Consider the following 44008-nt stretch of genomic DNA (forward strand, 5'->3'; position numbering starts at 1 on the left):
CGCGCAGCAGACCGCGGGTGCGAGGTCAGCACCCGGCCTTCCCTGCACCCTCTTGGACTTGAGGGTGGAGAGATCAAGCAAAGCTCGGGCGAAACGTGCCGCGAGAATGCAAGGCCATGTCTGCTGTTTAAAAACGACGCCAGCACGAAAATACCGCTCGACATGAATGCCGCCTGGCGGCCTCCGGTCCTACAGGAACTCTTGCGCATGATCGTGGCTTGAATCCGCGGGCCAGCGTCGCCGCCGATGGCTGGTCTGCACGGCCCCGCCTCCAAGCCCCCATACCCCCTGGGCGGGGCCGTGGCTTTTCGCAGGAGATGCCATGCCTGAGCCGACTGAGCAGGACATCAGAGAACGCGCGCACGAATTATGGCAGCAAGCCGGCAGGCCCGCAGGCCGGGAGGACGAGTTCTGGCACGCCGCCGAGCAGGAGCTGCGCAACCGGGACAGGTCGAACCCCATGCGGACGCCGGATACGCTGTGACCGACAAGGCATGCCCGTTCTGCTTCGGGCTGGGATGGGTCTGCGCGAACCATCCGCTCCGGGCCTGGAGTGAAGAGCTGGGCGGCTGCCGCTGCGGCGAGGGGATGCCCTGCACCTGCAACACGACCGAGGACCCCGAAACGCGGGTCGTGATCGTCGAACCCGATACCACCTGGCACTGAGGTGACCCGGAACAGAGAAAAGCCGCCGGGTTCTTCACTCCAGCGGCTTCAAAGGTCCGTAGCTGTTGATCGTCTACCCAGCCTCATGCGTACCGCCGTTACCTTGTTTGCGGCCATGCGCGTACTTTCTAGGCGAAGCCGCCCGATTCCGCTGTGACCTGAACCACACACCGCGAAGACGAGCTTGCGAATCCCACAGAAGAGTCGGCCTGGCGCGAAACTGTTTTAGGAACCGCCGCATGCCGCTGCGGTTGCCGGTCGAAGGAGCGGCCCATGCGAAGCCTCAGTGTTGGTCAGGCGATTCTCATCGTTGCGTTGTGCGCGATGCTCGCCCTCGCGGTGGTCGGCATCGTCTGGGCCTGGAATGCGAGCAACGGCGTGGATGACGTCGCCATGGACGAGAACGGCTGGATCGCACTCGGCCTCGGATCGTTCTTCTCGCTCGTGATCGGCTGCGGATTGATGGCCCTGATGTTCTTCAGCAGCCGTCGCGGCTACGACGAGGCCGCCGATCCGTTTCGAAAAAAGGAGCCCAGATAGGCCATGAAGTTCATCGCGATGTTTCTGAGCCTGATGTTCGGCAGCCTGCCGTTTGCCCTCGCGCAGAGCAATTCGGGCGGGTCGGCGGCGGGACAGACGACCACCAACTCCTCGAGCGTGCAGGGCACCGCTGGCACCAACGTCAGCGGCACGGTCAACACCAACCAGGGCAACAGCTACGGCAACAATGCCGCCGGCGGGGTCAGTCCCGGCAGGGATCGGACGGGCCAGCCCGCGACGGGCAACCAGACGTCCGGCTCCTCAGCGCAGGGCAGCGGCAAGTAGCCCGAAGCGGCAAGCCGGATGAGCGCAAGCCGGATGCGCCAACGGGAGCGCGGGGGCGCCGTCCGCTCAGGCCCGTCCTGGCCTCAGCTGCGATACCAGCTTCCCAGATTCCAGGTCGTGACGTCCCACCCCGAGATGTCCGCCATCAGGCTGTTGACGTTGGCGCCGACGACGTTGCGCGAGACGAGCGGCACCAACACGTTGGCCTCGCAGAAGGCCTCGTTGACCTTGATCAGCAGCGCGGCGCGCTTGACCGGATCGAGCTCCTTCTGCGCATCCTTGTAGGCCTTGTCCGCTTCAGGGTCGGACCAGCGCGACACGTTGCGGCCGAGCCATTTGTTGTCCTTGGTCGAGATTTCCCAGGAGACGCACTGGTTCAGGAACCGCTCCGGATCGGGCTGCGGCTGCGTCGTGTTGTACATCTCCATGTCGCAATAGAGTTTCGAGTAGGTGTCGGGGTTGCCGACATCCGACGAGAAGAACACCGATGCGGTGACCGATTTGAGCTCGATGTCGATGCCGGCCTTCTGGCAGGCCTGCTTGATGATGGCTTGCGTTTTCTGGCGCGGGGCGTTGATCGAGGTCTGGAAGACGTATTTGAGCTGTTTGCCGTCCTTGGCGCGGATGCCATCCGCGCCCTTCTTCCAGCCGGCCTCGTCCAGAATTTTGTTCGCCTTGTCGATATCGAACTCGTATTTCAGCTTGCCCGACTTGAACTGCGAGGGCTGGTTGACGAAGCTCGCGGTCGCGATGCCGCCGCGACCATAGATGAATTTCTGGATCGCCTCGCGGTCGATCAGCAGGTTGAAGGCCCGGCGCACGGCCGGATCGGACAGCGACGGGTGTTTTGTCTTGACGCTGGAGCGTTCGCCGTCGACCTCGGTCCACGGGTCCGTCGTGTTGAGGATGATGAATTCGACGCCGCCGGAGGTCGTGAATTCCACCTTGCCTTTCCCGCTCGCCTCCATGCGCTTGAGGACCTCGTCTTCCACCAGCAGGTTCCAGGCATAATCGTATTCGCCGGTCTGCAGCACCGCGCGCGCCGCGGAGACGGCGTCGCCGCCGCCCTTGAGCTCGAGCGTGTCGAAATGCGGCTGGCTCTTGACGTGATAGTCCGGATTGCGCTCGGCCGTGAGCAGGTCGCCCGGCTTGAACTCGACGAATTTGTACGGGCCCGTGCCGACGGGCTTCAGATTGCCTGGTGCGTCGCGCGACTTCGCGCCGGCATAGTCGCCGAAATGATGCTTGGGCAGGATCTGGCCGACCGAGCCGACGAAGGGGTCGGCCCAGAACGGCGTCGGAGCCTTGAAGATCACCTTGACGGTGTAATCGTCGATCTTCTCGACCTTGATATTCTGGTAGGACCCCGTGGTGTAGGCGGCGGTCGCGAGATCGGCGGCGTAGGCCCAGGTAAAGACGACGTCGTCGGCGGTGAAGGGCTTGCCGTCATGCCACTTCACGCCTTGCTTCAGTTTCCAGGTCACGGTCGTGCCGTCTGCCGAGAGGCCGCCGTTCGCCTTGGTCGGGACCTCGGCGGCAAGGCACGGGATGAGGTTGCCTTCCTTGTCCCAGCCGGCGAGCGGCTCGAAGAAGATGCGCGAGGCGACCTGGTCCTTGGTGCCGAGCGCGAAATGCGGATTGAGCAGGGTCGGGGCCTGCCAGATCAGGATTTTCAGCGGGCCGCCGCCGCCGGCCTTGGTCGGCTTGTAGGGAAGCGTGGCATCCGCCATCGCCACGTCGTTCCAGAGCAGGATCTGGCTCGCGACGGGCGCTGCGATCCCGACCGCAGCCATGGTCTGGATGAACGAGCGCCGCGACAGCGTGCCCTGCTTCACGTCCGCGATGCGCTGAAGGATTTCGTTTTCGTTCATCGGATGCACCTCGAAGACAAGTCGTCACCGGCTACCCATCATGTTTCATCGCGGGCCAGGCAGCAATGCCGACATTGCCGGGATGCCCTGCGGCGAAATGTGCGAATCCGCGCAAGGGCGAGGACCCGCGCCGTTGATTGCTGCGATCAACGGGCTGCAATCGCAGATCTCGTCGCATCCATCGTCGATCCGCCAAGCCACCGCCGCGCATGCGCTGGTGAGCGATCGGTCCTTTCGGCGACAGCATCAGGCTCGACAAGGCGTGTCGCGACGACGCTGTGCGCTGTTGACTGCGATCCTCGATGGACACGATCAAGCAGGCGGACGAGCGCATCGCGCGCGTGCAGAGCGCTGTACTGAACGCGAGGGTTGTTCGTGGGATATACGGTGTCAGATCGTTTCGGATTTGCGCTCGGAATCGGTGGACTCGGTGCTGGCTTGTTCTTTGGGCAGCGTGCTCATGAATCAACCGCTTCGCGTTGGAGCGCCCGGTGTCCTGATACGCCAGATGCAGCGGAATGAGTGCTCCAGCGCGCGGCCAAATCAATTTGTGGTGTGCGCAGATCGCTGTCGCGCCTTCTCACGAAACATCGTTCTGTTTTTTCGATTGTCGCGGCGGAAGATTTCGAGAGCGAGAGCAAAACAAGGTGTCGACATGACTTGGTGCGTCATCTTGTAGCACTCTTCGCGCGCAGCGCATGCCGTCCTGCGTGAGCCGACGGGATGTGGCATCGGAATTGCTCTGATGATACTGCAAGAGTACACCAGTCGACGACGCGAATCCGGCGAGCCCGAGTAGCCGCTAACAGCGCCGCTTGGGAGACGAGAGATGGACGGGGATCATCTGCCCCACAGCTTCTGTGACGGCGCCTCTGGCAGCCTGGCACACCTTCGCGAACGAGCCTCCGCATTTTTTGAAAGGCTGCCGGTCGCCGAACTCGCGCGTGAGGCGCAGAGGCAAAGATGGGTGTCGGATTGGGCGAGAATAGGTGACGACTACCTCGTGCTCGCCGAATCCGCGGGCGAGGCTGGTCCGTCTCGATTTGTAAGCGAATCCTATCTGTGTGCGATGACGGCGCTCGAAGTCGCAAGAAGTCTGTCCTGCTCCGAAGAGGCTGCAGGCATCGTTCTCGCGGATAAGATCGGCCTTAGCCTTGGCAAGCTCGGAGATCGCTGGGCCAAGCGGATTGAGCGCGTGGAAATCGACTATCTTGATCAAGGGATGCTCGAGGGCTTCTTTGTCTCGGCGGCTTGCAATGGTGCTTCCGCACCCGCGGTCATCTGTGTCGGCGACGAGGAAGCCGATCTGAGCGCGATGTTGGCGCGGTTGCTTCCGGCCTTGCCTGGCCGAGGAGTGTCGCTCCTGATCGTCGACGGCCGCAATGCATCCGTTTCTCGCTCACCCAGGCCCGAGTATGCTCTTGGTTGCTGGCTCGACTATCTGGACGGTCGCCCGGACGTCGATTCAAATCGTATCGGTGTTTATGGCGAAGGGGCGGGCGCCAGCCACGCTTCACGCCTCGCCTGTTCGGATCGCAGGATCGCCGCTGCGGTATGTGACGGTGGTTTTTGGGCCTCGCATCGGCTTCGCGCGTCAGTTCGCTGGATAACCGGTGTCTGGCATGAGGTCGGTGGCGGCGGCCCGACGCGGTCGCTGCCGACGGCGCGTCGCGTGCCCTGCCCGATTCTCGTGGCGGTCGGGCGTCGCTCGATGGTGCGGGAAGAGGACGCGCTCGAACTGCAAGCCGCCTACCGCCAGTCCGGGGCGCATTGTTCGGTCGTCATCCCGAACGCGATCCGGAGCCCTTTGGGAGAGGTCGAAAATTTCGTTGCCGTGGACGATTTCGTTTTCGATTGGTTCGACGACAAGTTCGGGCCTGCCCGTCAGCTCGATCCTCTTGCCTATCTCTAGCCGCGAGCGTTCTCGGCGGTTCGAGCTACGAGATGTCGATGGCCAGCAATCGTGCTGCCAGTCGGGCGTTCTTGGCGATCGTTGCAAGCGCGGCGTTCAGGGTCGCCAAGGTCTTCTCGTCGAGGTCGTTGAACATGGTCGAGTTCAGGGCGAGCTTTCGCTTGGAGAGCTTCTCGATGTCCGCCGTCGCCTTTGGCGTCAGCGACATCAGGACGAAGCGTGCGTCGTCCGCGCCCGGACGCCGCGACAGGAAGCCGCTCTTTTCGAGAGTCTTGGTCTGGTTGGTCACAAAGGCCGGGTGAACGCGCAGCTTGTTCGCAATGTCGATTCCAGCGACACCCTGTCCCTCGTCCAGTTCAGTGATGGCCATCAAGATCAACCACTGCGGCTCGGTAATGCCCAGCAGTCTGGCCCAACTGGTATGGATATCTTCCAGTTGAGAGTTGATCTCGACGACGTTCCAGATGAAGTCCGTAATTGCCCTGTCGAGTTTCTTCTCGATCATGTGGCTTTCCCCCCTTGTCTTATAACTGTCTTGTAATGGGATATTGGGGAGGCGTCTCCAACATCGCGCACCGACGATAGTCTAGACACCAAAAGGTTGGAATCGTCTGGCCATTAAATGCTTGCAAAAAACAATTAAGTAAATTACGCCTCATCATACTCAATCTTGCTGCTCTTGACCTTGTCGACGGACAGCGATGCGAGACCTCCAAGAAAGCCCTCGGGATGCCCCCTGAGGGCTTTTTCTTTTGAAATACAGGAGTTTGCGGCTGCCTCGCCGGCTTCCTGTTGCTCGCAAGCAACATCGCCCCTCGAACTTGCGATTCATCAAATCAATAAATTGAGGCAGTTGTTTTTATAAACTATATGTGAAGCCACGACGGAGGGGGGGCACCTCGCTGTCGTTTCAGTCCGGACCCTCAGTGCGGATCTGAATTGAACGGAAATTAAAGAGGGTAGAGCGGCCTCCGTCCAGGAGCCGGGCCCCCTGAACCGACCTGGAGGTTTACTAATGAAGTTTACGAAGACGCTTCTTCTCGGCACGGCTGCCGGCCTGATGGCCGCCTCCGGTGCGTTCGCCGCCGATCTTCCCGTGAAGGCCAAGGCGGTCGAGTACGTGAAGATCTGCTCGCTGTACGGCGCCGGCTTCTACTACATCCCGGGCACCGACACCTGCATCAAGCTCGGTGGCTACGTGCGCGCCGATTTGAACCTCGGTACCAATTCGGACTTCAATCCGAACCAGAGCGGTACTGCCGGTGCACGCAACCGCATGATGAACTACTACACGATGCGCGCTCGTGAAGACCTCAACATCGACACCCGCACCGCGACCGAGTACGGCGTGGTCCGCACCTTCTTCGAAGGCGTGTTCACCTGGACGAGCGGCAACTATACCCCGACCGGTTCGGGAACGGGCGCAACCCAGTACAGCGGTACGCTCGGTCTCAACGCAGCGGGCACCGGCCTCGTCGGTTCGGGCAGCGGCAACGTCAACAGCACCGACGGCAACACCTCGGGTGGTGCGCTCGGCGTGTACTACGCCTTCATCCAGTTCGCTGGCTTCACGATGGGTAAGGCCGTGTCGCAGTTCGACGCGCCCTGGACCAACTATCCCGGCAACATCACCGACAACCTCGTCGGCGGCAGCGGCACGGTCACCGGTGTCAACCAGTTCACCTACACCGCTGACTTTGGTCAGGGCGTGACGGCGTCGTTCTCGGCTGAAGATACGACCCAGTACTATCAGGCCGGCAACCTCAACATGACCGGCGCGACCGCGGGTGGCATGCTCGGTGGTTCGTACGGCACCAACGCCATCGGCGGGTCGCGTTCGCCGAACCTCGTCGCTCAGGTGCGTGTCGACCAGGCCTGGGGCCTCTTCCAGGCGTCGGTGGCTGCGCATGACAACCACGTCGGTTACTACGGTGCGACCGAGACCACCGGCCACCCCGACGACAAGTGGGGTTGGGCCGTGCAGCTCGCTCTGTCGATCAAGAACATCCCGACCGGCGCGGGTGACACGATCAACATCCAGGGCGTCTACACCGATGGCGCGACCCGCTACAACTTCCAGAACCTGTCGGGCAGCAGCTACTCGCTGTTCGGTAACTCGAGTTCTGCTGGTGCCTACGGCAGCGTCGGCTTCGCCAATGCTCCTGACACGGTGTTCGTGACCGGCAGCTCGCAGGAAACCGTCAAGACCTGGGGCTTCCGCGGCGCTTACACCCATAACTGGGATGCCTACTGGAACTCGGCGCTCTACGGTGCCTACGCTCAGGCTCAGTTCGGTACGCTGGCCAAGACCACCCTCTGCGGCGCTGGCGGTGCTGGCGGCGTGTTCGGCGGCCTGGCTGGTGTCACCGGCTGTAACCCGGACTTCGCGATCGGCCAGATGGGTATCGTCACTCGCTGGACCCCCGTCAAGAACCTGACCTTCTCGGCCGACCTCTCCTGGACGCACCTCGACCAGAAGTATTCCGGCACGGTTGGCATCGCTCCGGCCGTCACGACCGCCAAGCCGGCCGCGACCTACGAGCTGAAGGATCAGGACTCGATCGCCATGATCCTCCGCGCTCAGCGCAACTGGTAAGATCGGTCTAACGACCTGACTTTAGCCCCGGCGGGAAACCGCCGGGGCTTTTCTTTTTGTGGCGCCGATTCGCCGGCGCGAAGACGCGTGCGACAGAACGGTGCTGCCGCTATCCGTCGTAGAGGTCCGGACCCATCGCCCATGAGGTCTGATCGTGGCCGAACGCGTAGTTGCGATTGGTGACCAATGGATTGCGATTGACCATCGGCCGCATGAACATCGGGTGGGTTGCGCTGCGCACCTCGTGCTCGACCGTGAACAGCGTCTTGCCGCTGTCGAGATCGACGATGTCGCAGAAGCGGTACTGATATTGATTGTCCTCGCGGGAGATCAGGTCGCGTGCGAGCAGCTTGCGGTAGGGCCCCGAGAAGTCGGTGATGTACATCTGCACATGGTGCCCGTCATAGTCGCCCTGCGGCCGATCGGTCTCGCGGAACAGCAGATGCTGGTCGCGGCCCGTCTTCACCGCCGCAACCGTGCCGTCGCCGTTTCGCAAAGCCGCGGGCATGCCCATGATGTCGGGATAGAAGGCGCAAATCGCCGGCGCCGTTCCGACCGGCACATCGAACTCGACATAGGGAATGCCGAGCGTGATGCGCCCGAAGCGGGCCGCATCCGGCTCATGGACGCGCATGCGGTTGCCCCACGGACAGACGGCCTCGACATGGTCGTTGTATTCGGCGAACGTGAATGCCGTGCCTTCGAGCTTCTTCGCGACCGACGCCAGCCGTTGCAGCAGTGCCTCGCGTCCCTCGATGACAAGGCCGGTATGGCCGCGCAGCACCTGCGGCCTGCCACTCGGCAGATGAAACTGGCTCCGTCCGGCGTTGATCCACATGTTGGTGTCGGACACCATCAGATAGGGATCGCGGGTGAGCCCAAGTCCCGCGACGTAGAATAACGTCGCCAGGCGCTGATCCGGGACCTGGATGTTGACGTGCTCGAGATGGATGGCGTTGCCGAGATCTTCTGCGGATCGATCGAATTGTTGCGGCATGGCTGTGCGCTCCGGCTTAAGGGACGGATCGGTCATACTAGAGCAGAATTTCTGCCAGCCGAAACTGTCCGCCGATCACATATCGAGGGCCGGGCGCCATGCCCGTTGCCGCCTTGCCGTGGTCGTCAGTCCCGGTAATCTGGGCAAAAGGCATAAGGGAAGAGATCGATGGGGGGAGTTCTCGAAGGCGTGCGCGTCCTGGATTTCGGGCGCTATATCGCGGGTCCCTATTGCGCGACCTTGCTGGCCGAATTCGGGGCCGAGGTCATCCGCGTCGAAAAGCGCGACGGCAGCGAGGATCGCTTCGTGGCGCCGGTCGGTGAAGGCGGCGAAGGCGCACTGTTCCTCCAGGTCAACCGCAACAAGAAGTGCATCACGCTCGATCCGATGAAGCCGGAAGGGCAGGAGGTGATGCGCCGCCTGATTGCGACCGCGGACGTGGTCGTCGCCAATTTGCCGCCGCAGACCCTGCGCGCGATGAAGCTCGATTACGACTCGCTGAAGGCGACCAAGCCCGACATCATCCTGACGACCGCAACCGCGTTCGGCGGGCCGGGGCCCTGGTCCGACCGCGTCGGCTTCGACGGCGTCGGCCAGGTCATGTCGGGTTCGGTGTACATGACCGGCGCCGGCGATCCGCCGTACCGGGCCGCGGTGAACTGGGTCGATTTCGGAACCGCGCTGCACTGCGCCTTCGGTACGCTCGCGGCGCTGATGGAACGTGCGAAATCCGGGCGCGGGCAGATCGTCGAAGGCGCGTTGCTTGCGACCGCGCTGTCCTTCACCAATGCCACGCTGATCGAGCAGGCGGTGATCAACGTCAACCGCATTCCATCAGGCAATCTCGGCCAGACCGCCGCGCCCGCCGACATCTACCGAACCAAGGACGGCTGGGTGCTGTGCCAGGTCACGGGGCATCCGCTGTTCAAGCGCTGGGCCAAGCTGATGGGTGAGGAAGACCAGTGGCTGAACGATCCGCGCTTTGCCGACGATATCAGCCGCGGCAACAACGGCCCCGTCATCAGCGAGCGGATGGCGCGCTGGTGCGCCGAACGCACCACGCAGGAGGCCGTCGACACGCTGGGACGTGCGATGATTCCGACCGGGCCGGTGCTGAGTCCGCAACAGGCGCTGGATCATCCGCACATTCGTGCCGCCGGTTTCATGCAGGACGTCGATTATCCGGGCCTGCCGAAACCCGCGCCGGTCGCGCGCGCCGCCGTGCGGCTGTCGGAAACGCCGGGTGAGATCGCGAGCCGCCCGCCGACTCTCGGCGAGCATACAGATCGTGTCCTCGCCGAGCTCGGCTATGACACAGCTGCGATCGAGGCACTTCGGCAAAGCGAAATTATCTAGTGCCGTCGTCCGGCGGGAGTGCCGGATCGCCGCCCGAGACATTTCAGGCGGCGATCCGGTGCGAGCTAAACGAACTTGGGGAAGTTGTAAGGCCGCGAGCAACGCTAACCCGGCCGGCGCAAGCGCATCAAGTTTCGTAATGTTACTCCGGCAAGAGATTCATTGCAGCGGCCTGGAAATGGCCACACTTGAACCGCCCCAGGATTTGGGCGGCCGCAAGATGTCCGGGGGCCGTCGTCTCGAACGCATCACGGCCTGTTCGCAAGCGTGAGCGCGGCCTCAATCGCATTCTCCAGAATCTCCTCCGACAATTTCTTGTCGTTCACCGCGCGCGACAATTGCAGCGCGCCGACCATGGTCGCATAGACCGAAATCGCGCGTCGCCGCCGCTCCGCCGCCGAGCCATCCCGCATCTGCGCCGCCATCAGCGCGATGATGTCCGACATCTTTCCGGTGAAGGCATCGCGCGTCGCCTTGGGATGCCGCGCGATCTCGGACGCCAGCGCAGCGGTCGGGCAGCCGGCCGCCGCGTGGTCGCGGTGGCGCGGGGAGAGGTAGTCGCGGATCGTGGTCTCGACCGGAACACCGTTTTCGAGATTGTCCTTGTGCCGCTGCTCGCGCCGTTCCAGCGCGTCACACAGCACCTCACGCACCAAATCCTCCTTGGAGGCGAAGTGCGTGTAGAAGGCGCCGTTGGTCAGGCCCGCCTCCGCCATGATGCCGGCGAGGCCGACCGCGGCGATGCCGCTCTCGCGGAACTGCGCCGAGGCAACATCGAGAATGTGCCGCCGCGTGGTGTCCCTGTGTCCCTTGTCGTAGCGCGCCAATTCCGCCTCCCGCGACCCGGCTTCCGGCCCCCGCCAAAATTATACAGCGGAACCTATTGCATTACGATCATAATAATACATTATAGTTATAATTCAATGGGCGGCCGATGCGGCGGTCCGACGGATTCACAGGACCGAACCCATGTCAGTTGAGGATGTCGCCGAGACGGCCCTGTCCGCCCCGCCAATCGTGGCCCATACCGCGGCCCCGCTTCGCCAGGCAGCGGCACCGGCGGCTCCAGGCGCAGCCGAGCAACGCCGCGCCGCGCTGCTGCATGCGCCGATCCTCCCCACATTGCTCAAGCTCGCGCTGCCGACCGTCACCGTCCTCGTGGCGCAGACCGCGGTGAACATCGCGGAGGCCTATTATGTCGGCTTCCTCGGCACCGATGCGCTGGCGGGCGCCGCGCTGGTGTTCCCGATCTTCATGCTGATGACCATGATGTCGAACGGCGGGTTTGGCTCCGGCGTTGCATCCTCGGTGGCGCGCGCGGTCGGTGCCGGCCGCCGTGATGACGCCGAGGCGGCGCTGTTTCATGCCGTGGTGCTCGCGATCATTGCCGGTGGCGTGTTCACGCTCGGCGTGATCCTCGGCGGCCCCTGGCTCTATCGCACCCTCGGAGGAGCGGGCGATGCACTCGCTGCGGCTACCACCTATTCCAATTATCTGTTCGCCGGCGCCATTCCGGTGTGGATTGTCAATCTCCAGGCGGCGGCGCTGCGCGGCTCCGGCAATGTCAGGGTGCCTGCGCTGGTGACGCTGGTCGGCGCGATCGTGACCATCCCGGTCTCGCCGGCCTTGATTTTCGGATTCGGGCCGATCCCGCGGCTCGGCATCGGCGGCGCCGGCGTCGCCTTCGGCCTCTATTACGGCGCGGCGATGCTGTTCCTGCTCCGCTACATGGCGTCGGGTACGACCGGTCTGAAGCTCCACATCGTGCCATTGCGCGCAAAAATCTTCGGCGACATGCTGAAGGTCGGCATCCCCACCGCGTTCAACGCCGTGCTCACCAACCTCACCGTCATCCTCGTCACTGGCGCGGTCGGCCTGTTCGGCACCTCCGCGCTCGCGGGCTACGGCATCGCCTCGCGGCTCGATTACATCATGATTCCGCTGCTATTCGGCGTCAGCACGGCGACGCTGACCATGGTGGGCGTCAACATGGGCGCAGGCCAGACGGTGCGAGCGCGGAAAATCGGCTGGATCAGCGGCGTGGTCGGCATGATCATGACCGGCGCGATCGGCTTGCTCGTCGCAATCTATCCGACGGCCTGGCTCAACCTCTTCAGCCATGATGCGGAGGTGGTGAGCGAGGGCATCGCTTACCTGCGCATCGTCGCGCCGGCTTATGCCGCGCTCGGCTTCGGCTTCGTGACGTCCTTCGCGGTCCAGGGCACGGGCCGCGCCATGGGCCCGCTCGTGTCGTCGGTCGCGCGGATACTCATCGCGGCCGGAGGCGGCTGGATCGCGGTGGCAAGCTTTGGCGCGGGCATGGCGGGGCTCGCCACCATGGTCACGGTGTCGCTCGCCGCTTATGCTGCGATCTGCGTCCTGATCATGCTGTCGCCGTCGACCTGGCGGACCGGGTAGGCTGGTTCACCTGATGCTGGCGACGCCGATCACCAGCACCGACATCAGCAGCACATTCGACAGCAGCTCCACCGCAGTCTTCGGCTCAGCCAGCCAGCGCGAGACCTTTTCGGTGAAGGACAGCGTGGCATCGGCGAACATCGGCGCGCTGTTGTGCCGGAAGAAGCGCGGAAACCTTGGCGCGAGCCAGGGCGTCAGCATCCCGTGGAAACTCGCCGCGAGCACGATGAAGATGGTGGCGCCGTAGCGCTCGCCCACGATCTCCGAGGCGGCCACGAGCTGCATCATCAGCACGACGCTGGAATAGAGCGGCACGCCCTGGAACAGCGCATAGAGCGCGAAGCATTCGAGCCGGTTCTGGGTCGTGAGCTTTGGCGCGGCGAGGGCGGTCATGGCTGCTCTCCTGGCTGGTCCTGTTGCAAATTCTGCCGCCAGTTTCGCTCTGCGCGCGCTGCCTTGCCGTGATACGCGTCACGCTTGCGCAGTGGACCGTTGTCGCCGAAAATTCGTTTCCCGTTTCACGCCCAATGGAGAAAGGCTCGCCCGCCCCGGCAGCCAATATGGATTTCCATTTCATTGATTTCGCACGGCGGAGAAGCGAATAGGGTTCCAATCATTGTTGAAGACCTGTGGAGACCAAGATGTCGTTTCGCTTCCCCCTGATCCTCTCGACCGTGCTCGTCGCCTGGTCGGCCGCGGCCTACGCCGAGACCATCAAGATCGGCGTGACGCCGGGTCCGCACGCGCAGATCCTCGAGGCGGTGAAGCCGGTCGCCGCCAAGCAGGGCCTCGACATCCAGCTCATCGAATTCTCCGACTATGTCGTGCCGAACGCCGCGCTCGATGCCGGCGAGATCCAGGCCAATTCGTTCCAGAACCAGCCGTATCTGGACAACCAGAAGGCCGACCGCGGCTACAAGATCGAGGCTGCCGGCCTGACCGTGAACTTCCCGATCGGCGTCTATTCGAAGAAGCACAAGGCCTTCGCCGATATCCCCGAGGGCGGCAAGGTCTCGATCCCGAACGATCCGACCAATGGCGGCCGCGTGCTGCTGCTGCTGCGCGACAAGGGCGTGATCAAGCTGAAGGACGGCACCGGCTTCAAGCCGACGGTGCTCGACATCACCGAGAATCCCAAGAAGCTGAAGTTCATCGAGGTCGATGCAGCGCAGGCGCCGCGCGCGCTGGACGACGTCGATGCCGCCGCGATCAACACGAATTATGCAACCCAGGCGGGCCTCGATCCGGTCAAGGATCCGATCCTGCGCGAGGACCCGAAGGGGCCCTATGTCAATCTGATCGCCGTGCGTACCGCCGACAAGGACAAGCCCTGGGTCAAGCTGCTGGTGGACAGCTATCACACGCCTGAGGTGAAGGAATTCGTCCTGGCCAAGTTCAAGGGCGCGGTGCTGCCGAGCTGGTAGGCAGTCTGCCCAGCCAGTGTCCAGCGCCGGAGGGATGATCCGGCCGGCAGCCTTGCGCAATGGCCGCTTGTCTGGAGCTGCGGCAACCGACATCATCGGTTCCGTGGCCATCCTCGCCCGACAGGGATCGTATGAAACGCTTTGCAAACCTGAAACGCCTGGGGTTTTTTACGCGGCTCCTGGATGAAGCACCACCGGCCGACCGCTATCGCTTCGCGGCCGAGCAGATCGTGCGCGCCGAGAAGGCCGGGCTCGATTCCGCGTGGATCGCGCAGCACCATTTTCACGAGCGCGAGGGTGGATTGCCGTCGCCCTTCACGTTCCTCGGTTATGTCGCGGCCCAAACCTCGCGCATCCGTCTCGGCACCGGCATCGTCACCCTGCCGCTGGAGAATGCGGTGAGGGTCGCCGAGGACGCCGCTGTGCTCGATCTCCTTTGCGATGGCCGCTTCGAGCTCGGCGTCGGCACCGGCGGCAATCCGTCCGCCTTTGCTGCCTTCGGCCTCGACGGCACCCAGCGCAACGAGATCTTTGCGCGCAATCTGGAGGTCGTCCGCGCGGCGCTGACCGGCAAGCCGCTCGACGGCGGCGACACGCTCTATCCGCAGCGGCCGCAATTGGACAAGCGAATCTGGCAGGCGACGTTCTCGGTGACGGGTGGCGCCCGCGCCGGCAAGGCCGGCGATGGCCTGTTGCTCTCGCGCACCCAGCCGCGGGCGAAGGACGCGCCGAAAGCCACGCTCGCCGAAATCCAGAACCCGATCATCAATGCCTATCTGGAAGCGCTGCCGCCGGGCGCCGAACCGCGGATCATGGCCTCACGCAGCGTCTTCGTCGCCGACGATCATCGCGAGGCGATGCGTCTTGCAGACATCGGGTTGCGGCGCGCGCTGCCGCAATTCATGAAGGGCGGTCACCTTCCTCCCGGCGAGACGCTGGATGAGATGATCAAGGCGTTCGACACCCATGTCGGCGGCGCCGACGAGGTCATCGCCTCGCTGCGCACGGATGTAACGCTGGAGCGGGTGACCGATCTCGTTTTCCAGGTGCATTCGGTCGATGCGCCGCACCCCTACGTCCTGCGCTCGATCGAGCTGGTCGCGGACAAGGTCGCGCCGGCGCTGGGCTGGACCCGGACGGCGCCCGACGTGGCTCTGGCGGGCTAGTCGACATGAATATGACTGACGTTGCACGAGGCTGAATGATGGCACCAACGGATATCATCGATACGCTTGCCGGAATCGAGCCGGGATCGGCTCTGGACGGCATTCGCGCACGGCGCCTGCAAGCGCGTGAGAACGCGCAGAAGAGCTATCTCTCACTGTTCGAACCGATCGATGCCGGCGATGTCTCGCTGCTCGAACGGGCCGCGGTCGCGGCCTTCGTGACCGGGCTTCATGGCGAAACGCCCGTTGTCGCCTTCTATCGCGACAAGCTTGCGGCGACCGCGGATGGCGCCCGTCTGGTCGAGGCGATCGAGGTCGAGATCGCGCGGGGCAAGACCTCGGGTCCGTACGGCTCCTTTCCCGCCGGTCCGCTGTCGGTCGAGAACACGGCCGGTCTTATTTTTCGCGTGAGTGCGGAGCGCAGATCCGGTCTCGGCGCCCGGCTCGTCGCGGCACTCGAGCATGCGCATCTGCTGGTGTTCCGCCCGCGCGATGCGGCATCCGCCGACATGCAGGCGCTGCTTGCCGCTGGCTGGTCGAACACCGGCATCGTCACATTCTCCCAACTCGTCGCGTTCCTGTCGTTCCAGGTGCGGGTCGTCAGCGGCTTGCGCACGCTCGCCGCAGTGAACGCATAAGAAGAGGCTGCATCATGAGCGCCGCCGTCAATCCGCCAATCGTCTTCACCCAGGATGAGCTCGGCTGGGTGTCGTGGATCGAGCCGCTGCCCGAGGCTGAGCTGACGGAGCGGCACTTCGCCGGCCTGGTCGATCGCTCTCGCGCCAAGTCGGAATATTTCCGCCTGCTGGTGCGCGATCCCGAGGTGCTGGAGGCCCGCACCAAGACCGACAAGGACATCTTCTACAACGTCGCCGATGGCCTGCCGCGCGCCGAGCGTGAGCTCGCGGCGGCCGCGACCTCGCGCTACAACGGCTGCATCTATTGCGCCTCGGTGCATGCGCGTTTCGCCAGCACCTATTCCAAGCGCCGCGACGACGTGCAGCGCCTGCTCGATGAAGGCATCAAGGCCGATCTCGGTGAGCGCTGGAATGCCGTGGTCAAGGCCTCGGTGGCATTGGCCGCGACGCCGATCGCGTTCGGGCCCGACAATATCGAGGAGCTGCGCCGCGCCGGTCTCGACGACGCCGAGATCGTCGACGTCATCAACGGCGCCTCGTTCTTCAACTGGGCTAACCGGCTGATGCTGTCGCTCGGCGAGCCCTCGAAATAGGCAATCTCACCGGCACAAGACTTGCTGCTTTGTTTCAACACCTGAGTGGATGGAGCCTTTCATGAGCAACATCGATCGCCGTACCCTGGTCAAGGGCTCGCTTGCCGCCATGATGGCGAGCGCCGCCTTCTCGCGCAGCGCGTTTGCGCAATCCTCCGAGCCGATCCTGCTCGGCGTCAGTGGTCCCCTCACCGGACCGAATGCGCAATATGGCACGCAGTGGAAGCAGGGCTTTGATCTCGCGCTCGACGCGATCCTTGCAGACGGCGGCATCAACGGCCGCAAGCTCGCCTACAGTTTTGAGGACAGCCAGAGCGACCCGCGCCAGTCGGTGGCGATCGCGCAGAAATTCGTCTCCGATCCCCGCATCGTGCTGGAGCTCGGCGACTTCTCCAGTCCCGCCTCGATGGCGGCATCCCCAATCTATCAGCGTGCGGGCCTCGTGCAGTTCGGCTTCACCAATTCGCATCCTGATTTCACCAAGGGCGGTGACTTCATGTGGAGCACGTCGGTCAGCCAGGCCGACGAACAGCCGCTGCTGGCGGCCTATGCCGTGAAGAAGCTTGGCCTGAAGAAGCTCGCGGTGCTGCACCTCAACACCGATTGGGGTCGCACTAGCCGCGACTATTTCGTCAACGCCGCGAAGGAATATGGCGCGGAGATCGCGGTCACCGAAGGCTACATCGCGGAAGAGCGCGACTTCCGCTCGACACTGGTGCGCGTCCGCGATTCCAATCCGGACGGGCTGATCCTGATCTCCTATTACTCCGACGGCGCACTGATCGCGCGTCAGGCACGCCAGGTCGGGCTCAAGCAGGTGATCTGCGCGGCAAGCTCGGTCTACTCGCCGAAATTTCTGGAACTCGGCGGCGAGGCGGTCGAGGACGTCCACGTCGGCACGCGCTACTTCCCGGAAGACCCGCGGCCCGAGGTGCAGAAATTCATCGCGGGCTTCAAGAAGAAGTACAACGGTCTCGAGCCCGATGCCTTCAACGCCTATGCTTATGACGCGATGAACATGGCGGCCGCCGTGGTGAAGATCGGCGGCACCGATCGCCGTGCCGTCCGCGACGCCTTCATGAAAGTAAAGGATGTCCCGAGCGTGATCTTCGGCGCGGCGACGTTCGACGTCGCGAGCCGCCGCGTCAAGGGCGCCATGAACGCAGAGCTGGTCGTGCGCAAGGGGCAGTTTGCGCTCTGGGACGGCAAGCCGACCTGACATGATGTCTTCCTGGCTCGACTACACGATCAACGGGCTGATCGTCGGCAATGTCTACGCCCTCGTTGCGGTCGGGCTCGCGCTGATCTTCGGCGTCAGCCGATTGATCAACTTTGCGCAAGGGTCGATCTATCTCGTCGGTGCCTATATCGGCTGGGTCGCCGTGGTGCAGCTGCATACGCCGCTCCCCCTGACGATCATCATCGTTGCGGCAGCCTCGGCGCTGGTCGGGTTGATCATCGAACGGTTCGGCCTGCGGCCGTTGCAGAACTCGGTGCGCATCGCGCCGCTGCTTGCGACCATCGGCATCAGCTTCGTGCTCGATCAGCTGGTGATGCTGACCTTCTCGCCGAATCCGCGTGCGCTGCCGAGCCAGTTGCCTGATGTCCGCTTCCAGGTCGGTGGCGGCACCATCGGGCCACTCGATCTGCTCATCGCCGGCGTCGGCCTCACCAGCGCATTGTTGTTGTTCGTGTTCCTGCGCTACAGCAAGCTCGGCTGGGCGGTGCGCGCCACCGCGCAGGACCGCGACGCCGCGATGCAGATGGGCGTCGACGTCAACCGCGTCAATCAGGCCGTGTTCGGCATTGCGGCCGCGCTCGGCGGCGTCTCCGGCCTGCTGGTCGGCATGTACTACAACCAGATCGACACCGCGATGAGTCTTCAGGCGACGCTGAAGGGTGTCGTCGCCGAAGTCGTCGGCGGCGCCGGCAATGTGCCCGGCGCGGTGATCGGCAGTCTGCTGCTGGGATTGGTCGAGAGCTACGGCGTCGCCGTGTTCGGCACCAGCTACCGTAATCTGTTCGCGTTCCTGCTGCTGGTCGTCGTGCTCGTGTTGCGTCCGAACGGCCTGTTCGCCAGCGCGCGGCAGGGCCCGCCCGAGCCGCTCACCGGCACCTTCATTGCGCCGAGCCGTCCCGTGCGCATTCCACGCTGGGCCTTGCTGGTCGCGGCCGCGATCTTCGCGATCCTGCCGTTCTTCCCCGTGTCCTTCTACGTGCTCCAGACCATGATCAACGCCTGGCTGCTCGGCATGCTCGCCCTCAGCCTGACGCTGGTTGCGGGGACGATAGGCCAGGTCTCGCTTGGACATGCCGCGCTGCTCGCGATCGGCGCCTACACTTCCGCGCTGCTCTCGCTGACGTTCTCGGCTCCCGTCGGCGTCGCCATTATCGGCGGTGGCCTGATGAGCGCGGCGCTCGGCACTGCGCTGATCTCGCCGTCGTTTCGCCTGCGTGGACATTACGTGTCGATCGCGACGCTCGCGATCGGCGAGATCGTGTCGCTCGTGATTTTGAACTGGGAGAGCGTCACGCGCGGCCCGATCGGCATCTCCGGCATCCCGCCTCTGTCGCTGTTCGGCTATGAGCTGGTCAGCCCGACCTCGATCTACTGGTTCAGCTTTATCGTGATGGTCGTGCTGGCCCTGTTGCAGGCGCGGCTGCTCGGCTCGCATCTCGGCCGCAGCTTCCGCGCCATCCGAGACGACGACATCGCCGCGCGCGCCTACGGCCTCAGCCTGAACCGCTACAAATCGCTGGCCTTCATCTTCGGCGGCTTCGCGGCCGGCATCAGCGGCGGCATCGCCGCGCATCTTTATTCCTATATCAACCACGAGACCTTCAACACACAGCAATCGATCCTGGCCCTGACCGTCGTGATCCTCGGCGGCCTCGGCAACGTCGTCGGCGCCATTGTCGGAGCGGTGGCGCTGGTCGGCCTGCCCGAAGTCTTCCGGGTCGCGGCGGAGTATCGCATCCTGATTTACGGCATCGTGCTGCTGCTGCTGGTGCGGTTTAGGCCGCAGGGCCTGCTGGGGACGATGTGATGGCGGAGCAGCACACCATGCTGTCCCTGCGCGGGCTGACGCGCCGCTTCGGCGGCCTCACCGCCGTGGACGCCATCGATCTCGACCTCGCCAAGGGCGAGCTGATCAGCATCATCGGACCGAACGGCGCCGGCAAGACGACGCTGTTCAATCTCGTGACCGGGCTCGATCGTCCCGATGCCGGCCATGTCAGCTTCGAAGGGCAGGACATCACGGGCTTCTCGCCGGAACGGCTCGCAGGCCAGGGTATCGCGCGCACCTTCCAGCTCGGCCGCGTCTTCGGCAATCTCAGCGTGATGGACAACGTCCTGATCGGCGCGCACACGCGGCTCCGCGCGGTGAAGCCGGCCGTGCCGGTGATCGGCCCGCTGCTCGAATTGGGATTGGCGTTGCTGCGCCCTTCAAGCGTCAGGGACGAAGAGGAGCGGCTGCGCGAGGAGGTGAAGGCCATCCTCGCCCGCTTCGGCGAGCGGCTGCTGCCGCGCATCGACCAGCCCGCCTATAGCCTCTCTTATGCCAACCGGCGCCGCGTCGAGATCGCCCGTGCGCTCGCCTTGGGCCCGCGCCTGCTGCTGCTGGACGAGCCGACCGCCGGCATGAATCCGACCGAGACCGCGGAGATGCAGGGCCTCGTCGCCGAATTGAAGGCGGAAGGGCTCACGATCCTCCTGATCGAGCACAAGCTCGAAATGGTGATGCGCCTCTCCGATCGCGTCATCGTCATGGACGAGGGCAAGAAGATCGCAGAAGGGCCGGGCGAACAGGTGCGTGGCGATCCCAAGGTGATCGAGGCCTATCTCGGCCACGGCCTGTCGGGAGCGGCGGAGCAGGAGAGCGCGGCATGATGATGAGCGCCCCCGAACCACTTCTGACGCTGTCCGATCTCAATACCTTCTACGGCCAGGCCCAGGTGCATTTTGATCTCTCGATCACGGTCGCGCGTGGGCACATCGTCTGCCTGCTCGGCGGCAATGCCAGCGGCAAGTCGACGACGATGAAGATCATTTTGGGTCTCGTGAAGCCGCGCTCCGGTGACGTGACCTTTGACGGCGCTTCGCTGCTTGGACTGACCACGCCGCAGATCGTCCGCCGCGGCATCGCGTCGGTGCCGGAGGCGCGGCGGCTGTTCGCGGACATGAGCGTCCGTGAAAACATCCTGATGGGTGCCTTCGTGCGCAACGATCGCGATGCGGTGGCGCAGGATCTCGACAAGATGCTCACGCTGTTTCCAAAACTCGGCCAGCGGCTGTCGCAGCGCGCCGGCTCGCTCTCCGGCGGCGAGCAGCAGATGGTGGCGATGGCGCGTGCGCTGATGAGCCGTCCCAGGATGATCGTGATGGACGAGCCGACCATGGGCCTGTCGCCGCTCTATGTCGACCGCGTGCTGGAGCTGATCCGCACCATCAACCAGGAGGGCGTGTCGGTCTTCATGGTCGAGCAGAACGCCAGCCTCGCGCTCGAGATCGCGCACGAAGCCTATGTGCTGCAGACCGGCAAGATCGTGCTCTCCGGTTCGGCGCGGACGCTGAAAGACGATCCCCGCATCCGCGACGCCTATCTCGGCGGCTCAGAGGCGGCGTAAGGCCGCCATGCATGAAAACTGTCGCGAACATGCGGGATTGCACTGGTTCGTATGATCATTCCATGAAAATATCATACCGTTGCCGCGATGGGGCGTGCAGCGGACGGAATGATTGTCGTGACGAGATGGTCCTTGCGGGCGGTCGAGCCCGGACTGGTGCTGCTGTTCGGTGGACTTATCGCCGCCAACATCGCCGCATGGGCCTGGGCCTTCGCGGCGTTCGGCGACCGGCCGACGGTGATGGCGACCGCGCTGCTGGCCTGGGTGTTTGGTCTCCGCCATGCCGTTGACGCCGACCACATCGCCGCGATCGACAACGTCGTGCGCAAGCTGATGCAGGCGCGCGGTGCGCCGCGCAGTGTCGGTCTCTATTTCGCGCTCGGACATTCCACGATTGTCGTGGTCGCGACCATGCTGCTGGCGCTCGGCGTGGTCAGCCTTGGCGGCGACAGCCTGCTCAGGGAGATCGGCGGCTTCATCGGCACGTCGGTGTCGGCGCTGTTCCTGCTGGTGATCGCGGCGATCAACCTCGCCATCTTCGCCGGCCTGTGGCGGACATTTCGTATGGCGCGGGAGCACGGCGTTCACGACGCCGAGGGCCTCGACGCCCTGCTCGCCAATCGCGGCGTCCTGGCACGGCTACTCGGCCCGATGTTCCGCCTGGTGACAAAGCCCTGGCATATGTATCCGCTCGGCTTCCTGTTCGGGCTCGGCTTCGACACCGCGACCGAAGTCGGCTTGCTCAGCATTTCCGCGAGCGAAGCCGCGCGCGGCGCCTCGCTCGCCGAAATTCTCGTCTTTCCCGCCTTGTTCGCATCAGGCATGGCGCTGGTCGACACTGCGGATTCGGCGCTGATGGTGAGCGCCTATCGCTGGGCCTTCGTCGATCCCATGCGAAAGCTCTGGTATAACCTCACCATAACAGGCGCTTCCGTTGCGGTTGCGCTGTTCATCGGTGGCATCGAGGCGCTTGGCCTGATCGCCGACCGGCTCGGCCTCACGGGCGGTGTGTGGACGCTGGTCGACGGCCTCAACGAGTCGCTTGCGAATGTCGGCTTTGCCGTGATCGCGCTGTTCGCGATCGCCTGGCTCGTCTCGGTCGTGCTCTATCGCCGCATGTTCGCCGCCCCAAACGTGCTCGACTGCGCCGATGCGACCAAGCCGGCGTGAGCGGAGAGCGCGCGCTAAAACCGTATGATCAGGCCGAAGCCGCGCTCGCGGCCTGATCTGTCGGCTGGTCATCGCTATTGGGATCGCCCGGCGCCGTCGCCCAGGCCAATTCCACCAGCGTGACGAACCTGCGCCCGCCGCCGTCGAGCTGGACGACGATCAGGCCCTGCTCCTCCATGTAGCCGAGCAGGCGCTGCGCGCGGCGCAGCGAATGCGAGCCATAGGCGCGGGCGATTGCGGCATCGCCGGGGCAGGGCCAGCCTTCCTTGGCGGCGCGCGCGATCATCATGAACACGCCCTGCATGTCGTCGGGCAGGATCGAGGCGCGCAGCGTCACCTCCTGCCAGGAATCGTCCTCGGCATGCTCGGCGCCGAGGCCGGCGCGAGCGCGCGTCAGCATGCGGCGGAATTCGGTGAGGTCGGGCACGGCCGAGCCGAGCCCCTCGATGCGGCAGCGGACCACGAACTCCTGGTAGAGCACGCCGATCGCGCGAAAACCGGCGTCGGGCGCGGCGAGCACGGCGCGAAGGGTGCGGTCGACGCGCTCGCGCCGCTCGGCAAGCTCTTCGGCGCTGACGGGCACCTCGACCACCTCCGGCCGGATTTCCGGCGCGGCGGCGTTCGCGGCGCGGAGCTGTTCGAGCAGGTCAGGCGCCGGCCGGCGCTGCGGGCGGCTGGCATCGGGCGGCGGCGCGGCGAGGATCACGGCGCGCATATCCTCAAGTGCAGCTTCCGGCATTGGCATCAGCCGCGGCGTCGAATTGCGCGGGGAGGTGTCGGTCGGGCCGATGTTCAAACGCAGCGGACGGCGCGACAGCGCGGGTCCCAGCGCCATGAACTGTCCGCGCTCGAGATCGCGAAAGGCTTCGGCCTGCCGCCGTTCCATGCCGAGCAGGTCGGCGGCGCGTGCCATGTCGATGTCGAGGAAGGTCCGGCCCATCAGGAAGTTGGAAGCTTCCGCCGCGACGTTCTTGGCGAGCTTTGCCAAACGTTGCGTCGCGATGACGCCGGCAAGCCCGCGCTTGCGGCCGCGGCACATCAGATTGGTCATGGCACTGAGCGACAGTTTTCGCGCCTCGTCCGAGACTTCGCCAGCCACGGCCGGCGCGAATAGCTGCGCCTCGTCCACCACCACCAGCATCGGATACCAGTGGTCCCGCTCCACGTCGAACAGACCGCCGAGGAACGCCGCCGCGCGCCGCATCTGGTTCTCGGCGTCCAGCCCTTCGAGATTGAGCACGGTGGAGACGCGGTGCAGCCGCGCGCGCTCGCCCGCGACCTGAAGGCCGCGTTCGGTATGATCCTCGGCCTCGATCACCAGATGGCCGAACCGCTCGGCCAGCGTGACGAAGTCACCTTCGGGGTCGATGATGGCCTGCTGCACCCAGGGCGCGCTCTGTTCCAGCAGCCGCCGCAGCAAATGCGACTTGCCGGAGCCCGAATTGCCCTGCACCAGGAGACGGGTGGCGAGCAGTTCCTCGAGGTCCATGCCGGCCGCGGCGCCTGCCGTGGTCTGCCCCATCTCGATCGCAACCGTCATGCCCGACTCAAGTCCCATCATTCGCGGACTGGGGCTTATCAATCCGGCCGGGGCACGTCGAGCGTTCCAGCGCGAATCATGTCGTGTTGCCCACGGCGGTGTTCAGGCGTGACCGGACAACCTTAGAAGTGCGGGCCGATAGGGGGCTTGCGGATCGTCGTCCTCGTTCTCGGGGATGACGCAGGAGCCGAATTCCTGCCTGATCCGCTCGATCTCGGCAATGCGCTCGTGCAGCCGCCGCAAATGCTCCGGCGATGTCGCCCGCCAGAATCGGAACGTGTCGGCGGTGAGCGGCAGGAACGCCGTTCCGAACAATGTCGGTTGCGGAACGATGGTGCGTCCGAGCAGCAGGAACCGGTTCTCGCCGGAGACGACGAGCGTTGCGTAGCCGCGGTTTCCGATCCGCCTAACGCCGTTCAACGACCATTCGGCGAGCTTGCCGAAATACGGCTCCTCGCGCCAGCGATCGGGGCAATGATCATCGACGGTGACGTTGACCGCGTCCTGGCTGAAATGCACGATGATCCCCGACTTCGCCGGAAACCATTCGTCGTCGAGATGGCCTTGCAGCCAAGCGCAGACGAACGAGCGGCACATCTGCGGACGGCGGTCGTAGATGGTGCATCCTGTGCCCGTCTGCCAGTGCCGGCAGAGCTGGTTCACCGGCTTTTCGACGGCGGCCACTTCCAGAATATCGCAGCAGGCATTGCACGATCCGCATTGCCTTGTGGTGGGGGCCGTCCTCGGCAGGCCGGTCGCACGAAAACCCTGGCCGTCGCGCACCAGCAGCTTCTGCTTTTCCAGCGCGTTCAGCGCCCGTTCGATCTTGAGACGGGACAGTCGGGTGGCGTCGATCACTCCCTTGATCGTCGTCGCGCCCGCCTCGACCGCGCGGACGACGCTCAGCATCGCCTGATCCATTTTTTTTGTTCTTGTTCTTCTATTTTTTACTGGCTATCGAGCGGCGGTTCTGAATTCGTCGCCGGAGCTCCAGGACGCCGACGAAGAAACATTTAGCAACGGCATGTTGCTCGTGTGTTTTGAAGAGACAAGAAGTCGAGCCCAACGCAAACGCATGCAGCGTTTGCGAAAATGAAGGATCGTGCGCGGAGCAGCGAGCGCCTGTTTCGCGCCGCAGCACGGATGCAGTCGATGCGCTTTGGCTCGATTCGCTCGAAAATGGTTCAGTTTGGCGCTGTGTTGCATCGAGATATGACGAACACCATGCTTTTCTCTCACGCAGTCGTGATATTTGCGGACAAGACCGAGAGAGAAGCACACACGACACGATCGCGTGATTACGCTGTCGTCGATGCGCGCGGGGCCATCGAAAATCGGCAGACAGAGTCATGCCGCATTGGATTCGCGCCACACACGGAACTCTGCGTCGTGCTGCTCACGCGTGATGTCGCTACGACGCCATAAGTCGGCGTGTGTCCGCCATGCGACCAAAGTAGAGTCAGCCGTGTCGCGGGACTGAGATCGTTCGCGCGCTACTGCGCGCCCGAGCCGCCCTGCACGATCTTCTCGTTCAGCTTCAGGTCCACGGTCTCGACCGTGCGGTCGATCTCGCCGTTGGGCACGCCGAGCTGATGCGAGATCAGCTTCACCAGCAGGTCGACGCGCTCGATGAAGGGCGCGCCGCTGGCGACCGCGCGCGCGGCCGATGACGGCTTGAGCAGGCTCTCGGCGGCCTTGGCATATTTCGCGAACGGCACCTGGTCCTCAGGGTCGGCACCGAGCCGGCGGGCGATCGCGTCGACGTGGTCGTAGATCGTCTGCGAGCGTGCGAGATCGCCGTGCACGGCGTCGCGGATCGATTGCGGCTCGTGCGGCGTGATGCAGCGATAGTTGCCGGTGAGCAGCATCGACCATTTCGCCAGCGGCACGAACAGGGACGGGAACACTTTTAGCTTCACCGGCACGTCCTTGCCGTCGAGCGTCACCGCGTCGATGTCGGCTTCGAGCTCGCGCAGCACCTTGTTGTGCTTGTCGTCGGCGAAAACCGATGCCTTGAAGTTGGTGGGCAGGCCGACATGCAGCACATTCGCGGCCTCTTCCGGCGGACGGAACGCCTGCGGGTCAGGCGAGCACAGCGTCACGAGGCCCGGCTCGAACCGATCCCACACCTGCGCATTGGTGTAGGCCTCCTCGAGATCCATGTCGGCGAGCGCTGGAATCCGCTTGAGGTAAGGCAGCGGCGGCATGTTCATGATCGACAGGCAAGGCAGCTTCGCCGCGGCGATCCTGACCATGAGAACGCGCACCGTGTGGTTGGTGTATTGCGGCTCCTGCATCGCAAGGCCGACCAGATCGTAACGGGACACGTCGACATCGGCCGGCGTCACGGCGTCGAGCTTGCCGGGCAGGTCGCGCGAGAAGATCGCCCGGTGCACTGCTTCGTCGCGCAATTTGATGCGCACCTCAGTACCGTCACGATTGATCAGCTCGGCGGTCTTGGCGCGGCAGACCAGGGTCACGTTGTGGCCCGCCATCAGCAGCTTTGTGCCCAGCAGTGAGCCGTAGGAAGCCCCCAGAATCAATACGTTACGCGCCATGCTTCGTCCCTTGGAATGTTGTGTGATTTTTGCGCCCCGGCCGTAGCCCGAGGGCGGGTTGGCGGCATGTAAGGCGAAGTGCCCGGCGATGGCAACTGGGATAATGCATACAAGGCTGGAGCCGGAGGCCTGGAGCCCGGGTGAGCGAAGCGATACCGGGCAGCCGCCCGCAGCGATCCCGGATGCCTTGCCCGTCGGGCAAAACACGCGGGAGGCTGTCAATCCGCCCGCGCAAATATATTCTACTTTATCGAAATTCGGATTTGTCGTATGTGTCGCCCATCCCGGCTCACCAAGAGGGGCGATCTTGTGTCGTCACTATCGAGAGCCGGGTTGCGGTGGACGCGGCAGCGTCGGCACGAGAGGTTAAGGGCAGGGCGGATTGCTCTCCGTGAGCCTGAGACTTCGTGCGGACGAGCGGCGCTGTTAAGTTCGTCTCGCCAACATTTTTCCGGCAACGTCGACAAAGCCGGGAAACGATGTGGCGTCAACGAACGCGCGTACGGCAAAACCGTGTGGTCCTGGCCGTCGTTGCTACGGCCAAGCCTTTGCGGAGGCGGCATTCGCGTCAACCGGCGCGGTGTCGGCGAATTTCGCGAAGGCGAGGGAGGCCAGAAGGAACTCGGCTCCCGGGAGAGCACGGCATAAGCCGTCCAGCCACTGCGCAGGGAAGGCCGTGTGTTGGGCTTCACCTGTCTGCCGCTGTGCATCTCTTTTACGCTATCTGCGCACAGCGGATATTCGGGTGCGAGCCGGCACCCGGCCTTCCCTGCGCCCTCTTGGCTAAGAGGGTGGAGTGACGAGGCAAAGCTCGGGCGAAATGCGCCGCGAGGCGGGGGAGGTGTGTCTGCGATTTGGGATACACGTCGGAGAACTGTGATGCAGCCCCTTGCTGCGCTCGCAAGAGCGATGTGGAAGCCGCGAGCCCTGCATCAGGGTTTCCCCAAATGCGAGGACCGGCCGATGCGTTTCAAAGAATGATATCGCCGCGAAACTTTGCGCAAGCTTTAGCCGCGGCATTCGTGCGGAAGTTGCTTGCGCGGTCAGGTTGCGGAGCCCCTTACCTTATCCCTGCTTCATCCCTGGCTCGCTACGCGCGCGCGGTCGAGACGCTCCTCGATCTTCGGTCGGTCGCGGGTGCGCTCGAAACTGGTGCACAGCAGTTCCGTCTCCTCGAGGGAAACAGGCGCGCGATACAGCCGGCACATGAACTCGGCGGCCGCGCGTCCCTTTCCGGCGGCCGGGCCGATGCCGGGGCCGCGTTCGGCCAGAAACATGCAGTCGCGGCAGATGCTGGCGTCGAGTCGCTGATGGGCCGCGTCGAGGTGATTGAGGATCTCCCGCAGCGAGTCGCGCAGCTTGACGCACTCGTCGGTCCCGAGCGCCGTGACCGCGTTCACCACGTGGTTGATCGGGTCGTGCTGGCTCAGGCACTTCTCGCCCTGCGCAGTGACGTGCAGCACGACCGAGCGCTTGTCCTCATGCGACGGCTTCCGCACCAGGAAGGACTTGCTCTCCAGCGTCTTCACGATCTGCGATGCGGTAGCCCTCGTGGCGCCGATGAAGCCGGCGAGCGCGGACGGCGTGCGCGAGAACCTGTTGGCGCGGCCGAGAAAGCGTAGCGCCATCCATTCGCGATCACGCAATCCCTGCTGATTGCCTTCGAAATACCAGGCTCTGGCCGCCTGAACCAGCAGCTCGACTGCCTCGCGTGCCAACGGCATGAATTCCTACCTTGCCCCGGGAATCTCGTCTGCGGCGCCCCGGAGCCGCCTTCCGCCGTCGTGCACGAGTCCTCCGCGAGAGGCCGCAACGTCCAACACATGCACCGCGCCATCTGCTCGCGCGAAAGCACGGACTGTCCGGCACCCGACTTGGACTGACGGGCGCTGCAAGCTACGGCGCGAGAAGCTGTGTTGCTGACAGTATGCCAATCGTGGCGTGGTCGAACGAAAGTCCGAGTTGCCGTCACTGGCGGACGATGGATCGGAGGTATTCAACCGAAGCCCCTGAAGTTCAAGTCACAAGCAGACGTTTCTTATGCCCCGTCGAAACGATGAATGAGCTTCTCAACAAAATCAAGTAGAGACGCTCTCGCAGTCCGGATGTCGTTGCAGGCGCATGTAACGTTCAAGACAATCGCGCTATTTGGGACACATGATAGTGAACGCAATACGCTGTCCCCCAAGCAACATGCACGGAACTATGCGACGGTTTGATTGCACGGCATGTTGCTGTCTGTCGTTGATGCAGTTGATCGATGCTTGTGCAGGACAAAGGTGATCCGCATTGGCGAGTCATCCACAACTTGTGCGTTGTGTTGGCGAACCGCCAAGGGAACCCGCGAGGAATACACGCGGCGGTTGTTGTGACCACGGTCGCGAAATCGTCCGTTCGGTCGCTTTCGTCGCGATTGCCCGACGTCTCATCCAGACGGTTGACGGCTCACGACGGACAGCGGTGGCGGCGACGCCTGTCCATGCGCCGGACACGCGGCGGCATGCATGATCGGCTGTCGAAACAATGAGCAGGGAGATCGAGGGCGCGCAGTGCGCGCGGCCTGACCTGCTACTCGCCCCTGAGCATGTCCCTCAGCTCACGGAACGGGTCGGCGCTCGGTGGGGCTGAGGCGTCCTGCCGCATGGCGCTGTAGATCCTCGGGACCATGTCGACCGCCTGGTCGAGGCCCGAATCACGTCCCTGCTGGTATCCGCCCATCAGGCGAAGGTCCCGCGTGTCCTCGTATTTGGACATCATGGTGCGCAGCTTGCTCACCAGTTCGCGCTCCTCGGGGTCCCAGACGTTGTGGGCGAGGCGGGAGACCGAAGCCAGAACGTCCACGGCCGGATAGCGTGCCTGGTCGGCGATGTGCCGGCTCAGCACGATATGCCCATCGAGTGTGCTGCGGATGGTGTCGGCGATCGGCTCGTTGTGATCGTCGCCGTCGACCAGCACGGAGAAAATCCCGGTAATCGTGCCGGATCCCTCCTCGCCAGGGCCGGCGCGCTCCAGAAGGCGGGGCAGGTCGGTGAAGACCGTCGGCGCATAGCCGCGCGCGACCGCGGGCTCGCCCGCCGCAAGGGCGACCTCGCGGGCGGCGTGGGCGAAGCGGGTGATCGAATCGACCATGAGCAAGACCGATTCGCCCCGATCGCGGAAATATTCGGCGACCGCCATGGCCGTCTTCGGCGCCAGCCGCCGCATCATGGGGCTTTCGTCTCCCGTCGATACGATGGTGACGGCACGATGACGGTCGGGGCCCAGCACGTCCTCGATGAATTCGCGCACCTCGCGGCCGCGCTCGCCGACCAGGGCCAGCACGACGGTGTCAAAGCCCTGGCTGCGGGCGAGCATTGCGAGCAGCGTCGACTTGCCGACACCGGAGCCGGCAAAGATGCCAACGCGCTGGCCGGCGCAGATCGGGGCGAACAGGTCGATGACGCGCACGCCGGTGCGTAGCGGCTTGTGAACGCGCGCCCGCTTCATCGCTGCCGGCGCCTCCCCCTCCGCCGAGACAGCCCGCGGCCCGGGGGTGAGAGGACCCTGTCCGTCCAGCGGGGCCCCGAGTGCGTTGATGACGCGGCCCTTCCAGCTCGGATCGGGCGCGAACGACAGTGGCGGCATCCGGTAGGCGGCGGATCCGAGGCCGCCCGAGAACACCCGGTCGAACGGCTTGGCGATGATGCCCTCGCTGTCGATCCGCACCACCTCGCCGATCTGCGGCTTGCCGCCGGTGTTGACACCGATGAGTTCACCGAGCCTGACGAAGCGCGACAGGCCGGAGACACGGAAATGCGTCGGCGCGATCTCGGAGATCGCGCCGCTGACGCTGGCCAGGGGAGTGCTCTGCTGAAGCTCCAGCAGCGCCCACTCGAGTTGCCGAAGAGCATTCAAGGAAACCGTCCACCCTCAATGCGCGCGAGGCGCAAATCTTACTTTGACTCAAGCCTACTTGCCGGGCTCGCCCAGCGTCCGGATTGCATTCTGGAGCGAGCTCTCGGTGCCCTCGATCATCGAATTGGTGCCGTCGAAGGCGCGCGAAGCCGCGATCAGCTTCGTCAATTCCATCATCGGGTTGGCGCCGGAGCCCTCGACATAGCCCTGCTTGAAGCCGTCGCGCGAGAAATCGGCGATTGCGGTCGCAGGCCGGTCCGGCGTCACGCCGGAATTGCCGTAGCGATCGAGATTGGCATCGGCGGGGATGTTGAACAGGCCGATGGTGCCGATCTCGTTGTTGTCCTGGGTGATCGCGCCGCTGCGCGAGATCGCAACCGGCCCGCCATTCGGGTCGAGCGTGATCTGCGCGCCGCCGGCATCGACGACCGGGAAGCCGGACACCGTCTGGAGATCGCCGTTGGCGGCGAGCTGCAGCCGGCCGTCGCGGGTATAGACCGTGCCGTTGGGGCCGGCGAAGGCGATCCAGCCCTGTCCGACCACGGCGACGTCGAGCGGGTTGCCGCTCTCGGTGATGCTGCCCTGTTCGCGCGAGATGATGTTGTCGCCGGGCGAGGAGAAGGCGACCGGGTTCGCGCCCGCCTTGGACAGCACGGTCTCGAACTTCACGACGTCGGTGCGGAATGCCGCCGTGTTGACGTTGGCGACGTTGTTGGCGATCGTTTGGAGGCGCTTCTCGAGCGCAACCTGCGCCGACAAGCCGACATAGAGAGCCGACTGCATGATTTACCTGTTGAACCGGATGTTCTGAAGCGTCGTGAGCATGTTGGTATCCAGGCCGACCGACGTCGACGCGCCGGCAATCAGCACCAGCGCGGGGTTGGTCGAGGTGTCGCTCTGGGCCTGGCTCGCATCCCACATCGCCGCGAAGCGCTGCACGAATTTGGTGACCTTGGCCGGGTCCTGGAAGTCGGTGAGGTTGATCTTGTCCGTGATCATCTTGGCCTGGGCATCGATGTCGGACGAGCTGATCGTCGGCGACCAGCCCATTGCGGTCTGGACCACCTGGGTCAGCGCCTTGTCGGCGAGAATCTGAAGGGCATTCGTGATCGTGGAGGCCTTGCGGGTGAAATAGAGCGCGAGCCGCAGGCCCTCGTTCTGGTCGCCGGCGTTCTGCTCCATCGTCTGCGTGACGTATTGTGTCGCCGTGCCGGTCGTGGCTGCGGCGGTCGATGTCGCATGGTCGCCGTTGGCGGCGAAATTGAAGGCGGTGGCGAACTCCCGGTAGCGGCTGTCGGAGAGCTTGTTGGCGAAGGCGTCCTTGTCCGAGACCCCCTCGGTCAGCACCTTGCGCATGAACGCCTTGGCGTAGGTCATGTCGCTGAGGCCATAGGCCTTCATTGCATAGGAATAGAGGCGATAGTCCTTCAGGAAGTCGTCGATCGTCTTCACGTTGCCGATATGGCTGAGGAAGTAATCGGTATCGCGGCTGACATCCGGCTGCGTCGCGACCTGCGTCATCGACTTGCCCAGGTCCTTGGTCAATCTGGTGTAGTCCGCGATCGTGGATAGCATGACGCGTGCCCCTCTCGCCGCCATCGCGACGCCGTGCCAAGCTGCAGTGAATTGCTTGCGTGAGGCTGGCGATCGGGAAGCCAGCTTCGCGCAAGGCTCGCCGACTAGAAATTCCCGGTGGGATCGGCGATGGAGTTGCGCGTTGCTCAGTTTCGTGGGGATTTTCATCACGGTGGCCGCGCTGCTTGGCGGGTTTGCCGCCATGGGCGGGCATCTGGCCGTGCTCATGCAGCCGTGGGAATTCGTGATCATCATGGGCACCGCGGCCGGCACCTTCCTCGTGGCCAATCCGTGGAAGACGGTCGTCGACACCGGGGTTGCCTGCATGCAGGCCATCACCGGCGCGGTGCCGGGACAACGCTATTATCTCGACCTGCTCGGGGCGCTGCATGCCCTGATGCGTGAGCTCAGGGGCAAGGGCCGCAACGAGGTGGAGGCGCATATCGACGATCCCTCGTCCTCCGAGATCTTCAAGGCGTTTCCGAGTGTGCTCGGTGACCCGTCGCTGCTCCAGTTCATCTGCGATTATGTCCGTCTCATCATCATGGGCAACGCGCGCACGCATGAGATCGAAGCGCTGATGGACGAAGAGATCCACACCATCGTGAAGAGCAAGCTGGCGCCCTACCATTCGCTGGTGACGGTGTCCGAGGCGCTGCCGGCGCTCGGCATCGTCGCGGCGGTGCTTGGTGTCATCAAGGCAATGGGTGCGCTCGACCAGTCGCCGAAGCTGCTCGGTGGCTTCATCGGTGCGGCTCTGGTCGGCACCTTCGCCGGCATCTTCCTGTCCTACGGTATCATTTCGCCCTTCGCGATCAAGATCAAGATGACGCGCGAGAAGAAGTGCCGGCCCTACATCATCGTCAAGCAGACACTGCTGGCCTTCATGAACGGCGCCATGCCGCAGATCGCGGTCGAACACGGCCGCAAGATGATATCGAGCAACGAGCGTCCCTCGATCGACGTCGTCGAGAACGAGACGATCGCCGGTCCCAAGGCCGTCGTGACCGAGGCTGAACCCAAGGCTGCACCCAAGGCTGCCCGCGCATGACGATGATGGAAGACGTCGAAGTCGATCAGCGGAAGCAACTGCCAAACTACCTGCTCGATGCGGCGGGTATCTCCATCGAACGCATGCCGATGCTCAATGTGATCTTCGATCGCATGGCGGCATCGTGCACCGACAGCCTGCAGCCGATAGCCGGAACGCCTTGTTACTTCTCGGTCAACGGCATCACCAATGACCGCGTCGGCGACATCATCAAGGACTACGAGGGTAACGCCGTCGCCGCCGTGCTCTATGCCGAGCAGTGGGACTCCCGCGTCATCATCGTGCTCGACCGCGATTTCGTGTTCACCATGGTCGAGGCGATGTTCGGCTCCGACGGCGCCGAACCACCGCTCGACGTCGAGCGCACCTTCTCGAACATCGAGATCCGCCTGGTCCAGGCGCTGTTCGAGCGGTTCGCCAAGGCGCTGCAAGCCGCTTTCGCCGGGACGTCCAACGTCACTTTCCGTGTCGAGCGTGTCGAGACCGCGATGGCCTCGCTGGCGATCGGGCGTGGCGGCAACATGTCGATCTGCGCGAACATCATGTTGCAGGCGCTGTTCCGCGGCGGCCAGATGTTCCTCATCGTTCCGCACTCCGCGCTCAATCCGCTGCGCCAGAAGCTCGCCCATGTCGTCGTCAGCGACGGCCGCGCATCAGATCCGCGCTGGCGCGAGCAGATGGAGAGCGAGGTCCACCGGACCGAGGTGACGTTGAGCGCTGTGCTCGACGAGAAGATGGTGACTCTCGGCGATGTCGTGAAATTCCAGGTCGGGCAGGTGCTCGAGCTCGAAGCCACGCCGCGCACGCTGGCCCGTCTCGAAAGCAACAATCAGGTGCTGTTCTGGTGTCAGATCGGCCAACTTGATGGCTATTACGCCATGCAGGTGGCAGATCCCGTCGATCAGAAGCGGGAGTTCGTCGATGATATCCTATCTCGTTGATGCCGTCCTACTGATCGCGCTCGCCTTCACCAGCATGCGGGTGACCCGGATGCACCGCGAGCTGGCGCGCTTGCGCAGCTACCAGGGCGAGTTCTCGACCATCGTCCACGAGACGGCCGGCGCCTTCGACACGGTTATCACCGCCGCGCATGATTCCACTGCAAATCTTGGGCGGCTCGCCAATCTGCTCAACACCAAGATCGATCAGGCTCACGAGGCGATCGCGGCGCTCGATGCCAGAAGCGGGCTCGCATCCGCTTCGACCGCAGGCGGCGCCGACGTGAACAAGCATTAAAGCCGAACCGGCAGAACAATTACGATCGGAACGCCGCGGCGGTCCGGGAGCGGAAATACCAAGAGGCGATACCAAATGGCGCAACCCTTCGAATATGATTCTGCATCTGCATCTGCATCGGGAGAGGCCGAGGCATCTCCGCTGGAGCGGCTGGCGGAGATCGCCGCGCGCACGGCGGAGGAGACCGGAAAGTTCGCCAATGTCGACGCGATCCTGCGCATTCCCGTCACCATGCAGGTGGTGCTCGGTTCGGCGACCATTCCGGTGGCGAACCTGATGAAGCTCGGCCGCGGCGCGGTGGTTCCGCTCGATCACCGGGTCGGCGAGCCTGTCGACGTTGTTGTCAACGGCCGCATCGTCGCCCGCGGCGAGGTGGTCGTCGTCGAAGAGGACAATTCCCGCTTCGGCGTCTCGCTTACGGAGATCGTCGGGCCGCTGGGGCAGGGTGATACCTGACCATGGCGGCACAGGTAGGCATCGCTCCCATCAAGCAGCGAGGCGTTGCCGCGCTGGGTGGAACGGAAAAGGTCGCGGCACTCCTGCTGGCCATGGGTCGGCAGGCGGCTGCGAGCGTGCTCTCGCAGTTCGAGCCGCAGGATATCCGCATCGTCACCAAGGCCGCGGCGGAGCTGCGGCCGATCACTGCGCAGGAACTCGAGGGCATCGTCGAGGAGTTCGCTCAGCAGTTCTCGATGGGCGCCAACATTCTCGGCACCATCGGTGGCCTGGAAGCCGTGCTCAACGACGTGCTCCCGGCCGACCAGGTCTCGGCGATCATGTCGGATCTGCTCGGCAATTCGAGCCGGTCGGTGTGGGACCGTGTCTCGTCGGTGTCGGAAAACTCGCTGGCGACCTACCTTTCCAAGGAGCATCCGCAGACCGCGGCGCTGATCCTGTCCAAGGTCAAGCCGTCCTGCGCCGCCAAGGTGATGAGCCAGTTGCCGTCCAGCCTGCGCAACGAGTTGATGCGGCGCGTGCTCAGCCTCAAGCCGATCGTCGAAGACGCGATGAAGGTCCTCGAAAAGACGCTGCACGAAGACCTGACGCTGAACTTCGCCCGTAACCTCGGCGCCGATACTTACGCGCGCGTCGCCGACATCATCAACAAGATGGAGCGCGGCCATATCGAAGACATGCTGAAGAGCCTGTCGGAGAAGCGGCCGAAGTCGGCCGAAGTGCTGAAGGAGCTGCTGTTCACCTTCGACGACGTGATCCACCTGACGCCGAAGGCACGCACCATGATCTTCGACCAGGTGCCGACCGATCGTATCGTCGTCGCGTTGAAGGGGACCGACAAGCATTTCCGCGAAGCGATCCTGTCGTCTGTCGCCTCGCGCGTTCGCCGCGTCGTCGAGCACGAACTCGCGATCGGCGAGCCGTCGAACCAGCGCGACGTGCTGGAGGCGCGCCGCGTCATCACCGACCTCGCGCTCGACCTCGCCGAAAAGGGTGAAATCGAACTCAACCCCGACCAGGAGGATGAGCTGGTCTTCCGCTGACCGCTGAACGGGCATGGCAGAATCATCCGATCAGGAGAGCAAGACAGAAGAGCCGACCGAGAAGAAAGTCCGCGATGCGCTCGAACAGGGCCAAATCCCGGTCTCTCGGGAGGCTTCCCATTTCGCCTCGTTGGCTGCGCTGGTGGTGATCCTGGCGTTCCTGATCGGCCCGGGCGTGCTGCAATTGACGCCGACGCTGACGAGCTTGCTCGACGATCCCGGCGGCTTCCCCCTCAGCAACGGCGCGGACGTGCAAAACCTGCTCAATGTGGTGGGCCTCCAGGCCTTGCGATTCCTGGTGCCGCCGGTCGTCATCATTACGGTGTTCGGCCTCGCCTCCTCACTGCTGCAAAACGCGCCGGGCCTGGTGCTGGAGCGCATCATGCCGGATCTTTCGCGAATCTCCCCGATCGCCGGCTGGAGCCGGCTGTTCGGATCGCAGGGCCTCGTCGAGTTCGGCAAGTCGCTGTTCAAGCTCGGCTCGGTGTCTGCCGTCGTCGTCGTCGTGCTGCGCTCGTCGGAAGCGAAGGCGTTCGAGGCGATGTACACCGATCCGGTCGCGTTGCCGGAGATGATTCTCAGCATCGCGATGCGGATCGTCTCGGCGATCTGCATCGCCACCATCGTCCTCGTCGCGATCGATCTCGCCTGGGCGCGCTTCCATTGGCGGCGCGAACTGCGCATGACCAAGCAGGAGATCAAGGACGAGCACAAGCAGGCCGAGGGCGATCCGCTGATCAAGGCGCGCCTGCGCTCGCTGGCGCGCGACCGCTCGCGGCAGCGGATGATCACGTCGGCTGCGCGCGCGACGCTGGTGATCGCGAACCCGACGCACTTCGCGATCGCACTGCGTTACAAGCGCGAGGAAAACCCCGCGCCGATCGTCGTGGCCAAGGGCATGGACGTGATCGCGCTGAAGATCCGCGAAATCGCCGAGCAGAACCACATTCCGGTGATCGAGAACAAGGCGCTGGCGCGCGCGCTCTACGAGGCCGTTCAGGTCGATCAAGTGATTCCGGCGGAGTTCTTCCGCCCCGTCGCCGAGATCATCTACTTCCTCCAGTCGAAGCAAGCGCCGCGGCCCGAGAAGGTCCAGTAGATTTTCGAGGATGGTGCTTCGCGCATCAGCTTGACGAAAGCTTAACGCCCTAGGGTTCTTCCGAATGGACCAGAATGGGGCTGTTGTGGGACCGCTTTATCTCTTCGAACTCGCATCGTCGCAGGCGCGTTACCTCGAACTCCGCCAGTCGACTATCGCAACCAACGTTGCCAACGCCAATACGCCGGGCTTCAAGGCGCGTGATGTCGAGCCGTTCAACAAGGTGCTCGACGCGATGCCGGTCAGGCTTGCGACGACGTCACCGGCGCACATGCAGCTGTCCGCGACCGAGACCGATACGCGCGCGACCGCCAAGAAGGACAGCTGGGACGTGGTCCATTCCGGCAACTCCGTCAGTCTCGAGCAGGAGATGATCAAGGGCAGCGACGTCAATCGCGACTACTCCATGAATGCAGCAATCGTGCGGTCGTTCCACCGCATGGTTCTGTCGAGCGCAAAGGCCTGAGGTGAATTGACATGCTGGACTCACTGAGCGCTTCCCTGACGGTTGCGAGCTCCGGGCTCGAAGCGCAATCGACGCGCATGCGTATCGTCTCCGAAAACCTCGCCAATGCGACGTCGACCGGGCGCACCGCCGGCGCTGATCCGTATCAGCGCAAGACCATCACTTTCGACGCCGCGATGGACCGCGCCTCGGGCGCGCAGCTCGCGAAGGTCAAGGAGGTCGGGGTCGACACCTCGCCGTACCGCGTCGAATACGAACCGGGACATCCCGCCGCCGACAAGGCCGGCTACGTCAAAATGCCGAACGTCAACATGATGATCGAGATGGCGGACATGCGGGAAGTCAACCGGTCTTATGAAGCCAATCTCCAGGTGGTGAAACAGGTGAGGTCGATGCTGGGCATGACCATCGACCTTCTGAGGAGCTGACAATGCTTGAGGCGATTTCATCCACAGCGATTTCCGCGGGCCATGCGGCGAGCCGGGCCACGGAAACGCAGGCCATCTCACCCGCGGCGCCGACCGCAATCCAGTCGACCGATGATGTCGGATTCGATTCGGTGATGAAGCAGGTAACGACCGACGCGATCGGCACGCTGAAGGCGGGCGAGGCGGCGTCGATCTCGGCGATGCAGGGCAAGGAATCGACGCGGAAGGTCGTTGAGGCGCTGATGTCGGCCGAGCAGGCCTTGCAGACGGCGGTCGCGGTTCGCGACAAGGTCGTGCAGGCCTACCAAGAAGTCACTCGGATGTCGATTTGATCTGAAGGAGCCACACTGTGAAATCGCTCGCCATTGCGGCCACGGGCATGAACGCCCAACAGACCAATATCGAAGTCATCGCGAACAACATCGCCAACATCAACACGACCTCGTTCAAGCGGGCGCGGGCGGAATTCACCGACCTGTTCTACCAGATGGACCGCATGCAGGGCGTCGCGAACGTCAACGGTTCGTCGCCGATCCCGGAAGGCGCCAATCTCGGTCTCGGCGTCAAATCGGCGGCGATCCGCAAACTGCACATCCAGGGCGCGCTGACGCAGACCGGCAACCCCTACGACGTGGCGATCAACGGCCGCGGTTGGTTTCAGGTGTTGGGCCCGAACAACGAGGTGCAATATACTCGCGCGGGCTCGTTCAACACCAACGCCAACGGCCAGCTCGTCACGATGGACGGCTATCTGCTCGATCCTTCGATCACGGTGCCGCAGGGAACGGTCCAGGTCACGGTCAACCAGACCGGACAGATGTTCGCCAAGCTGGACACGGAAGTGAACCCGCGGCAGATCGGTCAGCTCAACCTCGCCAACTTCGCCAATGAGGCGGGCCTCGAGCCGCTGGGCAGCAATCTCTATCGCGAGACCACGGCGTCCGGCACGCCGGTCGTCGGACTGCCGGGCGATTCCGGCTACGGCAAGATCAACCAGCAATATCTCGAAGCCTCGAACGTCGATCCGGTCAAGGAAATCACCGAGTTGATCTCGGCGCAGCGCGCCTACGAAATGAATGCCAAGGTCATCCAAGCCTCGGATGAAATGGCCTCGACCGTGTCGAAGGGCCTTCGCTAGTTCCGGTGTGTCCATGTTGAACAGGGTGGGTCTGATCGTGCGCGGGTTGGCTGCCGTGCTGCTGGTTCTCGTCTCGGCGCGCGTCGCTGCGGCCGAGGAGAAGCGGCTTCCCGTGCCGGCCGTCTCGATCCGCGCTGGCGAGCTGATCAGGGAAGACATGATCACCGAGCGAGCCTTTGCGCCGAACGTGCTCGGGGTCGCCCTGTTCATTGAGGGGCGTCAGGTGCTCGTCGGCCGCATGGCGCGGCGGGCGCTGCTGCCGGGCCAGCCGATCCCGACCAATTCGGTGGAAGATCCCTTCACCATCGCCCGCGGCGCCATGGTCAAGGTCGTGGTCGAGGACTCCGGCCTGTCGATCGTGACCTACGGTGCCGCCATGCAATCGGGCGCGCCGGGTTCGCTCATTACCGTACGAAACACCGACACCGGCGTGATCATCAGGGCGATCGTCCAGCCGGACGGCACCGTCAAGGTCGCGGACGGATCATGACAAGACTTCTAATCGCGTTTGTCCTCATTCTTTCCGCCGTCAGCGCCCAGGCCGCCGTCCGCATCAAGGACATCGCGGACATCAAGGGCCTGCGCGAAAACCAGATCGTCGGTTATGGCCTCGTCATCGGCCTGAACGGCACCGGCGACACGCTTCGGAATGCTCCATTCACGGAGCAATCCCTGCAATCGATGCTCGAGAACATGGGCATCAATGTCAGGAACGAGACCACGAGCACGACAAACCCGGCGCGTCCGACAACGCTGCGCACGCGCAACGTCGCAGCTGTGATGGTGACCGCGGACCTGACGCCCTCGATCGGGGCGGGTGAGCGTATGGACGTCACGGTGTCGTCGCTCGGCGACGCGACCTCGCTGCTCGGCGGCACATTGGTGATGACGTCGCTGCGCGCGGCGGATGGCGCGGTCTATGCGGTGGCGCAGGGCGCGGTCACGGTTGCCGGTTACAGCGTGGGCGGCCAGGCGCAGAGCGTCAGCCAGGGCACGCCCACGGCAGGCCGCATTCCGAACGGCGCGCTGGTCGAGCGCGAGGTGCAGGGAAGCCTCCATGAAATGGAGTACCTGGTGCTCGAGCTCAAGAACCCTGATTTCGTTACGGCAACCCGTATCCTCGATGCCATCAACCGCTATGCCGGCGGTCGCTACCGGGCGCAGATCGCCTTCGAGCGCGATTACCGCACCATCGTGCTGTCGAAACCGCGCCACGTCGGCCCCGTCCGTTTCCTCGCTGAAATCGGCGAGCTGACGGTCGAGCCGGATACGCCGGCGCGGGTGGTCATCAACGAACGCACCGGCACGGTCGTGATCGGGCGTGACGTGCGGATATCGACCGTTGCGGTGACGCACGGCAATCTGACGGTCCGTGTCACCGAGCTTCCGGTGGTGTCGCAGCCGGCGCCGTTCTCGCAAGGGCAGACCGTGGTCGTTCCCCAGACCATCGTCGAGGCCAATGAGGCCGGGTCGCAGGTGGCGATCCTGAGCGGCGTCGATCTTCAGCGCCTGGTGCGCGGATTGAACCAGATCGGCCTCAAGCCATCCGGCATCATCGCGATCCTCCAGGCGATCAAGACGGCCGGCGCCCTCCAGGCCGACGTCATCGTGCAATGATGCACAAGCGTCGTGCAAGCTTGGTCGCTCAATGCTCAGGTCTCGATCGAGAATCGCACGCGGCCCGATGCTGAAACTGGAACATAAAGCCAAGCTCCTCGTCCTGATCGCGACCTCCGCGCTCATGAGCGCTTCGCCCGTGCTTGCTCTGGACGAGGCCAAGCCGTCGAAGCCGCTCAACCTGCTGTCCTTCGCGCGGGCGCGCGCGCCCGGATCGCAGAAGCCGCCGCTGCCCGCTTCGCCGATTCCAGGCGACGATGCCTCGATGCGGGCGACGGCGTGGGCGGCCGAAGATTCCGGGCCGGTAACCACCGGCGCGGTGCCGGCGTCCGAAGTGCCTGCGCCCGCACCGGCGCGAGCACCGGCAGCAGCGCCCGCAGCAGCACCGGTTCGGCCTGCCAAACCCGGCAGCGTCACGGCGCCGCCGAAGCCTGCCCCGCCGCAGGCCGCCGCGTCCGGAGACAACGAGGTCGCCCTGTTCTGCAGCAACGTGGCTGATCCTGCCGTCGATGCGAGGCTCGCCTGGCAGCTCAAAGAGCTGGAGAAGGCCGAGAGCCTGCTCCGCGAACGGATCGCCGAGGTCGAGGCCAAGCGCGCCGAATACGAGAAATGGATGGCGCTGCGCGACGACTTCCTGAAGAAGGCCGAGGCGCAGGTCGTCGAGATCTATTCGCGCATGAAACCGGACGCCGCGGCGACCCAGATCGCCGGCATGGCGGACGAGACCGCCGCCGCCGTGCTCGCCAAACTCAGCCCGAGGAGCTCGAGCGCGATCTTCAACGAGATGGATACGGCGCGCGCCGCGCACCTTGCCGATTTGCTCGGCGGAATGCGTCGCGTGGATGACGGAAAGACCAAATAGATGAAGAAGCCGATCCTCATCCTGTCGCTGCTGCTGTCGTCGGTGCTCCTGACCGGGTGCTTGACTGATCCGGCCGAGGTCTTGACCGGCCCGCGCCTGTCGCCGGTCGGCAGCGGCCTGAGGACGCAGGCCGATCCGATTCCGGTGACGCCCCGCGTGCGTACGCCCGTCAGCTATCGCTCGACCTGGGACGACGGCACCGATCTCTACCGCGATCCCCGCGCCCGGCGCTCCGGCGACGTCGTGACGGTGATCATCTCGATGCAGGACAAGGCCAAGCTCGACAACAAGACCGATCGCTCGCGCGATTCGCAGATCAAGTTCGGGCTCGACTGGTTGATGGATGTCGCGGGATGGAGCGACAAGGGCTCGACCACCGCCAATCTCAGCACCAACACCCAGATCAAGGGCAACGGCCAGATCGATCGCACCGAGGACATCAAGCTGTCGATCGCCGCCATCGTCACCGACGTGTTGCCGAACGGCAATATGATGATCAGCGGCTCGCAGGAGTTCCGTGTCAACACCGAGATGCGCGTGCTCAACGTCGGCGGCATCGTGCGCCCGCGTGACATCTCGCGAACCAATACGATCTCCTACGAAAAGATCGCGGAGGCGCGGGTCTCATATGGTGGTCGCGGAAATTTGTCTGACGTGCAGCAGCCTGGATGGGGACATCGGATTTATGACGCTGTGGCACCATTCTGAGATTCGCAGCCGCCGGGCCGCTTTGCGGGGGCAGGGGACGTTATGCGCCTGATTGCGGCCATCCTGGTGCTGACTCTTGTCGCGATCGGCGCGGGCGCGCTTGCCGGCCTGAATCTGTTTGCGGCCGCCGAGCGCGTTGCCGACGCGAAGAAGAGCGCCACGCCGCCGCCGATTGCATCGAGCTATGCCGGCAGCGCGCGGCTTCGAAAACTGTCCCCGATCGTGACCAATCTCGCCGCGCCGGCCAACAATTGGGCTCGCGTCGAGGCTTCCATGGTGACCGAGAGCATGAATGACGAGGATGCCGGCATCCTGGCCGCCCATGTCAGCGAGGACATTGTGACCTATCTGCGGTCGGCCTCGGTGGCGCAGTTCGAGGGATCGCGCGGGCTCCAGCATCTACGCGACGACCTGACCGAGCGCGCCAATATCCGCTCGTCGGGCAAGATCCGCGAATTGATTATCGAGACGTTGGTGATCCAGTGAGAGTGAAAGTCCTGCTGCTTGCGTTGGTTCTGGTCGTGCTGCCTGAGGTGGCGCTGGCCCAGATTCCGGACCTCAACTCGCTGCTGCCGCCCGGCAACGGCTCGACCAGCGGCCGCATCATTCAGCTGATGGCGCTGGTCACGGTGCTGTCGGTGGCGCCCGGACTGCTCATCATGGTGACGAGCTTCACGCGATTTGCGGTGGCGCTGTCGTTCCTGCGCTCCGGTCTCGGCCTCCAGACCACGCCGGCCAATCTGGTGCTGGTCAGCCTTGCGCTGTTCATGACGTTCTACGTCATGGCGCCGACCTTCGACCGCGCCTGGGAGACCGGTGTCCAGCCTCTCATGAAGAACGAGATCTCGGAGGAAGAGGCCTATCTGAAAATCACCGATCCGTTCCGCGACTTCATGCTGGCCCATGTCCGCGACAAGGATCTGCAGACCTTCGAGTCGCTGGCGGCCGAGAGCTTCCGCAAGAAGTTCGACGACAAGCGCGTCGATCTGCGCGTCATCATTCCGGCCTTCATGATCTCCGAGCTCAGGCGCTCGTTCGAGATCGGATTCCTGATCATGCTGCCGTTCCTCGTCATCGACATGATCGTGGCGACGCTGACCATGTCGATGGGCATGATGATGTTGCCGCCGACGATCCTCGCACTGCCGTTCAAGATGCTGTTCTTCGTGCTGATCGACGGCTGGAACCTGTTGGCCTCGGGCCTGGTGCGGTCGTTCTCGTAACAGCCGCGATCGCCGGCCGGCTGGTTATGGTTAGCGAGAAGTACCCTTCTATGGTTAGTGGAAGGTAATGTTAACCATCTGATATTGCTGTGAAATTCAAGCTGATCTTAATCTGCGCGCAAGATTCGGCGTGCTAGCAATGCGTCACGGCGGGTTGGACCCCACCCACTTCAGTCCAAAGGCATGATGCCGCCCCTCCGTACCGGTGAAAGCCCGGTATGTCCCCTCGTGAAAATGTAACGCGTACATCAAAGGGACATTCGCAATGTCAAGCCTGCTTACGAACTCGACCGCCATGACCGCACTCCAGACCTTGCGGTCTGTGAGTTCGCAACTCTCCACCACGCAGACCCGGATCTCCACCGGCCAGCGCGTCTCGACCGCTTCGGACAACGCGGCCTACTGGTCGATCGCAACCTCGATGCGCGCCGACAACGCCGCGCTCTCCGCCGTCTCGGACTCGCTCGGTCTGTCGGCCGCGACCGTCGACACCGAATATACCGCTCTGACCTCGGTTGTTGGCGACAGCACCGGCGGCCTGGTCAAGCTCCAGTCGCTGCTGGTCGAAGCCAAGACCGCCGGTATCGACCGCAGCAAGATCCAGGCCGACATCACCCAGATTCAGCAGCAGATGAAGGGCACCGCCTCTGCGGCGACCTTCAACGGCGTGAACTGGCTGAGCACGACCGCCGCCACGCCGGCGACGGTCAACCTGGTGTCGTCGTTCTCCCGCGTCGGCGCCGTGCCGACCACCGGCTCGATCGGCCTGACCGTCTCCAACTATTCGCTCTATACGTCGGCCGCGGGCGGCATTCTGGACACCGTCAGCGGCGGTGCCTCGGTCGACACGCTC

Annotated in this window: 46 protein-coding genes and 1 pseudogene; 35 read left to right on the forward strand and 12 right to left on the reverse strand. The window is 64.0% G+C overall.

The annotated features are described in order from the left end of the window. The 5 genes from IVB29_RS20235 to IVB29_RS20255 all read left to right on the forward strand — a co-directional run. The coding region (locus tag IVB29_RS20235; protein WP_247505152.1) for a hypothetical protein at positions 1-222 on the forward strand (222 nt) is incomplete at its 5' end. A 100-nt stretch (positions 223-322) separates the two neighbouring features. After that, positions 323-484, forward strand: a complete 162-nt coding sequence (locus IVB29_RS20240) for a DUF2934 domain-containing protein (protein ID WP_247505153.1) — start codon at positions 323-325, stop codon at positions 482-484. Beyond that, positions 481-666, forward strand: coding sequence for a hypothetical protein (locus IVB29_RS20245; RefSeq protein WP_247505154.1), 186 nt, complete (start codon positions 481-483; stop codon positions 664-666). Before IVB29_RS20240 ends, IVB29_RS20245 begins: the two co-directional genes overlap by 4 nt. 273 nt (positions 667-939) lie before the next feature. Beyond that, positions 940-1206 (forward strand): hypothetical protein, encoded by a 267-nt coding sequence (locus tag IVB29_RS20250; RefSeq protein ID WP_247505155.1) that lies wholly within the window; start codon positions 940-942, stop codon positions 1204-1206. 3 nt (positions 1207-1209) lie between these two features. Next, positions 1210-1491 carry a hypothetical protein gene (locus IVB29_RS20255; protein ID WP_247505156.1) on the forward strand — a complete coding sequence of 94 codons (282 nt, stop codon included), beginning with the start codon at positions 1210-1212 and terminating at the stop codon, positions 1489-1491. Between the two features lie 83 nt (positions 1492-1574). On the opposite strand, the gene IVB29_RS20260 is transcribed toward IVB29_RS20255, so the two are convergent. Continuing rightward, positions 1575-3362, reverse strand: coding sequence for a peptide ABC transporter substrate-binding protein (locus IVB29_RS20260; RefSeq protein ID WP_247505157.1), 1788 nt, complete (start codon positions 3360-3362; stop codon positions 1575-1577). Between the two features lie 829 nt (positions 3363-4191). On the opposite strand from IVB29_RS20260, the gene IVB29_RS20265 reads away from it, so the two are divergent. After that, the gene (locus IVB29_RS20265) at positions 4192-5274 is read left to right on the forward strand and encodes an alpha/beta hydrolase (protein ID WP_247505158.1); all 1083 of its coding nucleotides are present in this window, start codon (positions 4192-4194) and stop codon (positions 5272-5274) included. Between the two features lie 25 nt (positions 5275-5299). Here the strand turns inward: IVB29_RS20265 and IVB29_RS20270 are convergent, their stop codons facing one another. Beyond that, positions 5300-5779, reverse strand: a complete 480-nt coding sequence (locus tag IVB29_RS20270; RefSeq protein WP_247505159.1) for a MarR family transcriptional regulator — start codon at positions 5777-5779, stop codon at positions 5300-5302. A 510-nt stretch (positions 5780-6289) separates the two neighbouring features. Here IVB29_RS20270 and IVB29_RS20275 point away from each other — a divergent pair. Continuing rightward, positions 6290-7870 carry a porin gene (locus tag IVB29_RS20275; RefSeq protein ID WP_247505160.1) on the forward strand — a complete coding sequence of 527 codons (1581 nt, stop codon included), beginning with the start codon at positions 6290-6292 and terminating at the stop codon, positions 7868-7870. 109 nt (positions 7871-7979) lie between these two features. Here the strand turns inward: IVB29_RS20275 and IVB29_RS20280 are convergent, their stop codons facing one another. After that, positions 7980-8867 carry a hypothetical protein gene (locus IVB29_RS20280; protein WP_247505161.1) on the reverse strand — a complete coding sequence of 296 codons (888 nt, stop codon included), beginning with the start codon at positions 8865-8867 and terminating at the stop codon, positions 7980-7982. 168 nt (positions 8868-9035) lie between these two features. Here IVB29_RS20280 and IVB29_RS20285 point away from each other — a divergent pair, with 168 nt between their 5' ends. After that, positions 9036-10223, forward strand: coding sequence for a CoA transferase (locus tag IVB29_RS20285; RefSeq protein WP_247505162.1), 1188 nt, complete (start codon positions 9036-9038; stop codon positions 10221-10223). A 248-nt stretch (positions 10224-10471) separates the two neighbouring features. On the opposite strand, the gene IVB29_RS20290 is transcribed toward IVB29_RS20285, so the two are convergent. Further along, the gene (locus tag IVB29_RS20290; RefSeq protein WP_247505163.1) at positions 10472-11050 is read right to left on the reverse strand and encodes a TetR family transcriptional regulator; all 579 of its coding nucleotides are present in this window, start codon (positions 11048-11050) and stop codon (positions 10472-10474) included. A 142-nt stretch (positions 11051-11192) separates the two neighbouring features. Here IVB29_RS20290 and IVB29_RS20295 point away from each other — a divergent pair, with 142 nt between their 5' ends. Continuing rightward, positions 11193-12641, forward strand: coding sequence for an MATE family efflux transporter (locus IVB29_RS20295; RefSeq protein ID WP_247505164.1), 1449 nt, complete (start codon positions 11193-11195; stop codon positions 12639-12641). Between the two features lie 6 nt (positions 12642-12647). On the opposite strand, the gene IVB29_RS20300 is transcribed toward IVB29_RS20295, so the two are convergent. After that, on the reverse strand, positions 12648-13034 hold the full coding sequence (locus tag IVB29_RS20300) for a hypothetical protein (protein WP_247505165.1): 387 nt from the start codon (positions 13032-13034) through the stop codon (positions 12648-12650). A 236-nt stretch (positions 13035-13270) separates the two neighbouring features. Here IVB29_RS20300 and IVB29_RS20305 point away from each other — a divergent pair, with 236 nt between their 5' ends. From IVB29_RS20305 to IVB29_RS20345, 9 genes are all read left to right on the forward strand, one after another. After that, complete coding sequence (locus tag IVB29_RS20305) at positions 13271-14065, forward strand: MetQ/NlpA family ABC transporter substrate-binding protein (RefSeq protein ID WP_247505166.1); 795 nt, start codon at positions 13271-13273, stop codon at positions 14063-14065. Between the two features lie 131 nt (positions 14066-14196). Further along, entirely contained in the window at positions 14197-15231 is a 1035-nt protein-coding gene (locus IVB29_RS20310) for a putative FMN-dependent luciferase-like monooxygenase (RefSeq protein WP_247505167.1), read from the forward strand. Between the two features lie 38 nt (positions 15232-15269). Further along, entirely contained in the window at positions 15270-15869 is a 600-nt protein-coding gene (locus IVB29_RS20315) for a CMD domain protein (protein ID WP_247505196.1), read from the forward strand. Between the two features lie 14 nt (positions 15870-15883). Beyond that, positions 15884-16462 carry an alkylhydroperoxidase domain protein gene (locus tag IVB29_RS20320; protein WP_247505168.1) on the forward strand — a complete coding sequence of 193 codons (579 nt, stop codon included), beginning with the start codon at positions 15884-15886 and terminating at the stop codon, positions 16460-16462. 61 nt (positions 16463-16523) lie between these two features. Beyond that, positions 16524-17681, forward strand: coding sequence for an ABC transporter substrate-binding protein (locus IVB29_RS20325; RefSeq protein WP_247505169.1), 1158 nt, complete (start codon positions 16524-16526; stop codon positions 17679-17681). A gap of 4 nt (positions 17682-17685) precedes the next feature. Continuing rightward, the gene (locus IVB29_RS20330; RefSeq protein ID WP_346731295.1) at positions 17686-19509 is read left to right on the forward strand and encodes an ABC transporter permease; all 1824 of its coding nucleotides are present in this window, start codon (positions 17686-17688) and stop codon (positions 19507-19509) included. Next, complete coding sequence (locus tag IVB29_RS20335) at positions 19509-20354, forward strand: ABC transporter ATP-binding protein (protein ID WP_247505171.1); 846 nt, start codon at positions 19509-19511, stop codon at positions 20352-20354. The genes IVB29_RS20330 and IVB29_RS20335 overlap by 1 nt, the downstream gene beginning before the upstream one ends. Beyond that, a complete protein-coding gene (locus IVB29_RS20340; protein WP_247505172.1) occupies positions 20351-21091 on the forward strand; it encodes an ABC transporter ATP-binding protein in 741 nt (246 codons plus the stop codon). The genes IVB29_RS20335 and IVB29_RS20340 overlap by 4 nt, the downstream gene beginning before the upstream one ends. 108 nt (positions 21092-21199) lie before the next feature. Further along, on the forward strand, positions 21200-22261 hold the full coding sequence (locus IVB29_RS20345; protein ID WP_247505173.1) for a HoxN/HupN/NixA family nickel/cobalt transporter: 1062 nt from the start codon (positions 21200-21202) through the stop codon (positions 22259-22261). A gap of 28 nt (positions 22262-22289) precedes the next feature. Here IVB29_RS20345 and IVB29_RS20350 read toward each other — a convergent pair whose 3' ends face one another. The 7 genes from IVB29_RS20350 to IVB29_RS20380 form a co-directional block, all read right to left on the reverse strand. Continuing rightward, positions 22290-23801, reverse strand: coding sequence for an ATP-binding protein (locus IVB29_RS20350; protein ID WP_247505174.1), 1512 nt, complete (start codon positions 23799-23801; stop codon positions 22290-22292). 102 nt (positions 23802-23903) lie between these two features. After that, a complete protein-coding gene (locus IVB29_RS20355) occupies positions 23904-24722 on the reverse strand; it encodes a YkgJ family cysteine cluster protein (RefSeq protein WP_247505175.1) in 819 nt (272 codons plus the stop codon). Between the two features lie 572 nt (positions 24723-25294). Beyond that, on the reverse strand, positions 25295-26359 hold the full coding sequence (locus IVB29_RS20360) for a 2-dehydropantoate 2-reductase (protein WP_247505176.1): 1065 nt from the start codon (positions 26357-26359) through the stop codon (positions 25295-25297). Between the two features lie 1076 nt (positions 26360-27435). Further along, a complete protein-coding gene (locus tag IVB29_RS20365) occupies positions 27436-28083 on the reverse strand; it encodes a MarR family transcriptional regulator (RefSeq protein WP_247505177.1) in 648 nt (215 codons plus the stop codon). Positions 28084-28927: 844 nt separating this feature from the next. Then, positions 28928-30253 (reverse strand): flagellar protein export ATPase FliI, encoded by a 1326-nt coding sequence (fliI, locus tag IVB29_RS20370; protein ID WP_247505178.1) that lies wholly within the window; start codon positions 30251-30253, stop codon positions 28928-28930. A 54-nt stretch (positions 30254-30307) separates the two neighbouring features. After that, complete coding sequence (gene flgF, locus IVB29_RS20375) at positions 30308-31036, reverse strand: flagellar basal-body rod protein FlgF (RefSeq protein WP_247505179.1); 729 nt, start codon at positions 31034-31036, stop codon at positions 30308-30310. Positions 31037-31039: 3 nt separating this feature from the next. Continuing rightward, on the reverse strand, positions 31040-31828 hold the full coding sequence (locus IVB29_RS20380; protein ID WP_247505180.1) for a DUF1217 domain-containing protein: 789 nt from the start codon (positions 31826-31828) through the stop codon (positions 31040-31042). A 142-nt stretch (positions 31829-31970) separates the two neighbouring features. Between IVB29_RS20380 and motA the strand changes: the two genes are divergently transcribed. From motA to IVB29_RS20465, 17 genes and pseudogenes are all read left to right on the forward strand, one after another. Continuing rightward, entirely contained in the window at positions 31971-32879 is a 909-nt protein-coding gene (motA, locus tag IVB29_RS20385; protein WP_247505181.1) for a flagellar motor stator protein MotA, read from the forward strand. Continuing rightward, complete coding sequence (locus IVB29_RS20390) at positions 32876-33820, forward strand: FliM/FliN family flagellar motor switch protein (protein WP_247505182.1); 945 nt, start codon at positions 32876-32878, stop codon at positions 33818-33820. Before motA ends, IVB29_RS20390 begins: the two co-directional genes overlap by 4 nt. Next, positions 33801-34115 carry a hypothetical protein gene (locus IVB29_RS20395; RefSeq protein WP_247505183.1) on the forward strand — a complete coding sequence of 105 codons (315 nt, stop codon included), beginning with the start codon at positions 33801-33803 and terminating at the stop codon, positions 34113-34115. The genes IVB29_RS20390 and IVB29_RS20395 overlap by 20 nt, the downstream gene beginning before the upstream one ends. Positions 34116-34190: 75 nt before the next feature. Continuing rightward, positions 34191-34571 (forward strand): flagellar motor switch protein FliN, encoded by a 381-nt coding sequence (gene fliN, locus IVB29_RS20400; protein WP_129275415.1) that lies wholly within the window; start codon positions 34191-34193, stop codon positions 34569-34571. A gap of 2 nt (positions 34572-34573) precedes the next feature. Then, positions 34574-35614 carry a flagellar motor switch protein FliG gene (locus IVB29_RS20405; RefSeq protein WP_247505184.1) on the forward strand — a complete coding sequence of 347 codons (1041 nt, stop codon included), beginning with the start codon at positions 34574-34576 and terminating at the stop codon, positions 35612-35614. A 13-nt stretch (positions 35615-35627) separates the two neighbouring features. Continuing rightward, positions 35628-36713 (forward strand): flagellar biosynthesis protein FlhB, encoded by a 1086-nt coding sequence (gene flhB / locus IVB29_RS20410; protein ID WP_247505185.1) that lies wholly within the window; start codon positions 35628-35630, stop codon positions 36711-36713. Positions 36714-36777: 64 nt separating this feature from the next. Further along, on the forward strand, positions 36778-37179 hold the full coding sequence (gene flgB, locus IVB29_RS20415) for a flagellar basal body rod protein FlgB (RefSeq protein WP_247505186.1): 402 nt from the start codon (positions 36778-36780) through the stop codon (positions 37177-37179). A gap of 11 nt (positions 37180-37190) precedes the next feature. Continuing rightward, on the forward strand, positions 37191-37607 hold the full coding sequence (flgC, locus tag IVB29_RS20420; RefSeq protein ID WP_247505187.1) for a flagellar basal body rod protein FlgC: 417 nt from the start codon (positions 37191-37193) through the stop codon (positions 37605-37607). Between the two features lie 2 nt (positions 37608-37609). Then, complete coding sequence (locus IVB29_RS20425; protein WP_247505188.1) at positions 37610-37939, forward strand: flagellar hook-basal body complex protein FliE; 330 nt, start codon at positions 37610-37612, stop codon at positions 37937-37939. A 17-nt stretch (positions 37940-37956) separates the two neighbouring features. Then, positions 37957-38745, forward strand: coding sequence for a flagellar basal-body rod protein FlgG (gene flgG / locus IVB29_RS20430; RefSeq protein WP_247505189.1), 789 nt, complete (start codon positions 37957-37959; stop codon positions 38743-38745). 13 nt (positions 38746-38758) lie between these two features. Next, positions 38759-39235, forward strand: coding sequence for a flagellar basal body P-ring formation chaperone FlgA (gene flgA / locus IVB29_RS20435; protein ID WP_247505190.1), 477 nt, complete (start codon positions 38759-38761; stop codon positions 39233-39235). Further along, a complete protein-coding gene (gene flgI, locus IVB29_RS20440; protein WP_247505191.1) occupies positions 39232-40362 on the forward strand; it encodes a flagellar basal body P-ring protein FlgI in 1131 nt (376 codons plus the stop codon). The genes flgA and flgI overlap by 4 nt, the downstream gene beginning before the upstream one ends. A gap of 67 nt (positions 40363-40429) precedes the next feature. Next, positions 40430-41224, forward strand: coding sequence for a MotE family protein (locus tag IVB29_RS20445; RefSeq protein ID WP_247505192.1), 795 nt, complete (start codon positions 40430-40432; stop codon positions 41222-41224). Next, positions 41225-41932, forward strand: coding sequence for a flagellar basal body L-ring protein FlgH (gene flgH / locus IVB29_RS20450; RefSeq protein WP_247505193.1), 708 nt, complete (start codon positions 41225-41227; stop codon positions 41930-41932). It begins immediately after the preceding gene. Between the two features lie 42 nt (positions 41933-41974). Beyond that, positions 41975-42418: a flagellar basal body-associated FliL family protein gene (locus IVB29_RS20455; protein WP_247505194.1), complete on the forward strand. Its 444-nt coding sequence runs from the start codon at positions 41975-41977 to the stop codon at positions 42416-42418. Beyond that, on the forward strand, positions 42415-43155 hold the full coding sequence (gene fliP, locus IVB29_RS20460; protein WP_247505195.1) for a flagellar type III secretion system pore protein FliP: 741 nt from the start codon (positions 42415-42417) through the stop codon (positions 43153-43155). The genes IVB29_RS20455 and fliP overlap by 4 nt, the downstream gene beginning before the upstream one ends. A gap of 265 nt (positions 43156-43420) precedes the next feature. Next, positions 43421-44008, forward strand: a pseudogene (locus IVB29_RS20465) (flagellin); the annotation flags it as partial.

It is taken from the genome of Bradyrhizobium sp. 1 (assembly GCF_023073315.1).
GTDB lineage: Bacteria > Pseudomonadota > Alphaproteobacteria > Rhizobiales > Xanthobacteraceae > Bradyrhizobium.

Excerpts from the sequence above, each read along its gene's own strand:
- flgH (WP_247505193.1), top strand. The coding sequence starts at position 41,225 with ATGAAGAAGCCGATCCTCATCCTGTCGCTGCTGCTGTCGTCGGTGCTC.
- IVB29_RS20360 (WP_247505176.1), bottom strand. The coding sequence starts at position 26,359 with ATGGCGCGTAACGTATTGATTCTGGGGGCTTCCTACGGCTCACTGCTG.
- IVB29_RS20365 (WP_247505177.1), bottom strand. The coding sequence starts at position 28,083 with ATGCCGTTGGCACGCGAGGCAGTCGAGCTGCTGGTTCAGGCGGCCAGA.
- IVB29_RS20350 (WP_247505174.1), bottom strand. The coding sequence starts at position 23,801 with ATGACGGTTGCGATCGAGATGGGGCAGACCACGGCAGGCGCCGCGGCC.
- IVB29_RS20285 (WP_247505162.1), top strand. The coding sequence starts at position 9,036 with ATGGGGGGAGTTCTCGAAGGCGTGCGCGTCCTGGATTTCGGGCGCTAT.
- IVB29_RS20335 (WP_247505171.1), top strand. The coding sequence starts at position 19,509 with ATGGCGGAGCAGCACACCATGCTGTCCCTGCGCGGGCTGACGCGCCGC.
- IVB29_RS20355 (WP_247505175.1), bottom strand. The coding sequence starts at position 24,722 with ATGGATCAGGCGATGCTGAGCGTCGTCCGCGCGGTCGAGGCGGGCGCG.
- IVB29_RS20240 (WP_247505153.1), top strand. The coding sequence starts at position 323 with ATGCCTGAGCCGACTGAGCAGGACATCAGAGAACGCGCGCACGAATTA.
- IVB29_RS20380 (WP_247505180.1), bottom strand. The coding sequence starts at position 31,828 with ATGCTATCCACGATCGCGGACTACACCAGATTGACCAAGGACCTGGGC.
- IVB29_RS20310 (WP_247505167.1), top strand. The coding sequence starts at position 14,197 with ATGAAACGCTTTGCAAACCTGAAACGCCTGGGGTTTTTTACGCGGCTC.
- flgI (WP_247505191.1), top strand. The coding sequence starts at position 39,232 with ATGACAAGACTTCTAATCGCGTTTGTCCTCATTCTTTCCGCCGTCAGC.
- IVB29_RS20455 (WP_247505194.1), top strand. The coding sequence starts at position 41,975 with ATGCGCCTGATTGCGGCCATCCTGGTGCTGACTCTTGTCGCGATCGGC.
- IVB29_RS20270 (WP_247505159.1), bottom strand. The coding sequence starts at position 5,779 with ATGATCGAGAAGAAACTCGACAGGGCAATTACGGACTTCATCTGGAAC.
- IVB29_RS20280 (WP_247505161.1), bottom strand. The coding sequence starts at position 8,867 with ATGCCGCAACAATTCGATCGATCCGCAGAAGATCTCGGCAACGCCATC.
- IVB29_RS20260 (WP_247505157.1), bottom strand. The coding sequence starts at position 3,362 with ATGAACGAAAACGAAATCCTTCAGCGCATCGCGGACGTGAAGCAGGGC.
- IVB29_RS20250 (WP_247505155.1), top strand. The coding sequence starts at position 940 with ATGCGAAGCCTCAGTGTTGGTCAGGCGATTCTCATCGTTGCGTTGTGC.
- flgA (WP_247505190.1), top strand. The coding sequence starts at position 38,759 with ATGTTGAACAGGGTGGGTCTGATCGTGCGCGGGTTGGCTGCCGTGCTG.
- flgC (WP_247505187.1), top strand. The coding sequence starts at position 37,191 with ATGCTGGACTCACTGAGCGCTTCCCTGACGGTTGCGAGCTCCGGGCTC.
- IVB29_RS20325 (WP_247505169.1), top strand. The coding sequence starts at position 16,524 with ATGAGCAACATCGATCGCCGTACCCTGGTCAAGGGCTCGCTTGCCGCC.
- IVB29_RS20275 (WP_247505160.1), top strand. The coding sequence starts at position 6,290 with ATGAAGTTTACGAAGACGCTTCTTCTCGGCACGGCTGCCGGCCTGATG.
- IVB29_RS20395 (WP_247505183.1), top strand. The coding sequence starts at position 33,801 with ATGATATCCTATCTCGTTGATGCCGTCCTACTGATCGCGCTCGCCTTC.
- IVB29_RS20295 (WP_247505164.1), top strand. The coding sequence starts at position 11,193 with ATGTCAGTTGAGGATGTCGCCGAGACGGCCCTGTCCGCCCCGCCAATC.
- flgF (WP_247505179.1), bottom strand. The coding sequence starts at position 31,036 with ATGCAGTCGGCTCTCTATGTCGGCTTGTCGGCGCAGGTTGCGCTCGAG.
- IVB29_RS20405 (WP_247505184.1), top strand. The coding sequence starts at position 34,574 with ATGGCGGCACAGGTAGGCATCGCTCCCATCAAGCAGCGAGGCGTTGCC.
- flgB (WP_247505186.1), top strand. The coding sequence starts at position 36,778 with ATGGACCAGAATGGGGCTGTTGTGGGACCGCTTTATCTCTTCGAACTC.
- IVB29_RS20425 (WP_247505188.1), top strand. The coding sequence starts at position 37,610 with ATGCTTGAGGCGATTTCATCCACAGCGATTTCCGCGGGCCATGCGGCG.
- IVB29_RS20255 (WP_247505156.1), top strand. The coding sequence starts at position 1,210 with ATGAAGTTCATCGCGATGTTTCTGAGCCTGATGTTCGGCAGCCTGCCG.
- IVB29_RS20390 (WP_247505182.1), top strand. The coding sequence starts at position 32,876 with ATGACGATGATGGAAGACGTCGAAGTCGATCAGCGGAAGCAACTGCCA.
- fliN (WP_129275415.1), top strand. The coding sequence starts at position 34,191 with ATGGCGCAACCCTTCGAATATGATTCTGCATCTGCATCTGCATCGGGA.
- IVB29_RS20345 (WP_247505173.1), top strand. The coding sequence starts at position 21,200 with ATGATTGTCGTGACGAGATGGTCCTTGCGGGCGGTCGAGCCCGGACTG.
- flhB (WP_247505185.1), top strand. The coding sequence starts at position 35,628 with ATGGCAGAATCATCCGATCAGGAGAGCAAGACAGAAGAGCCGACCGAG.
- IVB29_RS20300 (WP_247505165.1), bottom strand. The coding sequence starts at position 13,034 with ATGACCGCCCTCGCCGCGCCAAAGCTCACGACCCAGAACCGGCTCGAA.
- IVB29_RS20445 (WP_247505192.1), top strand. The coding sequence starts at position 40,430 with ATGCTGAAACTGGAACATAAAGCCAAGCTCCTCGTCCTGATCGCGACC.
- IVB29_RS20330 (WP_346731295.1), top strand. The coding sequence starts at position 17,686 with ATGTCTTCCTGGCTCGACTACACGATCAACGGGCTGATCGTCGGCAAT.
- IVB29_RS20265 (WP_247505158.1), top strand. The coding sequence starts at position 4,192 with ATGGACGGGGATCATCTGCCCCACAGCTTCTGTGACGGCGCCTCTGGC.
- IVB29_RS20340 (WP_247505172.1), top strand. The coding sequence starts at position 20,351 with ATGATGATGAGCGCCCCCGAACCACTTCTGACGCTGTCCGATCTCAAT.
- IVB29_RS20320 (WP_247505168.1), top strand. The coding sequence starts at position 15,884 with ATGAGCGCCGCCGTCAATCCGCCAATCGTCTTCACCCAGGATGAGCTC.
- IVB29_RS20315 (WP_247505196.1), top strand. The coding sequence starts at position 15,270 with ATGGCACCAACGGATATCATCGATACGCTTGCCGGAATCGAGCCGGGA.